Annotated in this window: 51 protein-coding genes; 22 read left to right on the top strand and 29 right to left on the bottom strand. The window is 73.1% G+C overall.

Annotated elements, in window-relative coordinates; genetic code table 11:
• From C1I92_RS33765 to C1I92_RS11270, 3 genes are all read left to right on the top strand, one after another.
• The coding region (locus C1I92_RS33765) for a hypothetical protein (RefSeq protein ID WP_158564094.1) at positions 1-509 on the top strand (509 nt) is incomplete at its 5' end.
• Positions 510-605: 96 nt separating this feature from the next.
• Positions 606-2,441: an FtsK/SpoIIIE domain-containing protein gene (locus tag C1I92_RS11265; RefSeq protein WP_111254760.1), complete on the top strand. Its 1,836-nt coding sequence runs from the start codon at positions 606-608 to the stop codon at positions 2,439-2,441.
• An 11-nt stretch (positions 2,442-2,452) separates the two neighbouring features.
• Positions 2,453-2,761: a hypothetical protein gene (locus C1I92_RS11270; RefSeq protein WP_111254761.1), complete on the top strand. Its 309-nt coding sequence runs from the start codon at positions 2,453-2,455 to the stop codon at positions 2,759-2,761.
• Positions 2,762-2,771: 10 nt separating this feature from the next.
• On the opposite strand, the gene C1I92_RS11275 is transcribed toward C1I92_RS11270, so the two are convergent.
• From C1I92_RS11275 to C1I92_RS11335, 13 genes are all read right to left on the bottom strand, one after another.
• Positions 2,772-4,001 carry a GNAT family N-acetyltransferase gene (locus tag C1I92_RS11275; protein WP_111254762.1) on the bottom strand — a complete coding sequence of 410 codons (1,230 nt, stop codon included), beginning with the start codon at positions 3,999-4,001 and terminating at the stop codon, positions 2,772-2,774.
• An 83-nt stretch (positions 4,002-4,084) separates the two neighbouring features.
• Complete coding sequence (locus C1I92_RS11280; protein ID WP_111254763.1) at positions 4,085-4,480, bottom strand: hypothetical protein; 396 nt, start codon at positions 4,478-4,480, stop codon at positions 4,085-4,087.
• Between the two features lie 2 nt (positions 4,481-4,482).
• On the bottom strand, positions 4,483-5,088 hold the full coding sequence (locus C1I92_RS11285) for a hypothetical protein (protein ID WP_111254764.1): 606 nt from the start codon (positions 5,086-5,088) through the stop codon (positions 4,483-4,485).
• 126 nt (positions 5,089-5,214) lie between these two features.
• Positions 5,215-6,159 carry a hypothetical protein gene (locus tag C1I92_RS11290; protein ID WP_111254765.1) on the bottom strand — a complete coding sequence of 315 codons (945 nt, stop codon included), beginning with the start codon at positions 6,157-6,159 and terminating at the stop codon, positions 5,215-5,217.
• Positions 6,156-8,888 carry an FtsK/SpoIIIE domain-containing protein gene (locus C1I92_RS11295; protein ID WP_111254766.1) on the bottom strand — a complete coding sequence of 911 codons (2,733 nt, stop codon included), beginning with the start codon at positions 8,886-8,888 and terminating at the stop codon, positions 6,156-6,158. Before C1I92_RS11295 ends, C1I92_RS11290 begins: the two co-directional genes overlap by 4 nt.
• A gap of 176 nt (positions 8,889-9,064) precedes the next feature.
• Positions 9,065-9,553 (bottom strand): hypothetical protein, encoded by a 489-nt coding sequence (locus C1I92_RS11300; RefSeq protein ID WP_146605102.1) that lies wholly within the window; start codon positions 9,551-9,553, stop codon positions 9,065-9,067.
• A gap of 369 nt (positions 9,554-9,922) precedes the next feature.
• On the bottom strand, positions 9,923-10,246 hold the full coding sequence (gene trxA / locus C1I92_RS11305; protein ID WP_111254768.1) for a thioredoxin: 324 nt from the start codon (positions 10,244-10,246) through the stop codon (positions 9,923-9,925).
• A 46-nt stretch (positions 10,247-10,292) separates the two neighbouring features.
• The gene (trxB, locus tag C1I92_RS11310) at positions 10,293-11,261 is read right to left on the bottom strand and encodes a thioredoxin-disulfide reductase (RefSeq protein WP_111254769.1); all 969 of its coding nucleotides are present in this window, start codon (positions 11,259-11,261) and stop codon (positions 10,293-10,295) included.
• Positions 11,262-11,345: 84 nt separating this feature from the next.
• Positions 11,346-12,173 (bottom strand): anti-sigma factor family protein, encoded by an 828-nt coding sequence (locus C1I92_RS11315; protein WP_146605103.1) that lies wholly within the window; start codon positions 12,171-12,173, stop codon positions 11,346-11,348.
• Positions 12,170-12,835, bottom strand: a complete 666-nt coding sequence (sigM, locus tag C1I92_RS11320) for an RNA polymerase sigma factor SigM (protein WP_111254771.1) — start codon at positions 12,833-12,835, stop codon at positions 12,170-12,172. The genes C1I92_RS11315 and sigM overlap by 4 nt, the downstream gene beginning before the upstream one ends.
• Entirely contained in the window at positions 12,832-16,329 is a 3,498-nt protein-coding gene (gene murJ, locus C1I92_RS11325) for a murein biosynthesis integral membrane protein MurJ (RefSeq protein ID WP_111254772.1), read from the bottom strand. The genes sigM and murJ overlap by 4 nt, the downstream gene beginning before the upstream one ends.
• Positions 16,326-18,509, bottom strand: a complete 2,184-nt coding sequence (locus C1I92_RS11330; RefSeq protein WP_111254773.1) for a DUF6049 family protein — start codon at positions 18,507-18,509, stop codon at positions 16,326-16,328. Before C1I92_RS11330 ends, murJ begins: the two co-directional genes overlap by 4 nt.
• Positions 18,506-18,925 (bottom strand): NUDIX hydrolase, encoded by a 420-nt coding sequence (locus C1I92_RS11335; RefSeq protein WP_325048144.1) that lies wholly within the window; start codon positions 18,923-18,925, stop codon positions 18,506-18,508. Before C1I92_RS11335 ends, C1I92_RS11330 begins: the two co-directional genes overlap by 4 nt.
• Before the next feature lie 216 nt (positions 18,926-19,141).
• On the opposite strand from C1I92_RS11335, the gene C1I92_RS11340 reads away from it, so the two are divergent.
• Both C1I92_RS11340 and C1I92_RS11345 read left to right on the top strand, forming a co-directional pair.
• The gene (locus tag C1I92_RS11340; protein WP_233506923.1) at positions 19,142-20,608 is read left to right on the top strand and encodes a CCA tRNA nucleotidyltransferase; all 1,467 of its coding nucleotides are present in this window, start codon (positions 19,142-19,144) and stop codon (positions 20,606-20,608) included.
• Positions 20,605-20,997 (top strand): DUF3054 domain-containing protein, encoded by a 393-nt coding sequence (locus C1I92_RS11345; protein ID WP_111254822.1) that lies wholly within the window; start codon positions 20,605-20,607, stop codon positions 20,995-20,997. The genes C1I92_RS11340 and C1I92_RS11345 overlap by 4 nt, the downstream gene beginning before the upstream one ends.
• 72 nt (positions 20,998-21,069) lie before the next feature.
• On the opposite strand, the gene C1I92_RS11350 is transcribed toward C1I92_RS11345, so the two are convergent.
• From C1I92_RS11350 to C1I92_RS11385, 8 genes are all read right to left on the bottom strand, one after another.
• Complete coding sequence (locus tag C1I92_RS11350; RefSeq protein ID WP_111254776.1) at positions 21,070-22,104, bottom strand: NAD-dependent epimerase/dehydratase family protein; 1,035 nt, start codon at positions 22,102-22,104, stop codon at positions 21,070-21,072.
• A 48-nt stretch (positions 22,105-22,152) separates the two neighbouring features.
• Complete coding sequence (locus C1I92_RS11355) at positions 22,153-22,971, bottom strand: hypothetical protein (protein WP_146605104.1); 819 nt, start codon at positions 22,969-22,971, stop codon at positions 22,153-22,155.
• 115 nt (positions 22,972-23,086) lie between these two features.
• Entirely contained in the window at positions 23,087-23,683 is a 597-nt protein-coding gene (locus C1I92_RS11360) for a GTP-binding protein (RefSeq protein WP_111254778.1), read from the bottom strand.
• Positions 23,664-24,026: a DUF742 domain-containing protein gene (locus C1I92_RS11365; RefSeq protein WP_111254779.1), complete on the bottom strand. Its 363-nt coding sequence runs from the start codon at positions 24,024-24,026 to the stop codon at positions 23,664-23,666. Before C1I92_RS11365 ends, C1I92_RS11360 begins: the two co-directional genes overlap by 20 nt.
• Positions 24,027-24,109: 83 nt before the next feature.
• Complete coding sequence (locus tag C1I92_RS11370) at positions 24,110-24,505, bottom strand: roadblock/LC7 domain-containing protein (protein WP_111254780.1); 396 nt, start codon at positions 24,503-24,505, stop codon at positions 24,110-24,112.
• On the bottom strand, positions 24,502-27,573 hold the full coding sequence (locus C1I92_RS11375) for a sensor histidine kinase (RefSeq protein ID WP_158564095.1): 3,072 nt from the start codon (positions 27,571-27,573) through the stop codon (positions 24,502-24,504). The genes C1I92_RS11370 and C1I92_RS11375 overlap by 4 nt, the downstream gene beginning before the upstream one ends.
• A 435-nt stretch (positions 27,574-28,008) precedes the next feature.
• The gene (locus tag C1I92_RS11380; RefSeq protein WP_111254782.1) at positions 28,009-29,088 is read right to left on the bottom strand and encodes an inositol-3-phosphate synthase; all 1,080 of its coding nucleotides are present in this window, start codon (positions 29,086-29,088) and stop codon (positions 28,009-28,011) included.
• Complete coding sequence (locus tag C1I92_RS11385) at positions 29,085-29,732, bottom strand: PadR family transcriptional regulator (RefSeq protein ID WP_111254783.1); 648 nt, start codon at positions 29,730-29,732, stop codon at positions 29,085-29,087. The genes C1I92_RS11380 and C1I92_RS11385 overlap by 4 nt, the downstream gene beginning before the upstream one ends.
• Before the next feature lie 360 nt (positions 29,733-30,092).
• Between C1I92_RS11385 and C1I92_RS11390 the strand changes: the two genes are divergently transcribed.
• The 4 genes from C1I92_RS11390 to C1I92_RS11405 all read left to right on the top strand — a co-directional run bounded on the left by C1I92_RS11390 (position 30,093) and on the right by C1I92_RS11405 (position 36,651).
• A complete protein-coding gene (locus C1I92_RS11390) occupies positions 30,093-32,411 on the top strand; it encodes a transglycosylase domain-containing protein (RefSeq protein ID WP_111254784.1) in 2,319 nt (772 codons plus the stop codon).
• Between the two features lie 54 nt (positions 32,412-32,465).
• A complete protein-coding gene (locus tag C1I92_RS11395) occupies positions 32,466-33,851 on the top strand; it encodes a glycosyltransferase family 87 protein (RefSeq protein WP_111254785.1) in 1,386 nt (461 codons plus the stop codon).
• A complete protein-coding gene (locus C1I92_RS11400) occupies positions 33,848-34,990 on the top strand; it encodes a mannosyltransferase family protein (protein WP_111254786.1) in 1,143 nt (380 codons plus the stop codon). The genes C1I92_RS11395 and C1I92_RS11400 overlap by 4 nt, the downstream gene beginning before the upstream one ends.
• Before the next feature lie 107 nt (positions 34,991-35,097).
• The gene (locus C1I92_RS11405; protein WP_111254787.1) at positions 35,098-36,651 is read left to right on the top strand and encodes an alkaline phosphatase D family protein; all 1,554 of its coding nucleotides are present in this window, start codon (positions 35,098-35,100) and stop codon (positions 36,649-36,651) included.
• An 8-nt stretch (positions 36,652-36,659) separates the two neighbouring features.
• Here the strand turns inward: C1I92_RS11405 and C1I92_RS11410 are convergent, their stop codons facing one another.
• From C1I92_RS11410 to C1I92_RS11420, 3 genes are read right to left on the bottom strand one after another with little or no spacing between them, the layout of a single operon-like run.
• Positions 36,660-37,703 carry an alanine racemase gene (locus C1I92_RS11410; RefSeq protein ID WP_111254788.1) on the bottom strand — a complete coding sequence of 348 codons (1,044 nt, stop codon included), beginning with the start codon at positions 37,701-37,703 and terminating at the stop codon, positions 36,660-36,662.
• Between the two features lie 4 nt (positions 37,704-37,707).
• Positions 37,708-38,844, bottom strand: a complete 1,137-nt coding sequence (locus C1I92_RS11415) for a lipid II:glycine glycyltransferase FemX (protein ID WP_111254789.1) — start codon at positions 38,842-38,844, stop codon at positions 37,708-37,710.
• Entirely contained in the window at positions 38,841-39,458 is a 618-nt protein-coding gene (locus C1I92_RS11420) for a YceI family protein (protein WP_111254790.1), read from the bottom strand. The genes C1I92_RS11415 and C1I92_RS11420 overlap by 4 nt, the downstream gene beginning before the upstream one ends.
• A 76-nt stretch (positions 39,459-39,534) precedes the next feature.
• Between C1I92_RS11420 and C1I92_RS11425 the strand changes: the two genes are divergently transcribed.
• Positions 39,535-40,050 (top strand): MarR family winged helix-turn-helix transcriptional regulator, encoded by a 516-nt coding sequence (locus C1I92_RS11425; protein ID WP_111254791.1) that lies wholly within the window; start codon positions 39,535-39,537, stop codon positions 40,048-40,050.
• On the opposite strand, the gene C1I92_RS11430 is transcribed toward C1I92_RS11425, so the two are convergent.
• Entirely contained in the window at positions 40,037-40,825 is a 789-nt protein-coding gene (locus tag C1I92_RS11430; RefSeq protein ID WP_111254823.1) for a deoxyribonuclease IV, read from the bottom strand. The genes C1I92_RS11425 and C1I92_RS11430 overlap by 14 nt on opposite strands.
• 198 nt (positions 40,826-41,023) lie before the next feature.
• On the opposite strand from C1I92_RS11430, the gene C1I92_RS11435 reads away from it, so the two are divergent.
• From C1I92_RS11435 to C1I92_RS11485, 11 genes are all read left to right on the top strand, one after another.
• Positions 41,024-41,446 (top strand): hypothetical protein, encoded by a 423-nt coding sequence (locus C1I92_RS11435; RefSeq protein WP_111254792.1) that lies wholly within the window; start codon positions 41,024-41,026, stop codon positions 41,444-41,446.
• Positions 41,447-41,514: 68 nt separating this feature from the next.
• Positions 41,515-42,894: an acetamidase/formamidase family protein gene (locus C1I92_RS11440; protein WP_111254793.1), complete on the top strand. Its 1,380-nt coding sequence runs from the start codon at positions 41,515-41,517 to the stop codon at positions 42,892-42,894.
• Positions 42,895-43,068: 174 nt separating this feature from the next.
• Complete coding sequence (rpsF, locus tag C1I92_RS11445; protein WP_111254794.1) at positions 43,069-43,359, top strand: 30S ribosomal protein S6; 291 nt, start codon at positions 43,069-43,071, stop codon at positions 43,357-43,359.
• 12 nt (positions 43,360-43,371) lie between these two features.
• Positions 43,372-43,896 (top strand): single-stranded DNA-binding protein, encoded by a 525-nt coding sequence (locus C1I92_RS11450; RefSeq protein ID WP_111254795.1) that lies wholly within the window; start codon positions 43,372-43,374, stop codon positions 43,894-43,896.
• A 125-nt stretch (positions 43,897-44,021) separates the two neighbouring features.
• Entirely contained in the window at positions 44,022-44,258 is a 237-nt protein-coding gene (rpsR, locus tag C1I92_RS11455) for a 30S ribosomal protein S18 (protein ID WP_026877935.1), read from the top strand.
• 14 nt (positions 44,259-44,272) lie between these two features.
• Positions 44,273-44,719 (top strand): 50S ribosomal protein L9, encoded by a 447-nt coding sequence (rplI, locus tag C1I92_RS11460; protein ID WP_111254796.1) that lies wholly within the window; start codon positions 44,273-44,275, stop codon positions 44,717-44,719.
• A 141-nt stretch (positions 44,720-44,860) separates the two neighbouring features.
• Positions 44,861-45,424: a TetR/AcrR family transcriptional regulator gene (locus tag C1I92_RS11465; protein ID WP_111254797.1), complete on the top strand. Its 564-nt coding sequence runs from the start codon at positions 44,861-44,863 to the stop codon at positions 45,422-45,424.
• 23 nt (positions 45,425-45,447) lie between these two features.
• Positions 45,448-46,704 carry a sensor histidine kinase gene (locus C1I92_RS11470; protein WP_199521144.1) on the top strand — a complete coding sequence of 419 codons (1,257 nt, stop codon included), beginning with the start codon at positions 45,448-45,450 and terminating at the stop codon, positions 46,702-46,704.
• The gene (locus C1I92_RS11475; protein ID WP_199521145.1) at positions 46,701-47,351 is read left to right on the top strand and encodes a response regulator; all 651 of its coding nucleotides are present in this window, start codon (positions 46,701-46,703) and stop codon (positions 47,349-47,351) included. The genes C1I92_RS11470 and C1I92_RS11475 overlap by 4 nt, the downstream gene beginning before the upstream one ends.
• Positions 47,352-47,424: 73 nt before the next feature.
• Positions 47,425-48,510, top strand: a complete 1,086-nt coding sequence (locus C1I92_RS11480) for a hypothetical protein (protein ID WP_111254798.1) — start codon at positions 47,425-47,427, stop codon at positions 48,508-48,510.
• A gap of 4 nt (positions 48,511-48,514) precedes the next feature.
• Positions 48,515-48,820 (top strand): thiamine-binding protein, encoded by a 306-nt coding sequence (locus C1I92_RS11485; protein ID WP_111254799.1) that lies wholly within the window; start codon positions 48,515-48,517, stop codon positions 48,818-48,820.
• On the opposite strand, the gene gad is transcribed toward C1I92_RS11485, so the two are convergent.
• The 3 genes from gad to C1I92_RS11500 all read right to left on the bottom strand — a co-directional run bounded on the left by gad (position 48,814) and on the right by C1I92_RS11500 (position 53,602).
• Positions 48,814-50,187 (bottom strand): glutamate decarboxylase, encoded by a 1,374-nt coding sequence (gad, locus tag C1I92_RS11490; protein ID WP_111254800.1) that lies wholly within the window; start codon positions 50,185-50,187, stop codon positions 48,814-48,816. The two genes, C1I92_RS11485 and gad, sit on opposite strands and share 7 nt — an antisense overlap.
• A gap of 62 nt (positions 50,188-50,249) precedes the next feature.
• Positions 50,250-52,232 (bottom strand): ABC1 kinase family protein, encoded by a 1,983-nt coding sequence (locus C1I92_RS11495; RefSeq protein ID WP_111254801.1) that lies wholly within the window; start codon positions 52,230-52,232, stop codon positions 50,250-50,252.
• Positions 52,233-52,264: 32 nt separating this feature from the next.
• The gene (locus tag C1I92_RS11500) at positions 52,265-53,602 is read right to left on the bottom strand and encodes an MATE family efflux transporter (RefSeq protein ID WP_111254802.1); all 1,338 of its coding nucleotides are present in this window, start codon (positions 53,600-53,602) and stop codon (positions 52,265-52,267) included.
• A 330-nt stretch (positions 53,603-53,932) separates the two neighbouring features.
• Between C1I92_RS11500 and dnaB the strand changes: the two genes are divergently transcribed.
• A complete protein-coding gene (gene dnaB, locus C1I92_RS11505) occupies positions 53,933-56,752 on the top strand; it encodes a replicative DNA helicase (RefSeq protein WP_199521146.1) in 2,820 nt (939 codons plus the stop codon).
• A gap of 4 nt (positions 56,753-56,756) precedes the next feature.
• Here dnaB and C1I92_RS11510 read toward each other — a convergent pair whose 3' ends face one another.
• Positions 56,757-57,599, bottom strand: coding sequence for a helix-turn-helix transcriptional regulator (locus C1I92_RS11510; RefSeq protein WP_199521153.1), 843 nt, complete (start codon positions 57,597-57,599; stop codon positions 56,757-56,759).
• Between the last annotated feature and the right edge of the window lie 72 nt (positions 57,600-57,671).

Below are 57,671 nucleotides of genomic sequence, written 5' to 3' on the forward strand. Positions count from 1 at the left end.
CCCCCGCACCCCGCCAGACCCCGACGCTGCCGCCGGGCATGCGGGCGCCGGAGCCGGTCGTCGTGCCGGACCCGGCGACCGTCGACGGCGCCGACCCGACCGCCGTCGCCGTGGCCGTACTGACCGCCGCGTACAGCTTCGACACCACCCGCGACGCGTCGTCGGAGGACGCGATGGAACGGACGCAGGCCTGGCTGGCCGAGCCGTACGACTCCTCCGTCTACGACCTCGACGGCCTGCGGCAGGACGTCGAGCGCGACTGGGAGCAGTGGGCCCAGCACCAGGCGTTCGCCTCGATCAACGCCATCGAGCCGCACCGCACCGACGTCGACACGCCCGACACCGCCACCCGGGCCGAGCGCCGGTTCTACGTGCGGATGACGCCGGTCGGCCGCGACGCCTGGAACGGCGCGCTGGTCGAGCACCAGTGGTTCGCGTTCCTCGAACGTGCCTCGCCGGACGACCCGTGGCGCGTGGTCGAGCTGCAGACGCCGCTGGCGGACCGGTGAGACCGGCGCGGCCCTTGTCACAACACCGCTCCAGGGCGCACCTTCGAAGGTGCGGACCGACCAACGAGAGGCAGTCCCGTGGCGCCACATGACCCGGTGGACACCTTCTCCACCTCGTCCGGCCAGCCGGACCCGGACACCGGCGACGACCGGTTCGCGTCGGCGCGTCCGGTCGACCCGACCATCAAGGGCTTCACTCCGTGGCAGCTGTCCGTCAGCGCCATCGCCGTCGTGGTGCTGGCCGTGGCGCTGTGGGCGATCCTCGCCACACTCGGCGCGCCGGTCATCGGCGTGCTGTTCCTGCTCCCGACGCTGGCCTGCGCCGGTGCGCTGTACGCGGTGTCGATGCGGCGACGGCTGCGGCTGGGCGTCATAGCCGACCTGGCCGGCGCACTGGCACGGCACCTCGGCGTGCCCGACGCGGCGTACCTGGACATCGACGCGCGGCAGTGGCAGGGCGGGTGGGTCGGCGTACCTCACGTGTTGAACATCCAGTACCCGACGCAGGTCGACGACTCCGCGCCCGACTGGGCCGCCGGCGTCGCCGAGGTGGTGCACGCCGAGCTGGAGCAGCAGTACACCGTCGGACGGCACAACATCCGTGGGCACCGGCTCACGCTGCGCGACCCGACGCGGACCGCCGGCTCGCTCACCCCGGAGCCGGCCGCGCGCGCCGAGCGGGCCGCCGTCCGCCGGTCGCTGCCGGACACGATCGCCCGGCCGGTGCCGACGCAGGCCGACCTGTCGTCGTGGCTCATTCCGCTGGGGGTCGACGCGAGCGGCACCCGGGTCGGCTGGAACCTGGCGGCGCCGCAGGGGCATCTGCTGGTGCTCGGCCGGTCCGGCGCGGGCAAGCGGGTGCTGCTCACCGGCATCGTCGTCGAGGCGGCGGCGCGCGGCTGGCCGGTGTGGATCATCGACCACCGCCGGGTCGACCTCCTCGGCGTGCGGGACTGGCCCAACGTGCAGATCGTCGCGTCCACGCTGGACGACCAGATCGTCGTGCTGAACCAGGCGTGGCGCGAGATGGAGGGCCGGGTCGCGCTGATCGAGTCCGGGTCCAGCCGCAACGACCTCGAGCCGCTGGTCGTCGTCGTCCACCACTTCCGCGAGTTCGCCACCGCCGTCGCCGACGCCGCCAACCGGGCCGGCCAGGGCGCCGCCGCCGCGTCGCTGGCCCATGACCGCGTCACCGACCTGCTCCGCCACGGCCGCCAGGTCAACGTCTACGTCGTCCTCAGCGTCCAGCGCGCCGACGACCAGCTGCTGCGCGAGGAGAACCGCGACGACGTCGGCGCCGTCGTGGCCCTCGGCCGGCTCGACAGCGGCGTCGCGACCGCGCTGTGGGGCGGCGACCGTCCGTCCGAGCCGGCCGAACCCGTGCCGGGCCGCGCGGTCGTGCAGACCGGCGACGGCAAGCCGGTGCTGATCCAGTGCTACTGGACGCCCGACCCGCGTGAGGCCCGCCGCGTCAAGGACGAGCAGGACCTCTATCTGCTCGACGCGCTCCGGCCCAGCCTCGTCACCCACCCGGTCCTGCACGTGCAGCGGTCGCGGGTGATGACCGAAAGTCCCGAGGCGGCCTGGCGGGTGAACCTCAACGCCGACCTCGCCGAGGGCTACGGCGCCAGCACGTCCGGCCTCGCCGACTGGAGTCGCGCTCGCGGCTCCGGCGGATCGCCCGCGCCCGCGGTGACGCAGGTCGAGACGACCGGCTGGTCGGAGATGGTCATGGTGTCGCAGCTGCAGGCCGGCAGCCTCGCCCGCCTCGACGACGAGACCGGCTGGGTGATCATCGAGCAGGTCGAGGCGGTCCCGAACGACGGGACGAAGCTGCTCATCCACTGGCGCGGCAACGACGGCGCCGGCTCCCAGGTGGTGTCGCGCACCCGCGCGGTCCGCATCCGGCACCTCAACGACGGCATCTACTAGGGGCGCGCGCCATGGCCGACAACGTCTCCGACAACGACGTGTTCGTGATGTTCCTGGCCGCGCCGCTGGTCCTCCCGGTGGCGGCGCCGCTGGTGTTCAGCTCGTGGGAGGAGGGCCGCGAGTGGATGGTGGAGCGCGGCTTCATCGCCGCACCCGAGGACGCCGTGTGGGAGGTGCCGGGCTGGGAGGGCGCCGGGATCAGCGGGGCGCACATCGTCCTGCTGGTCTGCCTGGTGCTGCTGGTGCTGGCCCTCGGCACCGTCATGTCCCGGCGGAACCGGAACCGCAAGATCGACACCGAGGGCTGGGGCCAGAGCTAGCCTGCCGAGGCTAGAAGACCTCCACCGACACCGGCACGCGGTGCCAGCCGAACGCCGCCGACACCTGCGCGACGGCGCCGGGCCGGCGCTCGGTGATCAGACCGCCGGCGGCCAGCGTGCCCGCCGAGACGCCGCCCAGGTAGAGCGAGCCGAGCGCCTTGATGTCCAGTGCCAGGTCCGCGTCGTCGTCGGTGCGGGTGACGTCGGCCTTTGCGCCGTCGACGGTCAGCCGCCAGCGTCCGGCGTTGCCGGTGAACGACGCGTCGGTGACCTCGAGCACGACGTCGGCGGGCGCGGCGTACTGGCGCGCGGTCAGCGCTCCCGCGACGTCGAGGATGCGCACCCACAGTGACCCGCCGGCGGTGCCGACCAGTCCGTCGGGATTGTCGACGAGGTGCGGCAGCGGGTCGTCGATCGGGCCGTGCGTGTACTTGACCGTGCGGACGAGGTCGATCGAGGTGAGGTAGCGCCAGAGGGCGGCGTGCGCCTCGGGCGTCTCGGCCAGCAGTTCGGTGACGCGGACCTCGCCGTCCGGTCCGCTGGCGCTCCAGTTGTTCTTCAGCCGGTGCCGGGCGTAGCCGCGGACGCCGCCGTCGTCCTCGTAGAGCACGGTCCGCTCGGCGGTCATGCCGTGCCGCCACTCCTTGGGGTCCTGGGTCAGGTACTTCCACCAGTTGCCCGGCCGGGTCGAGAGTCCAGGCCGCTCGCTCAGCGCGCGGTCGTACACGGCGACGATCTCGTCGAGCACGTCGCCGGTGGCCGCCAGCCGCAGCCGGGCGCCGTCGGGCAAGGCACCACCGACGGACGTCTGTGCGGTCGCGATCTCGTACGACACCCGCCACGACGCCAGCCCGTAGCCGTACCGGCCGTAGATGGCGCCCTCGCTCGCCCACAGCACCGCGAACGGCTCGGTGCCGCGACCGTGCGCCTCGGTCAGCATGGCGTTCATCAGCGCCGTCAGCACGCCACGCCGCCGGTGGGTCGACGCGACCCCGACCCCGGTGACGTGGGCGGCCGGAACGACGCCGCCGGGCACGGCCAGGTCGCGGGTGATGACCAGCCCCGAGCCGACGATCCGCCCGGCGTCGGTCATCAGCTGGGCGCGCTCGGGCTCGTACACCAGCCGGTTCAGCTCGGCGGTCTCCTCCTCGACGTCGTCGAGGAAGGCGCCGTGGATGTGCGCCTCGAGCTCGGCGTAGTCGTCGTCGGTGGCGGTGCGCAGCACGAGATCGTTCGTCACTGTCTCTGTCTAGCGCATGGCTCCGGGCCAGGCCAGAGGTTTTCGCCCGCCCTGAGCCGCCCCACCCGGGCCGCCGGAGCTCGTCACCCCGATCGGTGGGCGTTCTGCCGCATCAGCCGCTTGGCCTCCTCTCGTCGCTTCAGCTCGCGTTCGGCCTCGTCGAGCTCGTCCTGCACCCGCCGGCAGGCCTTGGTCAGCAGCCCGACGATCTCGTTCCAGCGTGCCGTCAGCGCCCGCCGCGCGGTCGCGAACGAGGACTCGATCGCCGTGGTGATGCGCTTGCGGATGCCGTCGTCGTGGGGGAGGGCCTGGTCGGTCTTGGTGATGAGCCGCCGTTGGACGGCCGCGAGGTCGGCGTTGGTGGCCTCGCGGCCGCGTTCGGCCGCCGCGATCGCCTCCTGCAGCGCGGTCAGTGACTGACGCAGCAGGCGGACCTCGCCCTCGACGTCGCCGCGGGCGCCGGCCGGCGCCGTGGACACGGCTACCGCCGGGCGACGTTGACGGCCTCGCGGCCGCGGTCGCGAACGGCTCGGGCGGCGGCCGGGATGATCTGGGCGAGCCGCTTCTTCACCTGCGCGAGACTGGCCGTGACCTGCCCGGCGCTCCGGGTGATCTGCTCGCCGTGGCTGAGCAGCTGATCGGTGCCCTGGCCGATCTGCTGCGCGCCCTCGGCGACGCTGTCGACGGCGCGTTCGAGCCGGGTGGCGCTCTGGCGCAGGCTCTCGGTGAACTGGGTCACCTGGGCGGCGATCGGCCGGATCTGCGGCTCGAACGTGGCCGCGAGGTCCGCGTCACCGCGCTGGAGGTCGTCGCAGGCGGAGTCCACGAGCCGGGCACCGTCCTCGGTGACCGCGGCCGCCCGCTCCAGCTCCTCGAACTTGGTCCGCGCGTTCTCGGCCCGGGCGCGCAGCCGCTCGGCGGCGGCCTTGGCCTCCTCGGCCGGCGCACGGAGATCGCGCAGCGCCTCGAGGGCCTCATTGGCCTTCTGCTCCAGCTCGGTGAGCCCACGCGACGTCTCGTCGCCGCCGCGGGTCAGCCCGGCGGCGACCTCGATGAGGATCTCGCCGGATTCCTTGATGCTCGGCATGCTGCCGCCCTTCTGAGGGTCCGTGGCCGCATCCCGCCGGGATCGGGTGGGCCCTTTACCTCCTGTAGGTGGTTCTGAGAGGCCGAATGTGACACCTAGCGGCAACTCAGTGGCGGGAATCTCGCGTCACAGCGCGCCGGCGCCGATGTTGACCGCGGCCAGGGCCAGCAGCGCCACCCCGCCCACCTGCGCGCCGAAGCGGGCCAGCGCCGGTCCGCTCGGCCGGCGGGCGAGCCCGGCGCCCCGGCAGACGCGGGGGAGCCGCCGGATCGCGGCGACCCCTGTCCCGGTCGCGACGACGGCCAGCGTGCAGACGACGAGGAGCGCGAGCGCGGTGGCCGCGGACGCCGCCGCGCCGACGACGCCCATGACGGCGGCGCCGGCCAGGCCCGCCACCCCGACGGCCCCGTGCGTGACGCGCCGGGACCGTTCGTCGTAGGCCTGGAACCAGCGGGTGAACTCCGTCTCGGCCGCGCGGAGCTCGTCGCGCCGGCGGCCGAGCGTGGTCAGGGCGACGCCGAGGTCGGCGCCACCGGTGCGACGCAGCCGGTCGAGGCCGGGTTCGGCGGCGGTGACGGCGGCCGGCGCGGGCCGGGGGGCGACGGTCACGCGGCCGGCCGGGTCCCACTCGGAGCGGTCATCGGCGGTGCCGGAGAACCCCGGGCCGGGGTGAGGCTCGGGAGCCAGGCCGATGGCGTGCGGGTCGACCTGGGTGGCGGCAGGCACGCCCGGGTCACGGACGGCGGCGCCGAGGACGTCGTGGTCCCCCGTGGGCGCGAGGCGGGACTCCGCGGCGGGCAGGCCGTACTCGGTGCGGACGGTGGCGCACTGGTCGAGTCCGTCGACGGCGGCGGCGCCCGCGCGATCGACGCCGCGCAGCCGGATGGCCGCCGTCTGCTCCCGCTGGTCGGCGTCCTCGCGCGCGCCCGCGTCGTCGTTGCGCAGCAGTTGCTCGGTGCTCTGCACCGCCGACGTGAAGCGGGCGAGCGTGGCGCAGTACGTCCGCATCGCCGGGCTGCGGACCGGCGGCCCCGGCACCGGGCGGGCGCCGAACTCCACCTCGGCGGTCATGGGAGCTCCCCGACCTGGAGCGGATCGAGCAGCACTGGATCGGCGTCGCCGGCGAGGTCGTGGAACCAGAGCCGGCCGCGGGTGGCGGGGAACGGCGGGCGGACGCCCAGGAAGGACGTGCTGTCGATGATGTCGCCACCGGCGTCGGCGCGCAGCTGCAGCCGTTCGCCGTGCTGGCCGAGCTTGCGCTGCCGGTCCGGGGTGTCGAGCCAGATCAGCGGGAACACCGACAGCGAGGGGCCGGTGCCGCACAGCCAGCCGAGCGGATGCGGCTCGTCGCTGTAGAGCGGCGCCTCGATCGTGGAGTACTGCAGGCCCAGGACCGCGACGAACACCGGTCCGGCCGCCTGGGTGGCGACGGACGGGAGCCGGTCCAGCCCCTCCTCGTCCAGGACGACGACCCGGTCGCCGAGCCACTGGACGACCTGGTCCAGCGGCCGGCGTCCCGGAATGCGCGGCGGCAGCAGGTCGACGACGACGAAGCCGGCGTCGTCGCAGCCGGGCTGCAGGGCGAGGCCGGCCAGCATCGCGCTGACGGCGCCGACGGCGTGCGCCTCGTCGCGGCCGGTGAGCAGCAGGCCGCGACCGTCGCCGGAGCGGGCCGGCACGCCGACCAGCGGCGGCGAGACGCCGACGGGAGCGCCGACGAAGATGGTGGGCGCCAACGACGACGCCAGGACCGGCGCCGCGTCGGCCAGGTCGATGCCGCCGGTGCCGCGGCTGACCCGGATCCGCGGGTCGGCGCCGTGCCGGGCGACCACGGCGTCGCGGATGCGGCGGCGCTCGTCGGCGTCGAGCAGGCCGCCCTGGAACAGCTGGTCGGCGTCCTTGTCGCCGCGCGCCTGGTTGAGCACACCGGAGCCGCGGCGGCCGGTGTCGAGGCGGTCGCGGACGGTGCGGTCGAACAGCAGGCTCAGCTCGTCGGGCTTGCACCGAAGCCCCACCCGCAGCTCCAGCTGGTCGAACACCGACGCCTTCTGCGCGGACCGCCCGGTGCCGACGGAGTTCAGGCTCTGCGTCGCCAGCAGCACGTGGATGCCCTGGCTGCGGCCCTGCTTGACCAGCGTGTCGAGGGTGGCCCAGGCGGCGTCCTCGGTCGGTCCGGCGAGCATGAGCTGGAACTCGTCGGCGACGAACAGCACGCGCGGCAGCACCTCGCCGGTGACCTCGCGGTACTGCGCGATGTTCTTGATCTCGCGGCCGGATTCAGCGGAGGCCTGCTTGAACAGCTGCTTGCGCTCCGCGTCGACGTTGGCCAGGTGCTGCAGCACGCCCAGCGCGAACGTGGCGTCTGCCTCGATGCCGACGGCGCGCACGTGCGGCAGCGCGGGCCGGCCGGGCCGCGGCGCGTACTCGGCGAACTCGACGCCGGCCTTCATGTCCAGCAGGTACAGCTCGAGCTCCGACGGCGGGTACCGGCGGGCGAGTGCGTGGATGAACGCGTGCAGCAGCGTCGTCTTGCCCGAGCCGGACGGCCCCACGACGATGCCGCCGATGGCCACGCCCTCGTCGTCGCCGACCGCGAGCTCGATCGGCGCGCCGTCGGCGGACTGGCCCACCACGGCGCCCACCCGCGTCAGGGTCGAGCCGGTCCCGGCCGGCTCCGCGGCCAGCAGGTCGGCGAGCACGACCGGCTTGTTGACCCCGCTGCGGACGGCCGGCGCCAGGATCGTGGTGAGGAACCGGTGCTGGGCGGACCCCGGCGGGTTGGGGCAGCGGATGCGGGCGTTGTTCAGCAGCGTCGGCGGCGCCGACACCCAGGTGGCGCCGCCCTCGTGGTCGACGTGCAGGTGCTCGGCGTTCTCCAGCAGGTCGGCCAGCGCCACGCCCTGCGGCAGCTCGCGTCCGGCGTCGATGACGGCGACCACCGCGACGCCGCAGCGGTTGCCCGTCCGCGCCAGCGACCAGAGCTGCTGGGCGTCGTCGGCGGTGAGGTTGGGGCCGAGCCCGGCGGCCAGCACGAGGGAGCACGGGATGCCCTGCGCCGTGCCCTCGTGCCAGCGGGCGACCAGGGAGTCGTCGTCGCCGAGCAGGACCTGGCTGTTGAGCCGGTGCACGTGCTCGCGCAGCGCCCGCAGCTCGGCCGAGACCTCCTCGTGGGTGGCCCGCACCCCGCCCGCGACCAGCGGCTCGGGCAGCCGGCTGAGGATGCCGAGGTTCTGGCCCAGCCCGCCGGGGTCGAGCAGGTGCAGCCGCAGCGAGCCGGGCAGCGCGGCCGCGAGCGCGCGGGTGACGAACACCTGGGCGAGGTTGTGCGCCGGCGCGCGGCCGGCCGGCGCGTGCGTGATGACGACGTTGCCGCCCAGTGCGGGCAGCACGAACGGCAGCTCGACGATATTGTTCGGCGAGGCCAGCCCGAGGGTGGCGGCCCGCACCACCTGGGTGACGTCGACCGGCTGGTCGTACGGCTCGGCCCAGAGCGGGGAGTCCCAGCCCTCGTGCGCGTAGCCGGGGCCGCGGCCCAGCAGCTCGGTGATGTCGAGGCGGACGCGGTCGGCGGCGGCGAGCAGCGACGCGTGCGAGCGGGCCTGCCGGCGGCGCGACTCGCGCGCGATGGACTGCTGGTCCTCGGCCAGCCGGCGGCGCTCCCGCTCGGCGGCGGCGTCGGCGAGGTCGCGCAGGTGGCGGGCGGCGTCCTCGGTGGCCTGGACGGCGTGTGCCAGAGCGGCGGGGCCGTCGTCGCCGGGACCGGGGCCGCGAAGACCGAGGTGGAGGGCGGAACCGCGCATGCCTGCCCTTCCTGTCGAGGTGCCTGTCCTCTAGGAAGGTGTGCGGGATGGCCGGTTTGTGACGGGCCGGGCGAGGTTGTTGTCCGAGGAGGTCTGGCGGTGCGGCCGGCCGACTCCGGGGCGTCGGCCGGCAGAGGTGCTCGAGGATCGGTCAGGGTCGTCCGAACGGACGGCGGTCAGGAGAAATCGTCCTCGCCGGCATCGGGAACTCGGACAAAACGTTCGAGCAATTCCGCTTCGGTTTCCCATTCGGGATACTTGACCAAGATCGAACTGGTTAGAATTCCGACCATCAGGCCCACACCGAACACCCAGAGGTCCGCTGAGAACCATCCGAGCACGGCAATGGCGCCCGCCGCGGTGAGCGCGCCCTGGCCGACCACCGTCGCCCATCCCGCGACGTAGTCGTTGTCGCGGCGCCGGGCGATGAAGTCGACGCCGCCACACGCGAGGCCGACGACGGCTACGGGGATGAAGGCCGCGTGGAGGTCGGAGACGCCCGCCAGGTCGGCGAGCGTCGCCAGCGCGGCGAAGATGATCGCGACAATCGAGGCGATCATCGTGCCGATGCCGAGAAGCAACAGCTTGGTCTGCCGAACCGCCATCGAGGTGTATGCCTCGACGGCGGCGTTCTCAGCGTTCACCAAATCGTCTCTGTATTCCATGTACACCTCTCGCCTGACGTCCCAGGAGCCCGGTCACTGACACGGTAGGTGTCCGAGCAAGGACTTCCGTGACGAGATGATCCGGGAGAACTCGGCGCTCGGCAAACGGAGCGGCTTGTTTCTGCGGATACGACATTCAATGTCGTTTTCGGCCCCGGGGGCAAGAGGTCCGGAGCAAACTAGTACGCGCTACAACGTGTTTTTACGACGATTGTGGCGGTTATGTCCGATTGATTTTTCGTCCGGACGGACGAGGGGACGCCGCGTTCGGCTGATGCGGGCCATGTGAGCCGCCGGACGCCGAACACGACGGCGCCCGCCGGGCGGACCCTCGAAACGGTCCACCGGCGGGCGCCGGGAGTGGTGGGATCAGCCGACGAAGTCGGCCAGATCGTTGAGCAGAGCGGCCTTCGGCTTCGCGCCGACGATCTGCTTGACGACCTGACCGCCGGAGTACACGTTCAGCGCCGGGATCGAGGTGATCCGGTAGCTGGCGGCGATCTCGGGGTTCTCGTCGACGTTGAGCTTGACGATCTCGAGCTTGTCCTGCGAGCCCGCGATCTCCTCGAGCACGGGGGCGATCATGCGGCACGGCCCGCACCATTCGGCCCAGAAGTCGACGAGAACGGGCTTGTCGCTCTGCAGGACCTTCTCGTCGAAGTCGGCGCTGGTGACGTGCTGGATGTTGCCCATGTGTGACTCCTCGATGGTGGGCTGGTGATTCGGTGCGGAGCTCGGGTCAGGAGACGACGAGCTCGGGCTTGGCGGCGTGGGCGTCGTCGAGGTCGGCGAGGTAGCGCTCGGCGTCGAGGGCGGCCTGGCAGCCGGTGCCGGCGGCCGTGACGGCCTGCCGGTACGTGTGGTCGACGACGTCGCCGGCGGCGAACACCCCGGCGACCTCGGTCCGGGTGGACGGCGCGTCGACCAGGACGTAGCCCTCCTCGTCGAGGCGGACCTGCCCCTTGAACAGCTCCGACCGCGGGTCGTGGCCGATGGCGATGAACAGTCCGGTGACGGCCAGCTCGCGCTCGGCCCCGGTGACGGTGTCGCGCAGCCGCAGCCCGGACACCTTCTCCTCGCCGAGGACGTCGACCACCTCGGTGTTCCAGACGAACTCGATCTTCTCGTTCGCGAACGCCCGCTCCTGCATGACCTTCGACGCCCGGAGCGCGTCGCGGCGGTGGATCACGTAGACCTTCCGCGCGAACCGGGTGAGGAACGTGGCCTCCTCCATCGCGGAGTCGCCACCGCCGACGACGGCGATGTCCTGCTCGCGGAAGAAGAACCCGTCACAGGTGGCACACCAGGAGACGCCGTGGCCGGACAGCCGCTTCTCGTTCGCCAGCCCGATCTCGCGGTAGCCCGAGCCGGTGGCGATGATGACGGCGCGGGACCGGTACACGGTGCCCTCGCTGTCGGTGACGGACTTCACGTCGCCGGTGAGGTCGACGTCGATGGCGTCGCGGGTGACGATCTCCGCGCCGAACCGCTCGGCCTGGGCGCGCATCTCGTCCATCAGCGCCGGGCCGAGGATGCCGTCGCGGAAGCCGGGGTAGTTCTCGACCTCGGTGGTGTTCATCAGGGCGCCGCCCCAGGTGACCTCGCCCTCGAGGAGCAGCGGCTCGAGCCGCGCCCGGGCGGCGTACACAGCGGCCGTATATCCGGCCGGCCCGGAACCGATGATGATCAGGTCACGGATGTCTGTCACGCCTGTGCCTTCCTTGGTCCGTTGCTTCATCTGCCCCAACGGATCCTAGGCGGTCGGCATTCCCGGCGGGCCGATTGCCGGCGTTCACTCCGCCTTGGGCACGGACACGTGCGGCTCTAGCGTCTCGTTGGACCTGGAGTTGCAGGTCTCGAGCAGCCAGCCGTCGTAAGCGGTGGCGTTGTCGAGGACGACGAGCACACCGGCGCCGACGTTCGCGGTGCCCACCCGCGGCAAGCCCAGCTCGTCAGCCAGGGCCTCGCCGCAGAAGGCCGGGGTCGCCGTCGGGTTCTGGACGATCTGCTCGACGGCGGCGGTCAGCTCGGCCACCGGGATGTGGTTCGGGGTGGTCAGCTCCTCATCCTGCACCGACGGCGTGTCGTCATCGGCCGTGGCGGTGCTGCCGGCGGTGCCGGCCCGGTTGCTGCCGGTGCTGTCGTTGCCGTCGAGTGAGCTGGACAAGGGCTGCTCCGGGGCGCCGGCTGCCGCGGCATCTTCTGCGGACGAGGTGCCGGCGTCCGAGCCGCCGCTGCCGTCGACGGCGATGTAGCCGGCCAGGCCCAGCACGGCGACGCTCGCGGCGGCGGCCAGTCCCTGCGGCAGCCGGCGCCGGAACCAGGCGACGGTGCCGTTGCCGGAGTCGGCGCCGGGGCGGGACGGCGCGGCGCCGGACCCGGAGGCCCGCTCGGCGGCCAGCGCATGCGAGATGCGGGCCGCGACGAACTCGGGGACCGGCAGCTCGGCCGGCAGGGCCTGCAGCGCGACCGTCACCTGGGCCAGCTCGTCCAGCGTGGCCTGGCAGGTGGCGCACCCGTCGACGTGGGCCTGGACCTCACGCGCCGTGGCGTCGTCGAGGACGCCCTCGGCCAGCTCGGCCAGCACATGGGTAGGCGGATGGGCCTCGGTAGCCGTCACCGATGCTCACCTCCTGTTCCCTGTGGCGTCCCAGATGGGACGTCGCCACCGCCCCCGTGGTTCCCTGTGGCGTTTCCTGTGGCGCTGAGCCGGCCGGGTGCCAGCAGCGGGACCAGCTTGGCGCGGGCCCGCGCGCACCGGCTCTTGACGGTGCCGACCGGCAGCCCGAGCATCTCCGCGGCCTCGGCGACCGGGAACCCCTCGACATCGACGAGGAGCAGCGGCAGCCGCTGGTCGGCCGGGAGCGTGGCGAGCGCCTGCTCGAGGTCGACCCGCAGCGCGGTCCGCTCGGCCGGGTCGCTGGAGGGCTCGGTGGCCGGCGCGACGCCGGGGATCTCGGTGCCGTCGAACGCGACCGGGTCCGCCGGCCGGGCGGCGGCGTGCCGGACCCGGTCGAGGCACGCGTTGACGACGATGCGGTGCAGCCAGGTGGTGACGGCGGACTCCGAGCGGAACGACCCGGCCCGCCGGAAGGCGTTGATCAACGCGTCCTGCAGCGCGTCGGCGGCGTCGTGCGGATCGCCGAGCGTGCGCAGCGCGACCGCCCACATCCGGTCCTGGTGGCGTTTGACCAGCTCACCGAAGGCGTCGGGATCACCGTCGACGTGCTGGCGCAGGAGCTCCTCGTCGGGCACCCGGGGACCGGGCGCGGACTGCGTCACCCGAGAACCTCCGCTTCGGCTATTCCGCTCCGGTAGTTGCCGTCGTCGGCCCGGGGCAACTGAGTGAACCACACGAGGAGATACCGGGTGCTCACCGGCTCGTCAAGTGTGCGGGTGACATTCTGCTCAGCGCCCTCGACGGTGTCGACGGCGGTCCAGCCGTCGAGATCGGCCGGCGCCTGGCTGGCGTCCTCGGGCGCGACCCGCAACTCGAACGCCGCGCCGGCGTTGATCAGCGCCAGCTGGACCTCGCGCACCGACACCGTCTGGCCCAGGTCGAGGTAGACGCCGACGCCGGCCTTCTGCGCCTCGAGCGGGTCGTAGTAGTTGACGGTGGTCCAGGCGCTCTCGGGATCGTCGTCGAAGACGTTCTCGACGTCGCTCGGGTTCTCCTCTCCGTTGCCGGCCGGGTCGAAGTCGGTGGCGGCGGCGACGGCGTGCGGGGTGGGGTCGGCGGCCGGCGTGTCCTCCGGCGGCGTCGTCGCGCCCTCGGTCGCGCTGGTCGTGGGCGTCGGATCGTCGCCGGCGTCGTCGATCGCGCCGAGCAGCAGCTGCAGGCCGACCAGCGTGGCGCCGACCAGCAGCAGCATCGCCGCCATGACGCCGAGCAGCCGGGCGGTGCGGCCGGACCGGCGCCGCTCCCGCAGCTGCTCGACCCGGCTGGGCGGCGGCGGGGTGCCCGGCTCGTCCAGCAGCGCGGGCCGGGCCGCGACGACCGCCTCGTCGGCGACCACGGTGCGGTGATGGTTGCGTGCCCCGTTGGCCAGCTCGGTCGCGACCTGCAGCGGCGTCGTGAGCGGGGTCGCGTGGTGCCGGCGGGCCAGCCCGATGGAGCGGTCGGTGACGGCGTCGAGCTGCCGCGGTACGCCGGGCCGGACCTGCCGCGGCGAGGCAAGCCGGCCGTCGATGAGCGGCGCCGGCGGCAGCCCGCCGGGCGTGCCGACCGGCCAGCGCGCCGTCAGCGCGGCGTAGAGGACGCCGCCGATGCCGATCGCGTCCAGCTCGGCCGGGCTCGGCCGGACCTCCGGGTCGTCCGGCGGGCACGGCGTCTGCGCGGCGCCGCGCAGCGCGTACTCCGTCTCCAGCCCGGCGATCTTCACCGAGCCGTCGGCGGTGACGAAGACCAGCGTCGGGTCGAGGTGCCGGTGCGCCAGCCCTTGCGCGTGTGCCGTGGCCAGCGCCTCGGCCACCTCACGTCCGACCGCGCCGGCCTGCTCCGGATGGAACGCGCCGGCGTGCGCCAGCAGGTCGGCCAGGCTCTGCCCCGGCGTCCACTCGCGCACGACGTAGGCGACCTCGTCGCTGCCGACGTCGAGGATGCGCAGGAACCGCGGGTCGGAGACGGTCGAGGAGACCCGGGCCGCGGTGGCGAACCCCGGCGCCCGCGGGTCGTCGAGCGCGACGGCCTGGACGAACACGGCGCGCCGCAGCACGTCGTCGACCGCCTGCCAGGACTGGATGCCGTCGGCGTCCTGCAGCAGCCGCTCGAACCGGTACCGTCCGGCGACCGTGCGCCGCTGTCCCAGCAGCGGCCCGCGCGGAGCCGGTTCGGCCGGCAGGTCCGGCCGCAGGCCCGGCAGCGGCTGGACCACCCGCGCGGCGGCGGCCGGGTCCATCCCGACGGCGGGCGCGGGCCGGCCGCGGTACTGGCCGGCGGCCGTGTCGAAGAAGCTCGGGACGCCGGGCATGGTCTCGTCGAGGAAGAACTCCGACGTCATGTCGGCGTCGACCGGGCGGCGGAAGATGCTGAGCGTGCCGGTCTCGACCGGGATGTTGTACTCGGCGGTGTCCTCGAGCAGGTCGCCGGGGTCGACGGCGGGCGCCGTGCCGCCGCCGCGCAGCCGGCCCAGGATCATCGCCACGGCCGTGCGGACCTCGGCCACCCGGAACGCGTAGGCCAGGCCGACGAACGTCGCGACGCCGACCGTCCCGCCGACGAGCAGCTCGATCATCCGGGCCAGCAGCGACGGCAGCGCGTCGCCGACGCCCAGCGAGCTCCAGCCGCGCCACACCAGCCAGGCGAGTCCACCGGCCACCAGCGAGTGCATCAGCAGCCGGATGACGTGCTGCACCAGCTGCGCGCCGCCGAGGGCGCCGATGCGCTGCTGCAGCCGGACCGCGCCGACGGTCGCGCCGACGACGTACGCCACGCTGTAGCCGGCGGCCAGCGCCATCGTGACGTACTGGTCGCCGGGCGCGATGACGGCGACGGCGACCGCGCCGACCATGATGACCGCGGAGACCCAGATCTGCGTGTAGAACGGCGTCTTGGTGTCCTGCAGCGCGTAGAAGCCGCGCAGCACGAGGTAGTGGACGGTGAACGCGACCAGCCCGGGCATCAGCACGACCAGCGTCAACGCCAGCCGGCCGGTCTGCCCGCCGGCGGACCCGTGGTCGAAGATCATCGCCGTCAGCGGGAACGCCAGCGCCGCCATCAGCGCCCCGAGCGGGATGATCACCGCCAGGCACATCCGCAGCGCGGCGGTCAGCTTGTCGCGGACGTCGTCGAGGTGGCCGTCGGCGGCGAGATCGGACAGCCGCGGCAGCAGCGCCGTCGCCAGCGACACCGTGATGATGGCGTGCGGCACCATCATGATCAGCATCGCGTTCGCGTACACCGAGTAGCCGGCGCCCGCGTCGCCGGCGCTCACGCTGCTGGCGCCCGAGGCGACCTTCACGACCACCAGGTAGGCCAGCTGGTTCACCACGACGAACGCGACCGTCCACAGGCCCAGCCGGACCGACTCGCCGAGTCCCTGGCCGCGCCAGTCGGTGCGGAACCGCAGCGAGAAGCCGGTCTTGCGCAGCACCGGGATCAGCACGACCGCCTGCGCCAGGACGCCGACGGTGGAGCCCAGCCCGAGCAGCATGGTCTGCGTGGTCGTGAACGGCTCGAAGCCCTGCGTGCCGTACACGACGAGGAACAGCGCGAACACCGCGATCGAGACCAGGTTGTTCAGGATCGGCGACCACATCATCGGGCCGAACCGGCCCTTGGCGTTGAGCATCTGGCCGATCAGCACGTACAGCCCGTAGAAGAAGATCTGCGGCAGGCAGAACCGGGCGAACATGACCATGTTGTCGAAGTACGGCCGCATCTCCGGCTCGAGATAGCGGTCGTCGACGATCAGCTGCATCAGCCAGGGCGCGGCCAGCACCGCCAGCAGCGTCGCCAGCCCCAGCACCGCAACGGCCAGGCTGAACAGGCGCTGCGAGAACGCCTCGCCGCCGTCGGCGTCGTTCTTGATCGCCCGCACCAGCACCGGGACGAGGACGGAGTTCAGCACGCCGCCGCCGACCAGGATGTAGATCATGTTCGGCAGCACGTTCGGCACGTTGAACACGTCGGCCGTGGCCGCGGTCAGGCCGATGGCGGCCGCGATCACCGCGGCGCGGGCGAAGCCGGTCAGCCGCGAGACGACGGTCCCCGCGGCCATGATGGCGCTGGAGCCCAGCAGCCCGGAGCTGCGGGGTGGCTCTTGCGTGGCCGTCACCGCGCCGCCTCCTGGGTCGGCCTCGCCTCCGCGGGCGGCCGATCGTCGAGGATGCTGCCGACGCCGGGGGGCGCGGGCGGCAGCTCGGAGCCGCGACGACGACGGCGGCGCGGCCGGCGGTTGCGCATGGTCTTGCGGACGATCGCGGCCAGGAACAGCGCGCCGGCCCCGCCGACGATGACCCAGCCGATGGTGCCGTACTCGGTGGCGTTGACGACGGTGGACACCGGCGGCCCGATCGGCCGGCCGTCGGCGGTGGTCAGCTGCACCTCGATCGGCACCCGGCCGTTGGCGACCGCCTCCGCGGTCACCTCGACCAGCTTCTGCTCGCCGGCGGCCATCTCCTGTGTCTCGACCTCGGAGATGCGCAGCCGGTCGGGGTTGTCGGCCCGCACCTGGAGCCGGACGTCGACGGCCTCGGGCAGCTCGTTGGTGACGGTGAGCGGGAACGAGCCGGCCCGGCTGGACAGCGTCACCGACTCGGGCGCGTTGATGCTGACCCGCCCGAGCAGCCCGGTGAGCTGGTCGGCGATGCCGCCGGCGTAGGCGACGCCGCCGTCGGGGTCGTCGCGCCAGCCGGTGGACGCGGCGCGCAGCGTGGCCTGGCCGAGCGTGGCGCCGACGTCGTCGGGCTCGGCCAGCAGCGTCGTGTACTGGGCGGCGTCGTCGCTGAGCCGGGCGGTCGCGGCGACGTTGGCCTCGGGCAGCAGGGCGCCGTCGCCGGACGGCATGGCCACGACCTCCGGCGCCTCGCCGGCGCCCTGCTGGCCGGCCAGGTCGACCGGCTCGATCCACGAGGTGGTCGTCCAGGTCCCGACGAGGCTCTGCGGGAGGGAGTCGGCCGGGCGCCAGCGCAGCGGCGGTGCGGCGACCAGCAGCGGCGGCTCGGTGTCCTCGTCGGCGGCGGCCAGCGCGACCATCGCGGTCTCGGCGATCCACCGCTGCCGCAGGCCGGCGGCGCCGACCGCGGGGTCGTCGGCCGCGACGGCGTCGGCGATGGCCGAGCTCAGCCCGCCATCGGCGGCGACGACACGCAGCGTGCGGTCGCCGACGGCGATCCGGCCGAGCGCGCCACTCTCGTCCTCGTCGACCGGCTCGACCGAGCCGGACGGGACCACGACGGTCTCGGCGCCGGCGTCGGCCAGCGTGGTCAGCACGTCGTCGGTGACCGAGGCGCCGTCGAGCCAGGCGACGCCGGACGTGGCCGACGGCAGCGCCTCGGCCGCGGCGCCGCTGGCCGTCAGCGACTGCTCGGTCAGCTCGGCCGCCAGCGATCGGTCGTGCTTGGTCAGCGCGCCGGCGTCGGGCACCGCGTACGGCAGCATCCACACGTCGTTGTCCTGCGTGACCTGGTCGAACCGCTCCCGCCAGGTGCGGGCGGCGTCGGCGTTGGCCTGCGTCCCGTCGATGGGCCCGTCCGGGGAGGCGACCTGGTAGCCCTCGGCCAGGATCGCGGCGGTGTCGAGCAGGTCGGGGTCGACGGCCCAGGTGACGGGTGCGTCGGCGCCGGCCTCGAGGACGGCGGACAGCGGCTGGCCGGCGGCGAGCTGCTCGGGCAGCGCCTCGTCGGTGACGGTGCCGTCGGGCAGCAGCGACGGCCGGGCGGCCAGCGGCCAGAGCATCGCGACCGGCACCGCCGGCAGCTCGTCGGTGCTCTCGACCCACGGCACGACGGTGCGCGAGGTGGTGACGCGGACCCGCTCGCCGCTGTCCGGCGGCGACGCCAGGATGTCGACGCCGACGGCGTAGACGCCGGCCGGGTCGGACTCCAGCAGTTCGGTGCTGAGCCTGACGGTGAACGTGCCGGTCTCGCCCGGCTCCAGCAGGTCGTCGACCGGGTCGTAGCCGTCGTCGTAGCGGGCGCCCCAGTACAGCTCCTCGTCGGTGCCGATGTCGCGGATCTCGGTGCGCGCCTCGATCCGGTTGCCGCTGAACCGGGGCAGCGCCTGGACGTTGGCCAGCGGCGCGTCGCCGGTGTTGCGGACCGTGCCGGTGAGCGTGAGGACGTCGTCGCTCGGGGTGAGGACGCCCGGCTCGACGGCGGTGAGGGCGCTCTCGGCGGTGACGTTCTCGGGCGCGGCCTCCTCGGCCGCGGCCGTGCCCGGGGCCAGCAGCCCGACGGCGGCGACGGCGGCGGGTGCGGAGACGGCGGCCAGTGCTCGGAGGCCGGTCAGCCTCATGACCCGTCCTTCCGGACGGCGGGCAGGGTGGGAAGCAGCTCGCGCAGCCGTCGCGCCAGCCGCCGCTCGGACGCATAGCGCATCCGCCCGGCCAGCTCGTCCAGCGGCACCCATGCCACTTCGCTCACCTCCACGTCGTCGGTGCTCAGACTCCCACCGGTGGCCTCGAGGAGAAAGTGGTGCACCGTCTTGTGGATCCTCCGATTGTCCGCCACGAACCAGTAGTCGATGTCGCCGACCGGGGTGACGACTCTCGACAGCAGACCAGTTTCCTCCGATACTTCCCGCACCGCAGCTTCCTCGGGCGTTTCACCTGCCTCGACGTGTCCCTTGGGCAGCACCCACTCCAGCCGTCCGCGCCGGTCGATGCGGCCGATGAGCGCGACGCTCGACGGGTGCTCGTAGCGGTCGACCACCAGGCCCCCCGCTGAGGTCTCGCGGACCGTGCGCAGCCGCGGCCGGCTGGCCTTCCGCCGTCGCCTCGCCCCCCGACGTCGCCGATGGTGCGGACCGTCGGCTGGCGAGGACGGCGAGCCGGGCATACGTCCAGAGTAGCGGGGATGCCGTCGCATCCCGTGCTGCTGCGAAAGCGGTTGGGATCCCGGGGGTGTCGCCCCTTAGGCTGGTCCGTCGTGATCGGAACGAAGGAAGCGGCGGACCACGTGCTCTCGAAGGCCCAGCGGCAGGCGGTGCGGCAACTGCTGCGCATCGCGCCCGTGGCCGACGAGCTGGGCGCCCGTTTCCAGGCCGCCGGCCACGAGCTGGCGCTGGTCGGCGGCTCGGTCCGCGACGCGCTGCTGGACCGGCTGGGCCAGGACCTCGACTTCACCACGTCCGCGCGCCCCGAGGAGACGAAGCGCCTGCTCAACGGGTGGGTCGACAGCCTGTGGGACGTCGGGCAGAAGTTCGGCACGATCGGCGGCACCAAGGACGGCTTCCAGATCGAGATCACCACCTACCGCGCCGACAGCTACGACCCCACCAGTCGCAAGCCCGCGGTCGCGTACGGCGAGTCGATCGCCGAGGACCTCGTCCGCCGCGACTTCACGATCAACGCGATGGCGGTGCTGCTGCCGGGCCGCGAGTTCGTCGACCCGCACGGCGGGCTGGCCGACCTCGGCCGGCGTGTCATCCGCACCCCCGGCACGCCGGAGCAGTCGTTCTCCGACGACCCGCTGCGGATGATGCGGGCCGCCCGGTTCGCGTCGCAGCTGGGCTTCGAGGTGGCGCCCGAGGTGGTCGCCGCGATGACCGGCATGGCCGGGCGGATCGACATCGTGTCGGCCGAGCGGGTCCGCGACGAGCTGACCAAGGTGCTGCTGTCGCCGGCGCCGCGGACCGGGCTGACGCTGCTGGTCGACACCGGCATCGCCGACCGCGTGCTGCCGGAGCTGCCGGCGCTGCGGCTGGAGATCGACGAGCACCACCGTCACAAGGACGTCTACGAGCACTCGCTGACGGTGCTCGAGCAGGCCATCGAGCTGGAGCCGCGGCTGCCCGGCGGCGGACCGGACCTGGTGATCCGGCTGGCGGCGCTGCTGCACGACATCGGCAAGCCGCGCACCCGCAAGTTCGAGCCCGGCGGCGGCGTGAGCTTCCACCACCACGACGTCGTCGGCGCGAAGCTGGCCCGCAAGCGGCTGACGGCGCTGCGCTTCCCGTCCGCCGTCATCGACAGCGTGGCCCAGCTCATCCAGCTGCACCTGCGCTTCCACGGCTACGGCGGCGGCGAGTGGACCGACTCCGCGGTGCGCCGCTACGTCCGCGACGCCGGCGCCGAGGTAGAGCGGCTGCACGTGCTGACCCGCGCCGACAGCACGACGCGCAACCGGCGCAAGGCACTGGCCTTGCAGCAGTCGTACGACAATCTGGAGGACCGCATCTCCCGGCTGGCCGAGGAGGAGGAGCTGGCCTCGATCCGGCCCGACCTCGACGGCAACCAGATCATGGGGATCCTCGGCATCGGCCCGGGCCCGCTCGTCGGCCGCGCCTATCACCATCTGCTGGAGCTGCGGCTGGACCGTGGCGTGCTGCCCGAGGACGAGGTCCGCGCCGAGCTGCTGCGGTGGTGGTCCGAGCAGCCGGAGTCCTCGGCGTGAGCCGCTGGGCGGCCGTGGCCGCCGACGCCGTCCTGGTGCTGGTGTTCGTGCTGATCGGACGGCGCACGCACGACGATCCGCTGGCGCTGGCCGGTGTCGCCCGGACGGCCTGGCCGTTCCTCGCGGGGCTGGCCGTCGGCTGGGCGGTGACGCTGCTTGGGGCGCCGCGAGGACGGGAGGACGCCGGCCCCGCCCGCCCTCGCGGCTGGCTGGCCGCCGGAGTCACGGTGTGGGCGGCGACGGTGATCGTCGGCATGCTGCTGCGCGCCGCGTCCGGCCAGGGCACCGCCGCGTCGTTCGTCGTGGTTGCGACGGTGGTACTGGGCGCTCTCCTGGTCGGCTGGCGGCTGGTCGCCGCACTGACGGGCCGGCGCCGCTTTGTCACCTGATCCACTTCCAGAGAACGATCAGGTGACGTAGCGCGCCGTTGCCGGGGCGTGCCCGTAGAATCGCCGCCGGGCCTAGACGGCGCCGAGGAGCTCGTCCTCGGCGGCGAAGTCGTCCATCGAGTCGCCGTAGTAGGTGGCCAGCAGCGGGAACGCCTCCCGCCAGGGCCGCTCCGCCAGCCGCTCTCGCAGCCAGGCCGACGTGTCGACGACGGCGTCGGCGTAGGTCGTCACCGGCGCGTAGCCCAGCTCGGTCGCGGCCGCCGTCATGTCCAGGACGAACGGCCGCGGCACCGACCACGGGGTCCGGCCGGCGCCGCTCGGTGGCGCGGCGCCGTCGATCGGCACCAGCTCGGGCTCGTGGCCGACGGTGGCGCTGACCGTCCGGACGATCTCGGCGACCGCCGGCGGCTCCGGGTCGCCGGCGTTGAGCACCCGGGTGCCCGGCCGCTGCGCCGCCAGCCGGATCAGCTCGCCGAGGTTCGGCGCGCTCGTGGTGTGGAACCGGCTCTCGCCGCGGTAGGCCAGCGGCACCTTCGGCCGCCGGGCCAGCGCCCGCAGCAGCGGCCACACCTCGCGCGGGCTGCTGCTGCCCGGCCCGTGGATCGCGCCCGGCCGCAGGATCGTGACCGGCGCCCGCGCGCCGTTGAGCAGGGCGATCTCCAGCAGCCGCTTCTTCGTCGAGTACGTGGCCGGCCCGGCCGGCAGCGTGGCCTGCGTCTCCGGCACCGGCCCGGCGAAGCGCGGGAAGTCCTCCGGCCCGGTCGCCGAGTCCAGCGTGCGGCCGGCGTCGTCGGCGTACACCGAGGCGCTGGAGACGACGATCAGCGAGCCGGCGTCGCCGGCCAGGTCGAGCAGCAGCCGCGCGTCGGCGTCGTCGTAGGCGATCGTGTCGACGATCGCGTCGGAACCGCCGGTCTCCTTCACCACGGACGCGAGCTCGGCGCGGTCGGCCCGCCGCTCGACGACGCCGAGCCGGGCCCAGCCGCGCGGCTGCGGCGTGCCGCCCCGGTGCACGGCGGTGACGGTCCACCCGTCGTCGAGCAGGGACTCCACGGCGGCCCGGCCGATCTGGCCGGTGCTGCCGACGACGATCGCGTGACGGCTCATGTCGTCCGACGCTAGTCAGCCGGCCGGGCCGTCGTCACGACGATTCTGCTAGGAGCCGACCGGACGCAGCGCGGCGCTGACCCGGATCAGGCCCTCGCCGTACTGCTCGTCCAGCCGCTCCTGCAGGCCGTCGTCGACGATGACGTCCACCACGATCGTGCCGGTGGTGACGTCGGTGCCGCCGCCGCTGGCCTGGTCGCCCAGCTCGGCGAGCACCTCCTCCTGGATCTCCAGCAGCTCCTGCTCGGTGTGCTCGGCCGCGCTGACGCACAGCGCACCGCCCCAGATGGCACGGAGCTCGGCCTCGTGTCGCTCGAGGTCGCCGGTGAACCGCACGTTCAGCACGAGCTGCGTGGGGTCGTTCATCGCGCCCTCGTCCGGCGTCTCCTGGCCGCTGGCCGGGTTGATCGACTGGTCGATCCAGGCGCCGGCGTAGTCGGGCTGCTCGGCGGCGTGCGCCAGGGCGGCATCCTGCGCCGCCTGGGTGGCGGTGGCGGCGTCGACGACGGCCCAGCCGCCGGCCGGCGGCTCGCACGGCGACGTGAAGTCGGGCACGGTGCCGTCGGGGACGACCGGCGAGGTGGCCGCGCCGTCCAGCGGCGGCTCGGTGAGCGTCAGCGCGGTGCCGTCCCAGGTGCCCGTCACCGCGTAGTACCCCCAGGTGACGCCGCTCTCCGACGTCACGTTCGGCGCCTCGTCCCAGTTCCAGCCGAGGACGTCGGGGCCACCGCACTGCGGCGGGAACGACTCGGCCACGACGGAGCACAGCTGCGGGCCGTGCTCGGCGTTCTCCAGCACGGTGAAGAAGCCGGTGTAGGCCTGGCCGGGGTCGGCGGACGCCGGCGGGTCCGACGGCGAGGCGCTCACGGGCGCCTCCTCTTCGCCGCAAGCGGCGAGCAACAGGGCCGCGACCGGCGCGGCGACGATCCACCCGAAGTGACGCATGCCACTTGGACGGCGCTCGCGGTGGCCGCGTTCCGCGTCAGGTCTGCTGGATCAGCGACATCGCGTGCTCGACCAGCGTGACGAGCACGACCTTCACCGACTCGCGGTCGCGGGCGTCGGTGACGACGAACGGGACCTCGGGGCCGACCTGCAGCGCGTCACGCACGTCCTCGACGTCGTGCTCCTGGACGCCGTTGAACGCGTTGAGCGCGACGACGAACGGGATGCCGCGCTGCTCGACGTAGTCGATGGCGCCGAAGCAGTCGGCCAGCCGGCGGGTGTCGACCAGCACGACGGCGCCGATCGCGCCGCGGGTGATGTCGTCCCACATGAACCAGAAGCGGTTCTGGCCGGGCGTGCCGAACAGGTAGAGGACGAGGTCCTCGGCCAGCGTGATGCGGCCGAAGTCCATGGCCACCGTCGTGGTCCGCTTCTCCGGCAGCATCGACAGGTCGTCGACGCTGGTCGACGCCTCGGTCATCAGCGCCTCAGTACGCAGCGGCTCGATCTCGCTGACCGCGCCGACGAACGTCGTCTTGCCCACGCCGAAGCCGCCGGCCACGACGATCTTGACCGACAGTGCGTCTTGGTCGGCCTGTGTGCCGCCAGACACCTCAGAGTCGACGAAGGCCATCCCTCACCCTTTCCAGCACGCTCAGATTTCGCGCCGGCTCCGCGGAGCCGGCGAATGCCGCCAGCGGGTCGGCGACCCGCACGAGTCCCTCGGTCTCGAGGTCCGCGACGAGCACGCGGGCCACGCCGAGCGGCATCGAGACGATCGCGGCCACCTCCGCGACGGATCGCGGCGAGTGGCACAGCCGGAGGATGCGTTCCCGCTCCGGCTCGGGATCGGAGCCGTGCGTGCGGCCGTCCTTCGTGGTGGAGACGAGTGCCTCGATGGCGATGTCCTGCACCGGGCGCGTGCGTCCACGCGTCGCGAGGTACGGCCGTACGCGCCGGCCGTCAGGTGCCGCCATCGTTACCTCCAGACCATCGTCGGAACATGGGTCGTCGTTCTGACCCGATCCCTACCACATCCGGTGCCCGTGCACGTCGTTTCTCATCCCACTCGCGTGGCCGGGTTGAGCACGGCGCCCACCCGCTCGACGAGCAGGGCCATCTCGTAGCCGACCTGTCCCAGGTCCGCGCTGGAGGCCGCCAGGACGGCCAGGTGCGCGCCGTCGCCGACCGCCATGACCAGCAGGAAGCCGTTGCTCATCTCGACGAGGGTCTGCTGGACCTCGCCCGCGCCCAGGATCAGCGAGGCGCCGACCGTGAGACTGGCAAGGCCCGACACCACCGCGGCGAGCTGCTCGCCACGCTCCCGCGGCATGCCCGTAGAGCCGGCCAGGTGCAGACCGTCCGCCGACACCACGACCGCGTGCGCGGCTCCCGTGGTGCGGTCGACGAATCGGTCGAGCAGCCAGCCGAGCTCGTCGCTGGAGGCGTTGGTCACGAATCGCTCCTCTCGGGGTCACTGGGCCGCTTCGGTACCCAGCCACCGGTTTCCTCCCGGCCTCGCCCGACCCCTCGCTGCAGGCTGGCCAGTGTCGAGGCCACGTTACTCGCGTCCTTGGCCGCGGCAGCAGGCCGCCGGGTCCGTTCCGTGGTCTCGTTCAGCTCGCCGATCGAACCGGGCACCAGCGAGGCGCCACGCCGCCGCAGCGGCAGGCCGGACGCGCTGAGCGCGGGCTCGGCCTCGGCGACCGGCTCCGGCACCGGCGGCGTCTCGCGCGCGGCCCAGCCGGACCCCGTCTGCGGCGCCGTCGAGATCGGCTCGGTGTCGCGCTGACCGGCCCGGGCGCTGGCGGCCTCCTCGGCCGAGCGCAGCGCCTCGGCGGCTCGCCGCCAGCCCTCGTCGGCAGGGCTGGACCAGTCGTTCGACGCGCTGCCGGACCGGCTGAACCAGGCCGAGGCGACGGAGTCATAGATCGGCGAGTCGCTCTCGGGCAACGTCGGCTCCGGTGCCCGCAGCGAGGACCGGGCGGCCGCGGGCACCGGGGCGGCCGGCGGCGGGGCGGCCGGCGGGCGGACCTCGGGACGCGTCTCCTGGCGCTCGCGGGTGGGCAACGGCGGCCGGGCCGGCTCGCCGGCGCCGAACCGGCGCTCGCCGGTGTCGCTGAGGCGGCGCTCGCCGGTCTCGGTGAGCCGGCCGTCGGCCAGCCGCCGGGAGCCGGTGTCGGTGAGCCGCTGCTCGCCGGTGTCGCCCGGCGCGTAGCGGGTCTCACCCGTGATCGGCGCGATGCGCGACTCACCGGTGTCGGCACGCAGCCGCGACTCCTCCGGGCTGGGCCAGGTGGGCCGGCCGGCGTCCATGGCCGGCGCCGGGTCGACCGGCTGCGAGTCGCCGGCGCGGCCGGGGGTCTCGGCCGGGAAGCGGGTCTCGTCGGAGCGCTCGTCGCGCCGCGGCAGCGCCGACGACGTGACCGGGAGCGCCGGCGAGGAGTCCTCGCGGCGGAACGGCGCCGGGCTCGGGTCCAGGCTCCAGGTGTCGCCGAGAGCGGCGGACGGCTGGGCGACCGGCTCGGCCGGCACCGGCGGGATGACGCCCTCGCTGGTGTCCAGCGGCGACAGGATCAGATGCGCCGGCAGATCGACCTGCGCGGCGGTGCCGCCCTCGGGGACCGCCTCGAGACGCACCTGGATGCCGTGCTTGGCCGCCAGCCGGGCGACCACGTAGAGGCCCAGGGTGCGCGACGCCGCGACGTCGATGTCGCCGACGTTGCGCAGCCGCTCGTTCAGCTCGTCCAGCTGCCCGGCCGGGATGCCCAGGCCGGAGTCGGTGACCTGCAGCCGCAGCCCGCCGCCGAGCAGCGGCTGGCTGGTCACCCGGACCGGCGTGGCCGGCGCGGAGAACTCGGTCGCGTTGTCGATCAGCTCGGCCAGCAGGTGGGCGATGTCGTCGACGGCGCCGGCGGTGATGAGGTCCGTGGGCATGACGCCGAACTTCACCCGCGGGTACTGCTCGACCTCGCCGACCGCGGTGCGGACGACGTCGAGGACGCCGGCCGCGCTGGTGTGCTTGCGCATCTCGTCGACGCCGGCGAGGACCAGGAGGCTCTCGGCGTGCCGCCGGACGCGGGTGGCCATGTGGTCGATGCGGAACAGCGTGCTCAGCTGGTCGGGGTCGCGCTCGCGCTGCTCCAGGCCCTCGATCTCGCCGAGCTGGCGGTCGACGAGCGACTGCGTGCGGCGGGAGAGGTTGACGACGATCGTGTCGAGGTTCTGCCGCAGCAGGGCCTGCTCGGCGGCGACCCGGACGGCCGTGGAGTGGACGTCGTTGAACGCCGTGGCGACCTGGCCGATCTCGTCGCGGCCCTCGGCCTGGACGGCGTCGGGCAGGTTGCGCGCCACCACCGGCCCGTCCTTGTGCACCCGCTCGACCAGCGCCGGCAGCTGCGTCTGCGCGGTCTCCAGGGCCGAGGCGCGCAGCCGGCGCAGCGGTCCGATGATGGAGCGCGCCACGACGATGGCGAGGTAGACGGTGAGTCCGAGGACGGCCAGCACGGCGAGCGCGCTGAACAGCGCGGTCACGCGGGAGCTGTCGGTGCGGTCGGCGGCCAGTGTGAGGACGGTGTTGCCGGCCTCCTGCTGGATGTCACGCAGGGCGTCGAGCCGGTTCGTCGACGCCGTCCACCACTCCTCCTTGGAGGTCCGGGCGTTGGCGCTGGCGGCGATGTCGTCGCGCGTCTCGGTGATCTCGCGGTCGCCGATGAAGATCTGGTTGGAGTAGATGCGGGCCTGCTCGGTGAAGCCGAGGCCGCGCAGGAACCGGCCGTTGAGCAGCAGGTCCTGCTCACCCTGCAGGACGATGGCCTGGTCGCGCTGGGTGTCGTCGGCGGCCTCGCCGGGCGTGAGGAAGTATGCGACGATGCCGCGCTCCATCGAGGCGGACTCGACCGCCTGCGCGATGTCGGCCAGCGCCGAGATGCGGCGGGCCAGCGTCGGGTCGTCGGTGCCGGCGGCGGACGCGGTGGCCAGCCGCTGCAGGACCTCGGCGAAGCGGTGGTAGCCGCTGGTGCCGCCGGCGTCGAACGGCGGGTCGTTGAGGTCGCGCTGGGTGCGGTAGTTCGACTCGTTCGCGCTCAGCCGCGCGACCTCGCGCTCGTAGGCCTCGACGGCGCTCTCGTAGCTGCTGCCGAGGTCGTCGCCGCGGCGCTCGTCGATCTCCGACGTCAGCGCGGCGAGCGCGGCGTCGGTGTTCTCGCGCGCGGCGGTGACCGAGCCGTCGGCGACGGTGTCGGCGCTGATGGCCAGGCCGGTGGTGTCGCGCTCGTCCTGGAGGGCCTCGAGCGCCGTCAGCGCCACCATGCCGACCTCGGCCAGGCTCTCGGTGCGCGACGCGGAAGACGCCTCGTCGAGGGCGTTCTTGAAGAACAGCGTGCCCAGCACCAGGGTGCCGAGCAGCGGAAGGAGGACCAGTGCCGCGACCCGTGAACGGACGCTGCGGTCGTGCAGGAAGGAATGCCAGAACGACTGCGAGCGCTCCCCGTCGCCGCCCTCCTTCGCACGACCGGACTTCACGGCTGGGCGTTGGTCGGCTGGGCGCTGGGTCGCGCGCGCCCGCTTCGTGGCGCCGTCGTTGCTACGGCGTCCTCGGGCGGTCCGCGTCATCGATGATCCTTCCTCTGTCGTCCCCCTTGGTCGCTCGCCAATGAGCGACTCGGGCCCCTCGTGGCCGCCGTCGTGCTCCGGGACGCACACGCGCCGCTAGACGACGCTTGCTGCCCGGCAGCGTTCTGTCAATAGGCGACCGATGGGTGAAACACCTCAATCTGGCACACGATCCCACCGGAGCATGACGGAAATGGTAGACGAGCCACGTCAAACTGCCGCATCGCTGATGGGATTCTCATCCCGTTCGGCCGATCCGGGCTCGTCTCAACGCCCGGTCCGCCGGAACGCGAGGGAGCCGGCACCCCGTGGGGGCGCCGGCTCCTGTCACCCGTGCGAGGCGCGTCAGCGCTCGGTCTCGCCGCGGATGAACTGCTCGACCTTCTCGCGGCAGACGTCGTCGGAGTACTGCTCCGGCGGCGACTTCATGAAGTAGGACGACGCGGAGAGGATCGGGCCGCCGACGCCGCGGTCCAGGGCGATCTTGGCCGCACGGATCGCGTCGATGACGATGCCGGCCGAGTTCGGCGAGTCCCACACCTCGAGCTTGTACTCCAGGCTCAGCGGGATGTCGCCGAAGTTGCGGCCCTCGAGCCGGATGAACGCCCACTTGCGGTCGTCGAGCCACGCGACGTAGTCCGACGGGCCGATGTGGACGTTGCGCGGCTCCAGGCCCTCGGCCAGCTGCGACGTGACCGACTGCGTCTTGGAGATCTTCTTGGACTCCAGCCGCTCGCGCTCGAGCATGTTCTTGAAGTCCATGTTGCCGCCGACGTTGAGCTGGTAGGTCCGGTCGACGGTGACGCCGCGGTCCTCGAACAGCTTGGCCAGCACGCGGTGCGTGATGGTCGCGCCGATCTGCGACTTGATGTCGTCGCCGACGATCGGGACGCCGGCCGCGGTGAACTTGTCCGCCCACTCCTGGGTGCCGGCGATGAACACCGGCAGGCAGTTGACGAACGCGACACCGGCGTCGATGGCGGCCTGCGCGTAGAACTTGGCCGCCTGCTCCGAGCCGACCGGCAGGTAGCAGACCAGCACGTCGACCTTCGCGGCCTTCAGCGCGGCGACGACGTCGACCGGCTGGCTCTCGTCCTCGACGATGGTCTCGCGGTAGTACTTGCCCAGGCCGTCCAGGGTGTGGCCGCGCTGGACGACGACGCCCGTCGGCGGGACGTCGCAGATCTTGATGGTGTTGTTCTCGCTGGCGCCGATGGCGTCGGCGAGATCCTGTCCGACCTTCTTGGCGTCGACGTCGAACGCGGCGACGAACTCGACGTCACGGACGTGGTAGTCGCCGAACTGAACGTGCATCAGACCGGGGACCTTCGTCGCCGGGTCGGCGTCACGGTAATAGTGCACGCCCTGCACGAGCGAGGCGGCGCAGTTACCCACGCCGACGATGCCAACACGTACCGAGCTCATCGGCCGATCTCTCCTTCGTTTCCGGTGGGGGGCGCCGGTGGCTCACCGGCCCCTGGGGTGGGCATGGCGCCCGGTGGCGCGTCGATCGAGCGCCGTTCCGCGCTGATCAGGTCGTCGAGCCACTTGACCTCGCGCTCGACCGACTCCAGGCCGTGTCGCTGGAGCTCCAGCGTGTAGGCGTCGAGTCGTTCACGGGTGCGCGACAGCGCCGAGCGGAACTGGTCGAGCTTGTCCTGCAGCCGGCCACGCCGGCCGATGAGGATCCGCATGCGGGTATCGGCGTCGGCCTTGCCGAAGAACGCGAAGTGCACGCCGAAGTGCTCGTCCTCCCAGGCCGAGGGCCCGGTGTGGGTGAGCAGCTCGGCGAATCGCTCCTTGCCCTCCGGTGTGAGCCGGTAGGCGATGCGGCCGCGGCGCCCGCTGCGGTGCGGGCCCGGCGTCACCAGGGTGCCGGCGGGCTCGTCCTCAGCCAGGTAGTTCTGCCGGACCATCGCCTTGAGGGTCGGATACAAGGTGCCGTACGAGAAGGCTCGCCCCCACCCCAGCAGCGAGTTCACCCTCTTGCGCAACTCGTAGCCGTGCAGCGGCGCGTCATGGAGCAGGCCCAGGATGGCCAGCTCCAACGCCTCTGCCCGCTTGCCCACGAGGTACGCTCCCTTGCATCATTGTCAGCTCGATGTATCGAACCGATACATCAGGACGATAGGGCGTCCCGGGCGCGAAGTGCAAGTGACCGGTCCGCATCGGTGTGACCGGTGTGACGGGTGGGTCGATTTGTGCGGGTTTGAACCGGCTGGGACGAGAGCAGGATTGGCGTGATCGACCATGGAGCGTCGTAGGCTCTGCATGAATCCGGGGCGCGTCAGCGCGCGCACCGGGCTGCCGATGTCCCCGACCCGACCGGGAACTCAGTGACCAACCAAGGGCGACGACGCGCGGGTGACCGCGCGCGCAACGCCGCGTCCAAGACGGCGCGTCCGCGGACGGCCGCGTCTGCCGGCGCGGTGCCGTCGGCGACCCCGGAACGCGGCGCGCGCCGCTACGCCGCCGGTCGCAACGGCAAGAAGGACGGCAAGGGCCGCCGCAGGGGCTGGCGCCGATTCGTCTCCTGGAAGGCATTCGGCCTCTACGCGCTCGGCATGATGCTGCTCGGCGTCGCCGGCGTCAGCATCGCCTACGCGATGACGGACATCCCGGAGGCCAACGCGTTCGCCCGGTCCGAGGCGTCCATCGTCTACTGGAACGACGGCGAGACCGAGCTGGGCCGGTTCAGCGCCGAGAACCGCGAGACCGTCGACATCTCCGAGATCCCGCAGGCCTGCCAGGACGCCGTGGTGGCGGCCGAGGACCGCAGCTTCTACGAGAACAGCGGCTTCGACCCGGTCGGCATCGTCCGCGCGGGCATCGGCTACATCCGCAACAACGGGTCGACGGCGGCCGGCGGCGGCTCGACCATCACGCAGCAGTACGTCAAGAACTACTACCTGACGCAGGAACAGACGCCGACCCGCAAGATCCAGGAGATCTTCATCTCGGTGAAGATCGACCGGCAGATGGACAAGGACGACATCCTCGCCGCGTACCTCAACACGATCTGGTTCGGCCGCAGCGGCCTCTACGGCATTCAGACCGCGTCGCGCTCGTACTACGGCAAGCCGGTTTCCGAGCTCAACGTCGCCGAGTGCGCCGGGCTGGCCGGCATCCTGCGTTCGCCGCCGCGCTACGACCCGACGGTCGGCCCGGAGAACACCGAGCGGTTCAACAACCGGTTCCAGTACGTCGTCGACGGCATGGTCGAGATCGGCGCGCTGGACGAGGCGACGGCGGCGACGCTGGTCCCGCCGGCCGTCGTGCCCGAGCAGAGCACCAACCGCTACGGCGGCCCCAACGGCTACCTGCTGCGGCAGGTCCGCGAGGAGCTGCTCGACAACGGCTTCACCGAGGAGCAGATCGACACCGGCGGCCTGCGCATCACCACGACGTTCGACCCGCAGGCCCAGGCCGCGGCGATCGCCGCGGTCGACGCGGAGCGGCCGAAGGAGAACGCCGAGGGCGTGCGGGTCGGTCTCGCGGCGGTGACGCCCGGCGACGGCGCCGTCGTCGCGATGTACGGCGGGCCGGACTACGTCGCGCAGCCGTTCAACGACGCCATCGCCGCCTCCGTCCAGGGCGGGTCGGCGGTGAAGCCATTCACGCTGGCTGCGGCGCTGGAGCAGGGCATCTCGCTGGAGAGCCGGTACTCCGGCAACACGCTCACCGACCCGATCCTCGGCCCGCCGGTGCACAACCAGGGCGACGAGGAGTATGGCGAGGCGGTCGACCTCGTCACCGCGACCGAGAGCTCGATGAACACCGCCTTCGTCGACCTCGCGATGGACATCGGCCCCGACACCATCGTCGACACCCAGTTGGCCGCCGGCCTGTCCTACGCGGCCGACGAGGAGGCGGACCTGCGGCAGAACCCGCGCGTCACCATCGGCATCGGGCACGTCCGGCCGATCGACATGGCCGAGTCGTACGCCACGCTCGCGGCCGGCGGGCGGCACGCCGACTGGTACACCGTCCGCTCGGTCAGCGAGCCCGGCGGCAACGTCCCCTACCGCGTCGAGCCGGCCCCCGAGTCGGTGCTCGATCCCGGGGTCGTCGCCGACACCACCTACGCGCTGACGCAGGTGGTCGAGAACGGCAGCGGCAGCGAGGCGCAGGAGCTGGGCCGGCCGGCCGCCGGCAAGACCGGGACGCACGAGGACCTGACCGCGTGGTTCTCCGGCTACACGCCGCAGCTCGCGGCGAGCGTCGCGATCTTCCGCGGCGACGGCGAGACCGCCGGGACCGTGTCTCTCGACGGCGTCGAGGGCTTCGAGACGTTCACCGGTGGCCGCTTCCCGGCCCGCATCTGGACCGCGTTCATGCGCGGCGCGCTGGAGGGCATGGAGGTCGAGGAGTTCCCCGAGCCGGCCGAGGTCGGCGAGCCGGTCAACCCGACGCCGACCCCCACGCCCACGCCGACGCCGACCGAGGACTCCGGCGACGAGAACGGCGACAACGGCGACGGCAACGGCGACGGTGGCGACGGCAACGGCGATGAGAACGGTGGCGACGGCAACGGCGACGGCGGCGGCGGCGACGACGAGAGCGGCAACGAGTGGGGCGGCGTCGACCCCGAGGAGCCCTCGCCGGAGCCATCGGAGACCCCGTCCGACGAGCCGACCGAGGAGCCCTCGCCCACGGAGGACCCGCCCGGCAACGAGTGGGGCGACGCCAACGGTGGCGGAGGCGGCGGTGGCGGCGGTGGCGGGCCCGGCGGGGATCGCTCACCGTAGCGCGCGGCCCGTCGCTGTGACCCGCGGCACGGGCGCCGTCTAGGCTGTCGCAACGTGTCCGAGTCGCCCGCCGCGCCGAGCCGGGACGACCCCGTCGTCAGAGGGCTGAGCGAGGCGGTCGGTGGGCCGTTGGGCCGCCGGGCTGCCGCGCGGCGGCGCTGGTGGGGCCCGGTGCGCATCGCGCTGCTGGTCGCCGTCGTCGTGCTGGCCGTCGGCTTCCTGGCCGACGAGCCGTGCCGGTCGGCGGGCTGGGCCGACCGCGCGGACCGGTCGATGTGGACGTCGCTGTGCTACAGCGACGTCGCGTTCCTGTACCGCGAGCGCGGCCTGGTCGACGGGCTGGTGGTGTACCGCGACAGCCTGCTGGAGTACCCGGTGCTCACCGGCGCGGTCATGCAGGCGACGGCGGCCGCGGCGGCGGGGCTGTACGACGCGTTCGGCGGCGACGGCGGCCTGCCGCCGGCGATCGCGGAGAGCGTCGTGTTCTTCGACCTCACCGCCGTGCTGATGGCAATCTGCGCCATCGGCGTCGTGGTCGCGACGGCCCGGACGGTGCCGCGCCGCCCCTGGGACGGCGTGCTGGTGGCGGCGTCGCCGTTGCTGCTGCTCAGCGCGTACGTGAACTGGGACCTGCTCGCGGTGCTCGCGACGTCGCTGGCGATCTGGGCGTGGTCGCGTGAGCGGCCGGTGCTGGCCGGCGTGCTGATCGGACTCGGCGCCGCGCTGAAGCTGTACCCGGCGCTGCTGCTCGGCGTGCTGGTGCTGGTGGCGCTGCGGTCGCCGGAACGACGGGCGGCGCTGCGCGACGCCGCGCTGGCCGTCGTCGCCGCCGTCGCCGCGTGGTCGGCGACGAACCTGCCGGTGGCGTGGTGGGCGCCGGACGGCTGGCGGGAGTTCTTCACGTTCAACGCCGACCGCGCCGCCGACTTCGGCTCCACCTGGTTCGCGGTGGACCTGCTGGCGCCGGACCTGCTGCCGGAGTTCATCGACTCGCTCGTGGTGCTGGCCGCGGCGGTGGCGCTGCTGCTGATCGCCGCGCTGGCCCTGACGGCGCCGGCCCCGCCCCGCGTCGCCCAGCTGGCCTTTCTCGCCGTCGCCGCGTTCCTGCTGGTGAACAAGGTGTGGTCGCCGCAGTACTCACTGTGGCTGCTGCCGCTGGCGGTGCTGGCGCGGCCGCGGGTGCGCGACCTGGCGGTCTGGCAGGTCGCCGAGGTCGTCTACTTCGTGCTCGTCTGGCGCTTCCTGGCCACGCTCTACGACCCGTCGGCGCCGCTGCTGACCAACGACCAGTACGCGCTGGCCATCCTGCTGCGGATCGCTGGGCTGCTCTGGCTCGTTGGGATGGTCGTGCGCGACATCCGCCGTCCCGAGGAGGACCCCGTCCGCCCGTTCCTGGCGCTGTACGGTGCGCGGCACCGCCGGCGGGTGGTGCCGGCATGACGGCGCGCACGCCGGCCGAGCGGCTGCTGCCGGTCGACCGCGACTCGCTGGGCGTCTGGCTGGCCAGCCGGGTCTCGCTGTGGGTGATCGCCGCCGCCTCCGGCTGGATGTTCGTCGCCCAGGGCCAGGACGTCGTCCCGGCGCTGGACCGATGGCAGCAGTGGGACTTCTGGCACTACGCCGGCATCGCGATCCACGGCTACGGCGGCCAGCCCACCGGTGTGCCGAACGAGGCGTTCTTCCCCGGCTTCCCGGCGCTGCTGTGGTTCGGCGCCGAGCTGGGCCTGCGTCACGTCACCGCCGGGTTGATCGTGTCGCTGCTGGCCGGCGCCGTGGCCGCGGTGGCGCTGGGGCGCATCGGCGAACTCGAGGGCGGCCAGCGGATCGGCCGGCTCACCGTCCTGGTGTGGGCGGTCTCGCCCTCGGCGGTGTTCCTCGCCGCGCCGTACACCGAGTCGCTCTTCCTCGCCTGCGCGTTCCCGGCCTGGCTGGCAGCGCGGCGGCAGCACTGGCTGGCCGCCGGCGTGCTGACGGCGCTGTCGTGCACCGTGCGCGTCAGCGGGCTGTTCCTGGCCGCCGCGATCGCCGTCCAGTGGCTGACGACGCGGCGCGAGGCGATCGAGCGGTCCGGGCAGCCGTGGTGGTCGGGCCTGGGCTGGCTGTTCCTGCCGTTGGTCCCGCTGCTGGCGTGGTCGGTGTACCTGGAGTCCGAGACCGGCGACTGGCTGGCCTGGCTGCATGCCCAGGCCGAGGGCTGGGACCGGCACTTCAGCTGGCCGTGGACGGCGTTCGACACGACCTGGCAGGCGGCCTACGGCGGCACCCAGACACCCGGGTTCGCCTGGATGTTCCGCGCCGAGCTGGTCGCCATGCTGGTCGGCGTCGTGCTGACCGCCGCGCTGCTGTGGTGGCGCCGCTGGGGCGAGGCGACCTGGGTCGGCCTGCAGGTCGTCGCGTTCGGCACGTCGACGTGGTTCTTCTCGGTCCCGCGGGCGACGCTGCTGTGGTGGCCGCTGTGGGTGACGATCGCCCTGCTGGCGGCGCGCCGTCGCTGGGTGCTGTGGGCCTATCTCGCGGTTTCGGTGCCGTTGATGTCGGTGTGGGCCGCTGCCTATCTGACCGGGCGCTGGGCCGGCTGACCCCCGAGCCGTTCACCCACGCGTGCCGGAGGGTTCACCCCGCACACCAATATCGGCCATGACCGTAATGTTGCCTGCACGAGAAGCACCCGACCAGGGAGGTTCTCGTGTCCGATACCCCGCGCACAGTCAACCGCCGCTCGATCCTGCTCGGTGGCACCGCCGCCGTCGGCCTCGGCCTGGCGGGTCTGGCCGCCAGGCCGGCAGCGGCCGCCGGACGCGCCCCGCTGACGGCGAACCCGTTCACCCTCGGCGTGGCGTCCGGGGATCCGTGGGCCGACAGCGTCGTGCTCTGGACCCGCCTGGCCATCGACCCGCACGCCGAGAGCGGACTCGGCGGCATGCCCGACCGCGACCTCGTCGTTCAGTGGCAGATCGCCGCGGACGAGCGCTTCGGGCAGGTCGTGCGCGCCGGGACGACGACCGCACGATCCGCGGACGCGCACAGCGTGCACGTCGAGGCCGGTGACCTGCGCCCGGGGACGGAGTACTTCTACCGCTTCCGAACCGAACGCCACCTCTCGCCGGTCGGCCGGACGATCACCATGCCGGCGCCGGGCACGATGCCGGACCTGACCATGTGCTTCGCGTCCTGTGCGGACTATGGCGACGGCTACTTCACCGCGTATCGACGCCTCGCCGAGGACCACCCCGACCTCGTCCTGCACCTCGGCGACTACATCTACGAGTACCCCGCCAACTCCGGCGACATCCGTGCCGTCCTCGGCCCGGAGATCCGCACGCTGGCTCAGTACCGCCAGCGCTACGCCCAGTACAAGGCCGACCCGGACCTGCAGCTGGCCCATGCCACAGCGCCCTGGCTGGTGATCTGGGACGACCACGAGATCGAGAACAACTGGGCCGGCGAGACGCCCGAGGCGCCGGACCCGGCGTTCCCGGACCGGCGTGCGGCGGCCTTCCGGGCCTACTACGAGAACATGCCGCTGCGCCGGACCGCCCGCCCGCGCGGCACCGACATGCGGCTCTATCGCCGGTTCGCCTGGGGCGACCTGGCCACCTTCCACATGCTCGACACCCGTCAGTACCGCGACGACCAGGCCTGCGGCGACGGCCTGCGCGTCGACTGCGCGGAGCGGCTGGACCCGAACCGCACCATGACCGGCGTCGAGCAGGAGCGTTGGCTCGTCAACGGGTTCCACCGCTCCCGGGCCCGTTGGGACGTGCTCGGCCAGCAGGTGTTCTTCGCCCAGCGCGACCGGACCTACGGCGAGCAGCAAGGCTTCGACATGGACTCCTGGGACGGCTACCGGGCCAGCCGCGACCGGATCGCCGCCGCCATGGGCAACAGCGGGGTGCGCAATGGTGTCGTGCTCACCGGCGACGTGCACCGGCACTGGGCCGCCGACCTCAGGGAGAACCCCGACCGGCCCGATTCCGCGCGCGTCGGTGTCGAGCTGGTCACCACGTCGGTCACCAGCACCGGCGACGGCAACGAGAACACCAACTCCCGCGAGCTCTCGGAGAACCCGCACATCAGGTACTTCAAGAACCGCCGCGGCTACGTCCGCACCCGGTTCACCCAGGGCGAGCTGCGCGCGGACTTCCGCATCCTTCCCTACGTCACCGTTCCGGGCGCCGAGGCGCAGACGGCGGCGACCTTCGTCGTCGAGGACGGGGACCCGGCGCTGTACCCCGGCTGAGCGGGGCGTCAGTCCCAGGCGAGGGCGTCGAACGTGGTGGTCGTGAAGCGGACCTCGACGTCGACCTCGTCGCCGACGGCGGGTAGGTCGACGTCGGCGGGGAGCCAGATCATCGAGCACTGCATGTGCGGCGGCTCGGCGAACCAGCGCTGCTTCCCGCCGACGCGGAACGGGGACAGGGCCCGCCCACCCGCCTCCAGCCCGCCGCGGGCCAGCGCCGACGCCCGTTGCCGCAGCGTTCCGGCTGCGGTCGGAGCCTGCAGGGCGACGCCGTGGGCCGTCCCGCCGGCGAGCACCACGACGGCGCCGTCGCGGCGGGCCCGGCGCTGCCGGTAGCCGTACGTCTCGCCGCGGCGCACCCGGTGCACGTCGAGCACCGTCGCCTTCGGGGTCAGCCCGGACCGGTCGCCGAGCCAGAGCGCCGTCGCCACCCGCAGCCGCACCTCGGCGGACGTCGCCTGGCCGACGGTCGCGGCACGCGCGGGACTGAGGTGGCTCACCCACACCGTGCGGGCGGCCGCCGGCACCGCCTCGAACGCCCGCCGGGCCAGCGTCGTCGCCTCGGTGGTGTGGTCGCCGGTCAGCGGCAGGTGCAGCGCGAACCCCTCGAACCGGACGCCGTCGAGCAGCTTGCCGACCTCGGCCAGGTCGCCGGGGTCGATGCCGTGCCGGCGCATGCTCGTCAGCACCTCGACGACGACCCGCGGCCGGGTGTCGCCGTCGGACAGCCGGCGCAGGTCGTCCAGGCGCGAGACGGTGTGCAGCACGCGGTCGTCGGAGAGACCGCCGGTCAGCCAGGGCCGCCACGGGGTCAGCACCAGCACGTCGCCGCCGAACGTCGCAGCGACCGCCGGGACCTCCTCGTACGTCCCGGCGGCGAGCGTCGGCACCGTCAGCCGGGCCGCCTCCGCCGCGAGCACGGCGTTGCCGAAGCCGTAGCCGTTGCCCTTCGCGACCGGCACGACGGTGACGCCGGCGGCGGTCGCGTCCTCGACGTAGCGGCGGACCCGGCCGTGCCACTGGTCCGCGGCGATGTGCAGGGTGAGGGACACGCGCTCAGCTCCGGCGCTTCATGTACAGGTCGAAGGCAGAGTAGAGGACGCGGGAGATGGGCAGGTCCCACTCGCCGAGGTACTCCACCGCCTCGCCGCCGGTGCCCAGCTTGAACCGGATCAGCCCCGCGTGCGGGTCGTCCTCGGACAGCGTGTCGGTGATGCCGCGCAGGTCGTAGACGGAGCACCCCTCGGCCAGCGCGTCCTGCATCATCCGCCACTGGATCGCGTTGGAGCCGCGGACGTCGCGCTTGGCCGTCGTCGAGGCGCCGTAGGAGTACCAGGCGTGGGTGCCGACGCGGGTCATGGTGGCGGCCGCGACGAGGTCGCCCTCGTGGTGGGCGAGGTACAGCCGCAGCCGCTCCGGCGCCTCGGCCGTCATCGCGGCCCACATGCCCTCGAAGTACGACAGCGGCCGCGGCGTGAACGCGTCGCGCTGCGCGGTCTCGGCGTAGATGCGGTGGAACTCCGGCAGGTCGGCGGCCGTGCCCAGCGTGACGACGACGCCGGACTTGTCCGCCTTCTTGATGTTGCGCCGCCACAGTTGGTTGAAGCCCTTGAGGACGTCGTCGGTGTCGCGGCCCTTCAGCGGCAGCTGGAACAGGTGCCGTGGCTGGCCGGCGGCGAAGCCTTCGGTGTCGGCCGGCGGACGCCAGCCCAGCGCCGTCAGCTGCTCGGCCAGCGCCGCGCCGGTCGCGGTGGTCTCGTCGGCGGCGACGTCGCGCAGGCGGCTGACGCCGGGGTCGGCCAGCGCGGCCTTGAGCGTCGCGTTGGACCACCGGCGGGTCACCGCCATCGGGCCCATGCGCAGGCCGAACGCGCCCTGCGACTTCACGTGCTCGGCCAGCGGGGCCAGCCAGCGCTGCAGGTCGCCGGCGGCCGCGGCGCCGTCCCAGTCGATGCTCGGGCCCTCGGGGACGTAGGCGAGGTAGCGGCGCACGCGCGGCGCCTGGCGGTAGAGCACGAGCGCGACGCCGACCAGCTGGTCGCCGTCGAACCAGCCGACCGAGCGGGACCGCCAGTCCCGTTTGACCACGCCCCACGCCGGTGTCTGGAGGAAGCTGACCGAGGGCCGCTCGGCGATCGCGGCGAGATGCTGCTCGCTCGTGATCTCACGGACGGCGAGGGGGGAGCGGGTCACGGGGCGAGGTTACCCGTTTCGCGGGCGGATCCGGCCGGCCGGTTGAACTCGGCGTCGATCTCCAGCACGACCGTCTTGCCGATCAGCACGCCGCCGGTCTCCAGCGCCCGGTTCCAGGTGAGGCCCCAGCGCTCGCGGTCGATCTCGGTGCGCGCGCTGAGCCCGACGACCTGCGCGCCCCACGGGTCGAAGCCGACGCCGTCGAAGCTGGCGCCGAACTCCACCGGCCGGGTGGTCCCGCGGATCGTCAGGTCGCCGGCCAGCACGAACTCGTTGCCGCGGACGTGCGTGATGCGGGTGGACCGGAACGTCAGCTCCGGGTGACGGGCGACGTCGAAGAAGTCGGCCGAGCGCAGCCGCTGGTCGCGGTCGTCCTCGCCGGTGGCCAGGCTCGCCGTCCCGACGACGACCTCGACGTGCGACGCCGTGGGGTCCTCGCCAAGCGTCAGCGTCGCCCTGACGTCGCCGAAGCGGCCCTTGATCTGCGTGACCATGAGGTAGCGGACGGCGAACGTGACGTCGGCGTGCTCGGGGTCGAGCGTGAAGTCGCCGGCGGCCGGCACCGTGAGCCCGTTCCACGGGTGCACGTTGCGATCGGTGTCCGACTCAGCCATGGCCTGCCCTTTCTCTGGCGTCAGTGCTTCAACGTTCAATATTTTGCGCCGTCAACCATTGTTAGCATCAGCATCTATGGCGACGACGCGAATCATCGACGACGACCGGCTCACCGCCGTCGGCCTGCTCGTCGAGGTGCACCGGGGGCTGACCAACAAGTTCGCCGCCCGCCTGGGCCGCCACGGCCTGTCCGAGAACGAGCTGGAGATCCTGCTGCGGCTGGGCCGCACGCCCAACTGCCAGTTGCGCATGAGCGACCTCGCCGCGCAGACCAGCCTGACCACCAGCGGCGTGACCCGCGTGGTCGACCGGCTGGAGCGCGCCGGCCTGGTGGTGCGGGCCAGCTGCGACACCGACCGCCGCGGCACCTGGGCCGTGCTCACCGACGCCGGCCTGGAGCGGGTGACGGCCGCCGTCGAGGAACACCTCGAGGACGTCGACCGCTGGTACACCGGCCTGCTGACGCCGGAGCAGCTGAACGCGCTGCTCGAGGCGCTGCGCATCGTCCGCGACACCGTACGGCCCGAGGCCGTCGCCGGCGTCGCGGAGGCGGCCCGTGCCCGGCCGCGCATCGCCGCTACCTCGCCTTGACGCGGTCCAGCAGATAGGCGACGTCGGCGTCCTGGCCCTCGGCCGGGGTCTCGACGATCGCGTCGGTGCCGGCCGCCTCGATGACAGCGACGATGGCGTCACCGCCGATGCTGCCGGTGCCGATGGTGGCGTGCCGGTCGGCGCCGGAGTCGAACGGGTCGCGGCTGTCGTTGGCGTGCACGAGGTCGATCCGCCCGGTGATCGCCCGGGTCTTCTCCACCATGTCCTCCGCCGCGATGCCGGCCGAGAACGCGTGACAGGTGTCGAGGCAGAAGCCGAACCCGAACTCGCCGACGGCGTCCCAGAGCGCGGCCAGCCGGTCCAGCTTGCGGGCCATCGCGAAGTCGCCGCCGGCGGTGTTCTCGATGAACACCGGCACCTTGGCGTCCAACTGCTCGGCCGCCTTGCGCCAGTTGTCGACGCCGGTCTGCGGGTCGTCGCCCTTGAGCACGTGGCCCCCGTGCACCACGAGGCCGGCCGCGCCGACCTGCGCCGCCACGTCGACGTGCTGCTGCAGGATCTTGCGGCTGGGGATGCGGATGCGGTTGTTCGTCGTGGCGACGTTGACGACGTACGGCGCGTGCACGTACACCGTCAGCCCGGCCGCCTCGGCGTCGGCCTTCAGCCCCTCGGCGCCGCCCGGATACGTCAGCTTCGGCGCCTTCCAGTCCTGCGGGTCGCCGAGGAAGATCTGCACCGCCCCGGCCCCGGTCGACTTGGACACGGCGATGGGGTCGCCCTGCTTCACGTGGGCTCCGATGCGCTGCACAGCCATGCTCACAGACGCTACCGCGCCGGTCCGACAGGTGCCTCGCTCGTTCCTCGCTCGGACGCCCGCAGCCTACCCCTGCTGGCATCCCCCGGCCCCCGCACGCTGTTGCGGTCCGCTCGGGGGTCCACGCGCAGGTGCGGTGCGGGCGGTGGCGTCCGTGGTCAGGGCTGGCCGCGCAGGTCGCCCACGTAAAGTGCAGGGGTGGGTGAGGGGAGCTGGCGGGAGCAGCGGCGCGAGGTGGTGCGGGCGCAGGCCGAGGCGCTGGCCCGGAAGAAGGCGGCCGAGACCACACGGGCGCGGGAGCTGGTCGCACAGTTCGTCGCCGCCATGAGGTCCGCCGGCATCGAGCCCGGGCCGCTGCGGGCCAGGGCCGGCGAGGGGGCCGTCACGTACCGGACCGGGCTGCGCGGCTGGTACGTGCGCCGCAACCACGCGATGGCGGTCGGCGACGACGGCGAGTTCTACCTGCTCGACGTGCCACGGTCGGCGGCCGCCCGGCTGACCGGCGTCCGGCCGGCCCCGTCCGACCCGCCGCTGCAGGCCGGGGTGGGCGGCCGCGACGGCGAGTCGATGCCGCTGGAGCAGTTGCTGCGGCAGCGACTGGAGGCCGGGTCCGATTTCTGACCTTTCGTAACCCCGTCGGGCGCCGGCCGAAACCGCGCCGTCACGGCGGCACGCTGGCATGAGTGGCCATGAGCCGGTTCGGGACTCCAGAGGACGACATCGCCGCGTACGTCGGAGCCAGGCTGGTGGGTCGCCTCGGCCGGCGCGGACTGCTGCGCGCGCTGGCCGCGGTCGGGACGGCCGCCGCGGCGGCGGTGCCACTGGCGGGCCAGGCGGCCGCCGGCGCGGCGGCGCCCGCGTCACGGGTGCGGCTGCCCGGACGCGTCCTGCAGCCGGGCACCGGGCCGATCGACGGCCGGCACTACCTGCGCAGTGACCCGGACCAGGTGCTGTGGGGATACCTGCCTCGCGTCGGCGACGAGCCGGTGCTGCGCATGCGCTCCGGCGAGACCGTCACCATCGACACCGTCTCGCACGAGGGGATCCTCGAGGACCAGGGTCGTGACCCGGTCGCCTACTTCGCGAGCAAGGGTGTGCGCCGCCGCGACGTGCTCGACGACGCCGTCGCGATCGCCGGCGGGTACGACCGCACGCCGCGCGACTTCGACGTCGACGGGCCGCACGTCGTCACCGGGCCGGTGTTCGTCGAGGGCGCCGAGCCCGGCGACGTCCTCAAGGTCGAGACGCTGTCGGCGCTGCCGCGGGTGCCGTACGGCGTCGTCTCCAGCCGGCACGGCAAGGGCGCGCTGTCCGCCGCGTTCGCCGACCTCGCCCGCTCCGAGGTGATGCCGCCCGTCGAGACCGACGGGCGCGCCACCGGCGACCCCGAGCGCTACGGCAACGTCTCGACGTTCACGCCGGTGACCACTCGGCGCGGCCGGGCCGTCGGCCGGCTCCCGGTGGGCCGCACCGGCGAGGTCACGTTCCCGATCGAGCCGTTCGCCGGCCTCATGGGTGTGGCCACCACGGGCGCGACGTCGGCCACCGATCCGTCGGTCAACTCGATCCCGCCCACGCGAGGTGGCGGCAACATCGACATCAACCTGCTCGGTGTCGACTCCGCGTTCTATCTGCCGGTGGTGGCCGAGGGCGCGTTGTTCCACGTCGGCGACCCGCACTTCGCCATGGGCGACGGCGAGGTGGCGCTGACGGCGCTGGAGGGGTCGCTGCGGCTGACGTTCCGGCTGACCGTGTGCAAGCGCGGCGACGGCCGTGCTCCGGGCGTCGCGTTCGGGTATCCGTTCGCGGAGACCCCGGAGGCGTGGGTCCCGATCGGGCTGTCCGACCCCGACGGCGCCATCGGCGGCCAGGTGAGCGATCTCGACGTCGCCATGCGCCGGGCGGTCGTGAACGCACTCGACTTCCTGCAGGATGACCTGGGGATGGACCGCCCGACGGCGTACGCCTACCTGTCCGCCGGTGCCGACTTCGCCGTCTCCCAGGTGGTGGACCGTACCGTCGGTGTGCACGGAATCATCCGGAAGGAGCATTTCCGCGGGCGTGCTTGAGACGCGCAGGTCAAGCCCTGTGGACAACCGAATCGGTGTTTCGGCGCAACGCTGGTAACCTTGCCTGCGGCCTGGTCGAGCACGGACCTGTGTGCACCCGACCGGGCCATCGACGTTCAAGCCCTCCTGCCACGGAGAGACCGTGGCCGCGAAGACCACAGGAGGTGATCCGGCATGCGTCGCTATGAGGTCATGGTGATCCTGGACCCCGAGTCCGAGGAGCGCACCGTGCAGCCCAGCCTCGAGAACTACCTCGGGGTCGTACGTGAGTCCGGTGGCTCGGTCGAGAAGATCGACATCTGGGGCCGCCGCAAGCTCTCGTACGAGATCGGCAAGAAGAGCGAGGGCATCTACGCGGTGCTCGACGTCACGTGCGAGGCCGACACGGTGGCTGAGCTCGACCGCCAGCTCGGACTGTCCGAGACGGTGCTGCGTACCAAGGTCGTTCGGCCGGAAGCCCACTGAGAGGGACCAGCAATGGCAGGCGAGACCGTCATCACGGTTGTCGGCAACTTGACCGACGACCCTGAGCTGCGCTTCACGCCCAGCGGCGCCGCGGTCGCGAACTTCCGCGTCGCGTCCACGCCGCGCACGTTCAACCGGCAGACCAGCACGTGGGAGGACGGCGAAGCGCTGTTCCTGTCGTGCTCGGTGTGGCGCCAGGCGGCCGAGAACGCCGCCGAGTCGCTGCAGCGCGGTATGCGGGTGGTCGTGACGGGGCGGCTCAAGCAGCGCTCGTACGAGACCCGCGAGGGTGAGAAGCGCACGGTCATCGAGCTCGATGTCGACGAGATCGGCCCGAGCCTGCGCTACGCCACGGCCAAGGTCACCCGGACCCAGCGGTCCGGCGGTGGCGGCGGCTTCGGTGGCGGCGGCCAGCCCGCCGGCGGTGGCAACGACCCGTGGGCTACCCCGTCCGGCGGCGGACAGCCGCAGGGCGGCGGCGGCAACGACCCGTGGGGCGCTCCGGCCGGTCCGCCGTCCGACGAGCCCCCGTTCTGATCACGAAGTAACCCAGCGTTCCGGGGCGGCTCTGGAGGCCGCCCCGCACGGAACGCGCCCGTCAACCCATCCCGGTCAGCCGCGGCCAGCGAGGCGACCGGGCTCCCCGAAGGAGGAGCACCACGATGGCAAAGCCCCCGCTGCGCAAGCCGAAGAAGAAGGTTTGCGCCTTCTGCAAGGACAAGGTCGACTACGTCGACTACAAGGACACTTCGCTGCTGCGCAAGTACATCTCCGACCGCGGCAAGATCCGCGCGCGTCGCGTCACCGGCAACTGCACCCGCCACCAGCGCGACGTCGCCACCGCGATCAAGAACGCCCGCGAGATGGCGCTGCTGCCGTACACCTCGACGGCTCGCTGAGGGGAGACGACGCGATGAAGCTGATTCTCACCCAGGAGGTCCCGGGCCTCGGCGCCGCCGGCGACGTGGTCGAGGTCAAGGACGGCTATGGCCGCAACTACCTCGTGCCGCGTGGCTTCGCGATGGCGTGGACGAAGGGCGGGCAGAAGGAGATCGACTCCATCCGCCGCGCCCGCTCGGCCCGCGAGTTCGCCGACCTCGACTCCGCCCGCGCCGTGAAGGCGCAGCTGGAGGGCACCGCGGTCCGGCTGTCGGCCAAGGCCGGCGACACCGGCCGGCTGTTCGGCGCCGTCACGTCGGCCGACATCGCGTCGGCGGTCACGGCGTCCGGTGGCCCGGCCATCGACAAGCGCCGCATCGAGGTGGGCAGCCCGATCAAGACGGTCGGCACCCACAGCGTCGTCGTGCGCCTGCACCCCGAGGTGGCGGCCAACGTCAACCTCGAGGTCGTCCCGGCCTGACGTCCGTTCCACCCGAGGGCCCGCGCGCCGGCACCAGGCCGGCCCGCGGGCCTTCGTGCGTCCCGGCCAGATCGTTGACGTGGAACCTTTCTCGCATCGGGGTACGTTCACTGCACGACCCCCCACGATCGACGGAGTCCCATGCTCGACCGAGACCCCAGCAGCACGCGGGCGCGCATCCAGCGCGTGGCGCTGGAGCTGTTCGCCCAGCAGGGGTACGACCAGACGTCGCTGCGGGAGATCTCCGAGCGCCTCGGCATGACGAAGGCGTCGCTCTACTACTACTTCAAGAGCAAGGACGACATCGTCCACAGCCTGGTGGACGACCTGCTGACGGCCGTCGACGAGGTGGTCGGCTGGGCCGCCGAGCAGGACCGCACGCCGGAGAACCGGCGCGAGCTGATCGAGCGGTACGGCAAGGCGATCCGCGGCCAGGGTGCGCAACTGCTGCGGTTCCTGATGGAGAACCAGCCGGCGCTGCGCTCGCACGAGTCCGGCGACGCGCTGCGCGACCGGCTGCGGGTGCTGGTCGACTTCGTCGTCGACCCGGGCGACCCGCTGCCGGTGCAGCTGTGCGGCCGGATGGCGTTCTACACGCTGCTCGGCGGCCCGATGATCATGAGCGACGTCGACGCGACCTCCGACGAGATCTTCGACGCCGCCTGCGCGGTCGCCGTGTCGATGCTGCCGGAGGACGCCGGCTGAGGCCGGCTGCGACAATCGGCTCCGTGGGAGCGCTGCGCAGCATCGTCGCGCCGCTGGCCGGGCGCCGGCTGGCCCGCCGCGGCATCCACCTGTTGCTCGGCGGCGTGATCCTGCTGCCCTACGTGTTGCTGATCGTCGCGTTCGTGCGGCTGTTCACCGACCCGGGCACGCCGTACGTCCCGGCCGCGGTGCTGGCGGCGGTCACGTTCGTCATCGCGACGGTGCCGCCGTTCCTGCCGGCGATGCGGGCGCTGGAGATCACCGCGACCCGCGCCCTGCTCGACGTCGACCTGCCCGATCCGGCCGCCGACCCGCCCTGGGAGAGCCGGCTGTTCGGCGCCGGCTGGTACGTGCTGCACCTGCTCAGCGGCGGCGTGGCGATGGCGGCGGTGCTGTTCTCCGCGCCGACGGCGGTGCTGCTGGTGGCGCGCGGGCTCGGCTTCGACGACGGCGGCGGCATCGCCGGGCTGGGCTTCCTCGACGAGGTCGGCGGCGGCTGGGCGGTGCTGTTCGGGCTCGGGCTGGTCGTCGCGACGGCGTGCCTGGTGGCCGGGCTCGGCGCGCTGCTGGCGTGGTTCGCGCCGCTGCTGCTGGGGCCGTCGCCGGCGGAGCTGCGGCTGGCGATGGAGGAGCAGGCCCGGGAGTTCGCCGAGCGCAACCGGCTGGCCCGCGAGCTGCACGACTCCGTCGGCCACGCGCTGACGGTGACGACGCTGCAGGCGGCCGCGGCGCGCCGGGTGCTCGACTCCGACCCCGAGTTCGCCCGCCGGGCGCTGCTCGCCGTCGAGGAGGCCGGCCGGACGGCGATGGAGGACCTCGACCACGTGCTCGGCGTGCTGCGCGCGGGCGGCGCCGGACCCGGTGACGGCGCGTCGCCGCAGCGCACGCTGGCCGACCTGGACCGTCTCGTCGACGACGCGCGGACCGCCGGCATGGACCTGGAGGCGACGGTCGACGGCGATCTCGCGGCCGTGCCGCCGGTGCTGTCGCGGGAGGCGTACCGGATCGTGCAGGAGGGCCTGACGAACGCGGCCCGGCACGCGGCGCGGGTGCCGGTCCGGCTGCGGGTGGTGGCGACGGCGGACGGACTGGACATCGACGTGTCGAACCCGCTGCCCGGTGGTGTCGCCGGCTCCGGCTCCGGCTCCCGGGCGAACGGTGGCCGCGGCCTGCGCGGGATGCGGGAGCGGGTCCGGCTGCTGCGCGGCGAGCTGTCCGCGCAGGCCGCGGACGGGGTGTGGCGGGTGCGGGTGCACCTGCCGGGACGGGAGGACCGGTGACCGGGCAGATCACGGTGCTGCTGGTGGACGACGAGCCGCTGGTGCGGGCCGGGCTGCGGGCGATCATCGACGCGGAGCCGGACCTGCGCGTCGTCGGTGAGGCGTCCGACGGCGCCGAGGTCGGGCCACTGGTGGCCCGGTCCCGCCCGGACGTCGTGCTGATGGACGTGCGGATGCCCGCCGTCGACGGGATCCAGGCGACCCGGCTGCTCGCCCGGCACGACGACCCGCCGCGCATCCTCGTCGTCACGACGTTCGAGAACGACGACTACGTGTACGAGGCGCTGCGCGCCGGCGCGCACGGGTTCCTGCTCAAGCGGGCCCGGCCGGAGCAGATCGTGCAGGCGGTCCGGACGGTGGCCAGCGGCGACTCGCTGCTGTTCCCGGCCGCCATCCGCGGACTCGCCGCGGCGCACGCGGGCAACGGCGGCGACGCGCTGGCCGGCGCCGGGCTGAGCGAGCGGGAGGCCGAGGTGCTGCGGCTGATGGCAGCCGGCCGGTCCAACGCCGAGATCGCCGGCGACCTCGTGGTCGGCGTCGAGACAGTGAAGACCCACGTCGGCAACGTCCTCACCAAGCTCGGCGTCCGCGACCGCACCCAGGCCGTCATCGCCGCCTATGAGTCCGGTTTCATCACCCCGCGCTGATCCCCCTGGCGAGGGACCCGTCTCACCGAGCGGCGGGAGGCCGGAGCGGTGCGCCGCGGGCGAGAGTCGGGGTATGGAACTGACGATGACGGCCGCACCGGTGCGGCTCAGCTGGTGGCGGCGCTGGCCGGACTGGGCGCCCTGGGCGGCGACGGTGTGGGCGCTCGGCTACGGGCTGACGGCGCTGGGCTGGACGCTGACCGGCGCCGGCTACCCGATCGACCCGGCCGACCCGAACAGCGAGCTCTCGCTGCTCGGCGACGTGCCGGCCGACGTCGGCGCGCCGCTGTTCGCCGCGGTCGCGTTGGCCGGCGCCGGGACCGGTGCGGTGATGGCGCGGTACCGGCCGGGCGCGAGGGTGCCGCGCTGGTGGCGGCGGTTCGCCGTCGGGTTCGGCGGGTCGCTGGCGCTGGTGCTGCTGATCGTGGTGCCGACGACGCGGATGCTGGCGCTCGTGGGCTACCTGCCGATGATCGTGGTCCTCGGGCCGTTCGACGCCGGGCTGCGGGCCGACGTCGCCAGTGCGCTCGGCGTCGATCACGTGCACCAGCTGGTCGCGCTGATCGGCGGCTTCCTCTGGGCGGCGGCGACGGTTGCCTACGCACGGCGCACCGCCGGCTCCTGCGCCAGGTGCGGCCGGCCGGATCGGGCGGCCTCGGTCGCGGTGGTGCGGCGCTGGGGCCGTCCGGCGGTCTACGTGGCGGCGGCGATCCCGGCGCTGTACGCGGCGACCCGGTGGCTGTGGGTCGCCGGCGTGCCGATCGGCATGAGCGAGCGGGAGCTGGACGAGCTGGCCGCCGACGGCGCACTGCTGGCGGCTGCCTGGCTGGGCTCGTTCGCGCTGGTGGGCACCGTGCTGACGCTGGGCCTGGTGCAGCGCTGGGGCGAGGTGTGCCCGCGCTGGATGCCCGGGCTGGGCGGCCGCCGGGTGCCGGTCGGGCTGGCCGTCGTGCCGGCGTCGGTGGTGGCGGTGCTGGTGACCTCCGGCGGGCTCGGGCTGATCAAGGGCGGCCTCTCCGAGGGCCTGATCGGCGCCGAGGACTGGGCCGCCGTCGGGCCGGCGCTGCTCTGGCCACTGTGGGGCGTCGCGCTGGGCTGGGGGACGCTGGCGTACTGGCTGCGCCGCCGCGGCCGGTGCACGGACTGCGGCCTACGATGACGCCATGCTCATCGCGTTCTCCGTCGCACCGTCCGGCACCGGCGACTCCGTCGCCGAGGCGGTGGCCGACGCCGTCGCCGTCGTCCGCGAGTCCGGCCTGCCGAACAGCACCGACTCCATGTTCACCACCATCGAGGGTGAGTGGGACGAGTGCATGGACGTCGTCAAGCGCGCCACCGAGGCGGTCGGCCGGCACGGCCACCGGGTCAGCCTGGTGCTCAAGGCCGACATCCGGCCCGGCCACACCGGCGAGATCACCGGCAAGGTGGAGCGCCTGGAGGCCGCGCTGGCCCGCAAGCGGGATCAGTAGCCGGTCCCCGACTTGACCCGGCTGCGTTCGCGCTCGTGCAGCCCGCCCTTCGCCTCCAGCGTGTGCAGGGCGTGCGCGAGATCGTCGGCCAAGGTGTCGGCGAGCGAGCGGCCCAGCGTCTGCTTGACCAGCGCGCGCAGGATCGTCACGTCCTGCGCGTCGGGCGGCAGCGAGTAGGCCGGCAGCATCCAGCCGTGCTCGCCGGCCAGCTGGCCGGCCACGTCGAACTCGTCGTAGTCGTGCTCGCCGGCCAGCCGGAACGCGACGAGCGGCAACTGCTCCGCGCCGGGCTCGCCGACCAGCTCGAAGTCGCCGGCCGCGACGATCCGCTCGGCCAGGTCGGCGGTGTTGGCCTGCATGGTCCGCATGATCGCCTGGTAGCCGGCGTGTCCGTAGCGGACGAAGTTGTAGTACTGCGCGAGCACCATGCTGGCGTTGGTGGAGAAGTTCAGCGTGAACGTCGCGTCGCGCTTGCCCAGGTAGTTCTCGTAGAAGACGAGGTCCTCGGCGAGGTCGTCGGTGGTGCGGAACACCAGCCAGCCGATGCCGGGATAGACCAGGCCGTACTTGTGCCCGGAGACGTTGATCGAGCGGACCTGTTCGAGACGGAAGTCCCACTTCGTGTCCGGGTAGAGGAACGGCCAGACGAAGCCCCCGCTGGCGGCGTCGACGTGCAGCGGGACGTCCAGGCCGCGCTCGTCGCGCAGTCGGACCAGCAGGGCGTCGATGCCGGCGATGTCGTCGGCGTGCCCGGTGAACGTCGTGCCGAGCACGGCGGCGACGCCGATCGTGTTCTCGTCGACGTGCGGCTCGACGTCCTCGGGGCCGATGGTGAGCCGGTCCGGCCGCAGCGGGATGATCCGCGGCTCGACGTCGAAGTAGCGGCAGAACTTCTCCCACACGACGTGGACGTCGCCGCCGAACACCAGGTTCGGCCGGTCGGCGCTCTGCCGCGCCGCCTCACGCCGCTGCCGCCACCTCCACTTCAGCGACAGCGCGCCGAGCATGATCGCCTCGGACGAGCCCTGGGTGCGGGTCCCGGTGGTGGGGCCGGGCGCGTGGAAGAGGTCGGCCAGCATCCGGATGCAGCGTTGCTCGATCAGCGCGGTCTGCGGGTACTCGGCGTGGTCGATGTAGTTGCGGTGCAGGTTCTCGGCGATGACCCGCTGCGCCTCGGGCTCCATCCACGTCGTGACGAACGTGGCGAGGTTGCGCATCGGGATGCCGTCGAGGACCAGCTCCTCGCCGAGCAGTCGCATCGCGTCCACGGCCGGCATGCCCTGCCGCGGCAGCCGGTCGTCGGGCGCCGGCCGCTGCAGGAACCCGGTGCCGTAGCGGTCGTCATAGCCGTTCGCATGCCGCGCCATGGCTCGACGCTAGAGACGGCGCGGCCGTCCGGGGTCCCCCGGAGCGGGTGAGAGTGGCGCCGTCAGCCGCGCCGGAAGATCTGAGCCAGCACCCGAAGCGCCAGGATCGCGCTGATCACCAGCATGTTGTAGCCGATCAGCTCGTACAGGCCGACGGCGTCGGTGAGCTGCGGCCCGCCGCCGGTGCCGATGAGCAGCACGGCCATGATGCCGGTGGTCGCGGCGAGGACGGTCAGCAGCACCTCGTGCAGCATGGTCGTCAGCACCGCGCGGTCGCGCTCGTCGGCGAGCAGCCGGACGTTGATGCCGAGCCGGCCGTGCTCGGCGGCGCTGGCGATGCGCTCGACCCGGCGCGGCAGCCGGCGCAGGATCGGCAGCAGCGCGGCCAGCTCCTCGGTGACCGCCTGCTTGAGGTGCTCGGGCCCGTACTGCTCCTCGACGTAGCCGCTGGCCAGCGCGCGGGCGCCGCCGATGAGGTCGAACCGGGGCGTGAGCCGGGTCAGCGTGCCCTCGGCCGTCGCCAGCGCCCGGAAGACCGCGGCGATCTCCGGCGGGATGGCCAGACCGTGGTCGGCGACGACGCGGAACAGGTCGCCGAACATGCGGGCGCCCGTGCTGACCGTGCCGGTCGTGTGCCTGGCCATGAACCGGCCGATGTCGCGCTCCAGCGCCTGCTGGTCGATCTCGTCCGGCCGCGGCACCAGCTCCAGCAGTGCGTCGCTGACGGCAAGTGGGTCGCCCCGGTCGACGCCGACGAGCAGCCGCTGCAGGGCGTCGCGCAAGGCGCCGTCGAGCCGGCCGACGGAGCCGAAGTCGAGCAGGCCGAGGCGGCCGTCGTCGAGCAGGAAGATGTTGCCGCCGTGCGGGTCGGCGTGGAAGATCCCGTCCAGCACGATCTGGCGCAGCAGGCAGTCCAGCAGCGTTGTCGCCAGCGCGTCGCGGTCGACGCCGCGCTCCTCGATGACGGCGCCGGCCCGGTTCAGCGGCGTGCCATGCAGCCGGTCCATCACCAGCACCCGCTCGGTGCACAGCGCCAGGTGCGGCTCGGGCAGGACGACGTCGGGCTGGCGGCTCGGCGCGGACGCGACGGCGGTGATGTTGTCCGCCTCGATCCGGTAGTCCAGCTCCTCGCGGATCGCGTCGGCCAGCCCGGCCGCCAGCGTCCGCACGCCCATCCGCCGGCCCCACCGGGTCCCGCTCTCCAGCCGGTTGGCCAGCCGCGCGGCGATGTCGAGGTCGCGCTCGACCACGGGCCGGATGCCGGGCCGCTGCACCTTGACGACGACCTCGGCGCCGTCGTGCAGCCGGGCGACGTGCACCTGGCCGACGGACGCGGCCGCCAGCGGCTCCCGGGCGAACTCGGCGAACACCTCGTCGACCGGCGCGCCCAGCTCGGCGACGAGCACCCGCTCGATCTGCGGCCACGGCACCGGGCTGGCGTCGTCCTGCAGCCGGGCCAGCTCGTCGGCGATCTCGGCCGGCAGCACGTCGCGGCGGGTGGCGAGGATCTGGCCGAGCTTCACGAACGTGACGCCGCCGGCGTTCAGCGTGTTCGTCAGCGCGCGGCCCAGCTGGGCCCGGCCGGACGGGACGTCCAGCGCCCGGTCGCGGGTGCCGCGCAGGTACGAGCCGAGGCCGTGCCGCACCGCGATGCCGATGATCTGCCAGTACCGGCGGGCCCGCCGCAGCCGGCCGAGCAGCCCGCGTCCCCACACCAGCGCCGGCGGCAGCGAGCCCAGGGGCACGAACGCCTCGATGATCACCAGCAGCACCATCGAGGCGAGGATCGTCAGCACCCCGGCCAGCAGCGCGAACCAGAACGCGACCGCTCCCTCGCTCCGGTCGGTCAGCCCGGACGGTGTCAGCGTGAACTGGTCCATCAGCGCATACATGATCAGCGGGCCGACGATGATCGCGAACCCACCGGTCAGCAGCAGCCGGAACAGCCCCAGGCGCAGGCCGAGCAGGCGCTGCGCGATCAGCCCGAAGATCAGCGCGGTCAGGACCGAGAAGGTCGCGACGAACGGGAACGTCAAGACATCCATCGCCGCCAGTGTCGCAGGCGTACCGAGCCGGCTCAGCGGACCGCGCCGGTGACCATCCAGGTGTCGCTGCGTTCCCGCAGCGCCAGCGTGACCAGGCGGACCAGCATCCAGAGGCCGATCGCGCCCCACAGCCACATCAGGCCGGCCCGCCCCGACACATCGGCGACGGAGACCGCCCAGGCCGCCGGCAGGAACGCGGCGACCGACAGCACCGACGCCCACGCCAGGTAGCGCCCGTCGCCGGCGCCGATCAGCACGCCGTCGAGCACGAACACCCAGCCGGCGATCGGCTGCATCGCCGCGGCCACCACCAGTGCGGCGAACAGCAGCGAGCGCACGTCCGGGTCGGATGTGAACAGCCGCGCGTAGCCGCTGCCGATCACCAGCAGCAGCACCGCCAGCGCGACCCCGGACAGCACGCCCCACTGGACCATCCGCCGGGTGATCGACCGCGCGCCGTCCACGTCGCCGGCGCCGAGCGCCCGGCCGACCAGCGCCTGCGCGGCGATCGCGACGGCGTCGAGGATCAGCGCCAGCAGCGTCCACGTCGTGAACGCGACCTGGTGCGCCGCCAGCGCCGCCGTCCCCAGCCCGGCCGCCACCACGGTGATCACGATGAGCGCGACCCGCATCGCGACCGTCCGCACGATCAGCGGCACGCCGGCGCCGAACGCCTGCGCGACGCCGCGCCCGTCCGGCCGGATCGGGACGCCGGCGCGCCGGGCGCCGCGCACCACGACCCGGGCGAAGACCGCCGCCATGCCCGTCTGCGCGAGGACGGTGCCCAGCGCCGAGCCGCCGATGCCGAGGTCCAGCCCGTACACCAGCACGACGTTGAGGACGACGTTCGCGACCGCCCCCGTCACCGCGACGTACAGCGGGGTCCGCGTGTCCTGCAGGCCGCGCAGCACGCCGGTGGCGGCGAGGACGAGCAGCATCGACGGGATGCCGAGGAGGCTGATGCGCAGGTACGTCTCCGCATGACCGGCCACGTCGTCGTCCGGGCCGAACAGCGACACCACCCACGGTGCCAGCGGCCAGCCGGCCGCGACGGTGCCGAGGCCGATCAGCACCGCCAGCCAGCAGCCGTCGATGCCCGAGCGCAGCGCGCCGGCCTGGTCGCCCGCGCCCAGCCGCCGCGCCACCGCCGCTGTCGTGCCGTAGGCCAGGAAGATCGACACGTTCACCAGCGTGCCGAGCACCGCCGACGCGATGCCCAGGCCGGCGAGCTCCGGTGTGCCGAGATGGCCGATGATGGCGGAGTCGGTGAGCAGGAACAGCGGCTCGGCGACCAGCGCGCCCAGGGCGGGCAACGCGAGCCGCAGGATCTCACCGTCGGCCGGGTGCCGGCGGAACGGATGTCGAATCATGGCAGCACCGACGGTAGAGGTGACACCTGTCATCGCGTGACCGTTGTCTCGCCATCTGAGATCGTGCCCTGTGGATCTCCGTCCACACCCCGTGGACGACGAATGTCGCTCGTGACCTGGGGTGACGTTCGAGCTGTGAACAACTCGCCGAGGCGCTGTCCCCAGGGTTGTCCACAGTTGGGGATGATCGTTTACGCGGTGCCTCCACAGCTCCTCCACAGCACCTGTGGATCATCGACTTGGCGACGCGCCGACGCGGGCCATAGGTTCGCCAAACAGCGGTGGCTGTTAGAACATATGTATGGACGACCCGGTGCCGGAGGTGTGTGCGTGAGCGTCGCGGAGCTGCCGGATCGCCGGGAGGAAGCCCCGGCCGACTACGGCCGCACGCCCCCGCAGGACGTCGCCGCCGAGCAGTCGGTGCTGGGCGGCATGCTGCTGTCCAAGGACGCCATCGCCGACGTCGTCGAGATCCTCCGCGGCCACGACTTCTACCGGCCGGCGCACGAGGCGGTCTACGAGGCGATCATCGACCTCTACGGCCGCGGCGAGCCCGCCGACGCCGTCACCGTCGCAGCCCAGCTGCAGAAGCGCGGCGAGCTCGGCCGGGTCGGCGGCGCGCCGTACCTGCACACCCTGGTCTCCTCCGTCCCGTCGGCCGCGAACGCCGGCTTCTACGCCGACATCGTCCGCGAGCGGGCCATCCTGCGCCGCCTGGTCGAGGCCGGCACCCGCATCGTCCAGCTCGGCTACAGCGACGACGGCGACGCCGACGCCATCGTCGACCGCGCCCAGGCCGAGGTCTACGCCGTCACCGAGAAGCGGGCCTCCGAGGACTACCACCCGCTGTCGGAGATCATGGAGGGCACCCTCGACGAGATCGAGGCGATCGGCTCCCGCGGCGGCCAGATGGTCGGCGTCCCCACCGGCTTCACCGACCTCGACGCGCTGACCAACGGCCTGCACCCCGGCCAGCTGATCATCCTCGCCGCCAGACCGGCCGTCGGGAAGGCGCTGGCACTGGACACCCCCCTGCCGACGCCGACCGGCTGGACGACCATGGGCGAGGTCCGGGCCGGCGACCTGCTGATCGGCGCCGACGGCCGGCCCACCAGGGTCGTCGCGGCGACCGACGTCATGACCGACCGGCCCTGTTACGAGGTCGAGTTCTCCGACGGCACGGTCATCGTGGCCGACGCCCAGCACCAGTGGGCGACGACCACCCGGGCGGGACGGCGTGCGGCCGCGGAGCGTCGTCCGCGCCGGTACTACTGGCCCGACGCGTCGGTGGCCAGGGCCTGCGCCATCGCCCACCGCGCCGAGCACGAGGCCGACCGCCTCGTCACCGCGGCGCAGGCGGTCGCCGAGGTCGGCAGCGAGTTCCGGCACGCCATCCACGGCGCGGTCGAGGCGGTCCGGGCCGGCGCCCCGACCTCGGGCACGACGTACTCACGTCGCCGACTGCTCGGCGAGCTGGCGAGCCGGGTGTCCCGGCCGGTGGGCAGTTGGTCCGCCGCCGAGCATCCCGGCATCGTGACGACCGAGGAGCTGGCCCGGACCCTGCGCTCCGCGGGCGGCGACCGCCGGCTCAACCACGCGGTGCGGCTGGCCGAGCCGTTCGAGCTGCCCGACCGTGACCTGCCGCTGCCGCCGTACGCCCTTGGTGTCTGGCTCGGCGACGGCCACAGCGCGTCGGCCCGGTTCACGTCCGACGATCCCGAGATCGCCGCCGAGATCCGCCGCGCGGGTCTGCGGGTCGAGCCGCGCGGCCCCCGGCTCTACTCGCTGCGGCTACCTGAGCCGGCGCCGATCGCCGAGCGTGACTGCGTGGTCTGCGGCGCCTCGTTCGTGCCGAAGACCAGTCAGGTCCGCACGTGCGGACGGCGCTGCGGTGGACGGGTCCGCGGCCTGCCCGGAGCGGGCGCGGCACCGACGTGCCCCGACTGTGGCCGCCCCTCCTCGGGGATGCGCCGCTGCGACGCCTGCCACCGTGACCACGGCACCGTCCAGGCCCTGCTGCGGACCATGGGCGTTCTCGGCGACAAGCACATCCCGGCCGAGTACCTGCGTGCCTCGATCCGGCAGCGCCGCGACCTCCTCGCCGGCTTGCTCGACACCGACGGCTACGTGAACCCGAACGGCGTGGTGCAGTTCGCCGTCACCAACCGCCGGCTGGCAGAGGACACGCTCGAGCTCGTCCACTCGCTGGGCTACCGGGCCCGCATGACCACCAAGCGGGTCCCTGGCCGCAGCGAAGCCACGTCGACGTCGTACTGCATCACCTTCACCCCGCGCGACCCGGTGTTCCGGTTGCGGCGCAAGCTGGAGCGGCAGCGTCTCGGCAGTGGCCCGACCGCCCGCATGGTGGTCGACGTCCGTCCGGTGCCTTCCGTCCCGGTCCGCTGTGTCGAGGTCGACAACGCCGACCACCTGTACCTGGCCGGCCGTTCCTGCATCCCGACGCACAACTCGACCCTGGGACTCGATCTGGCCCGGGCGGCGTCGATCAAGAACGGGCTGACCTCGGTCATCTACTCGCTGGAGATGGGCCGCAACGAGATCACCATGCGGCTGCTCTCCGCCGAGGCCAAGGTCCCGCTGCACCACATGCGCTCCGGCCAGATGACCGACGACGACTGGAACCGGATCGCCCGCAGCACCGGCGAGGTCTCCAGCGCGCCGCTCTACATCGACGACTCGCCGAACATGACGATGATGGAGATCCGGGCCAAGTGCCGGCGGCTCAAGCAGCGCAACGATCTCCGCCTGGTGATCATCGACTACCTGCAGCTGATGTCCAGCGGCAAGCGGGTCGAGAGCCGGCAGCAGGAGGTCGCGGAGTTCTCCCGGGCGCTCAAGCTGCTGGCCAAGGAGCTCGAGGTCCCGGTCATCGCGATGAGCCAGCTCAACCGTGGTCCCGAGCAGCGCCAGGACAAGAAGCCCATGCTCTCTGACCTGCGCGAATCGGGCAGCATCGAGCAAGATGCCGACATGGTGATCCTGCTGCACCGCGAGGACGCCTACGAGAAGGAGTCGCCGCGGGCGGGGGAGGCCGACTTCATCGTGGCCAAGCACCGCAACGGGCCGACCGCCACCATCACCGTCGCGTTCCAGGGCCACTACAGCCGCTTCGTCGACATGGCCCAGTGAGCGCTCAGGCGTTCGTGCGGAAGTCCTGAGTGCCGATCACCCGCAGCAACTGCAGTTTCTCGGCGGCGTCGGTGCCCTCGAGCGGGAAGTACGCCAGCAGCTGGACGTCCTCGTCGGGCGTGAGCAGGACCTCGCAGTGCACGCGGATCGGCCCGACCTCGGGATGGACGAAGGTCTTCACGTCGGAGCGGCGCACCGCGACCTCGTGCTGCTCCCACAGTTCCCGGAACTCGGCGCTGTGCTCGAGCAGATCGCGGACGAGCTCGGTGACGTCGCGGTCGCCGGCCCGGCGCGAGTGCGTCGCCCGCAGGTCGCTGACGTGCGCCGCGGACAGCCGCGGCCGATCCTCCTCCGGGGCCGGCTCGCGGCTCGCGGGATCGGTGAACCAGCGCCAGTAGACGTTGCCCTCGCGGCCGGGCCGGACGTCCCGCTCACCCACGAGCGCCGCCAGCAGATCGTTGCGCCACAGCACCTCGCCCACATCGCTGAGGATGCAGACGGGCACGTCGACGAGGCGGCCGGCGAGCTGGATCAGGCCGGGACGGACGTGGCCGCCGGCGCGGCGCGGCGGCGCGGACAGCCCGGCCAGGTGGAACAGGTGGTCGCGCTGGTCCAGATCGCAGCGCAGCGCCCGGGCCAGCGCCGCCACCACGCCGTCGGACGGCGCGGAGCCGCGGGCCTGCTCCAGCCGGGTGTAGTGGTCGGCGGACACGCCCGCGAGCTGCGCCACCTCCTCGCGCCGCAGCCCGGGGGTGCGGCGGCGGATGCCGTCGGGCAGGCCGACGTCGGCCGGGCGGAGCAGCTCACGCCGGCGACGCAGGAAGTCGGCGAGACCGGCACGGTCGATCACGCCTCTATCGTGCAACGCCGCGGCGACGGTATCCAGGGAGAGGCCGTCCCTGGATACGCCGGGCCTGCA

It is taken from the genome of Jiangella anatolica (assembly GCF_003236295.1).
In the GTDB taxonomy this organism is placed as follows: Bacteria; Actinomycetota; Actinomycetes; order Jiangellales; family Jiangellaceae; genus Jiangella; species Jiangella anatolica.

Excerpts from the sequence above, each read along its gene's own strand:
- trxA (WP_111254768.1), bottom strand. The coding sequence starts at position 10,246 with ATGGGCAACATCCAGCACGTCACCAGCGCCGACTTCGACGAGAAGGTC.
- C1I92_RS11420 (WP_111254790.1), bottom strand. The coding sequence starts at position 39,458 with ATGGCTGAGTCGGACACCGATCGCAACGTGCACCCGTGGAACGGGCTC.
- C1I92_RS11360 (WP_111254778.1), bottom strand. The coding sequence starts at position 23,683 with ATGGCCTTCGTCGACTCTGAGGTGTCTGGCGGCACACAGGCCGACCAA.
- C1I92_RS11350 (WP_111254776.1), bottom strand. The coding sequence starts at position 22,104 with ATGAGCCGTCACGCGATCGTCGTCGGCAGCACCGGCCAGATCGGCCGG.
- C1I92_RS11400 (WP_111254786.1), top strand. The coding sequence starts at position 33,848 with ATGACGGCGCGCACGCCGGCCGAGCGGCTGCTGCCGGTCGACCGCGAC.
- C1I92_RS11330 (WP_111254773.1), bottom strand. The coding sequence starts at position 18,509 with ATGAGGCTGACCGGCCTCCGAGCACTGGCCGCCGTCTCCGCACCCGCC.
- gad (WP_111254800.1), bottom strand. The coding sequence starts at position 50,187 with ATGGCGCGGCATGCGAACGGCTATGACGACCGCTACGGCACCGGGTTC.
- C1I92_RS11480 (WP_111254798.1), top strand. The coding sequence starts at position 47,425 with ATGGAACTGACGATGACGGCCGCACCGGTGCGGCTCAGCTGGTGGCGG.
- C1I92_RS11380 (WP_111254782.1), bottom strand. The coding sequence starts at position 29,088 with ATGAGCTCGGTACGTGTTGGCATCGTCGGCGTGGGTAACTGCGCCGCC.
- C1I92_RS11495 (WP_111254801.1), bottom strand. The coding sequence starts at position 52,232 with ATGGATGTCTTGACGTTCCCGTTCGTCGCGACCTTCTCGGTCCTGACC.
- rplI (WP_111254796.1), top strand. The coding sequence starts at position 44,273 with ATGAAGCTGATTCTCACCCAGGAGGTCCCGGGCCTCGGCGCCGCCGGC.
- rpsR (WP_026877935.1), top strand. The coding sequence starts at position 44,022 with ATGGCAAAGCCCCCGCTGCGCAAGCCGAAGAAGAAGGTTTGCGCCTTC.
- C1I92_RS11465 (WP_111254797.1), top strand. The coding sequence starts at position 44,861 with ATGCTCGACCGAGACCCCAGCAGCACGCGGGCGCGCATCCAGCGCGTG.
- C1I92_RS11285 (WP_111254764.1), bottom strand. The coding sequence starts at position 5,088 with ATGCCGAGCATCAAGGAATCCGGCGAGATCCTCATCGAGGTCGCCGCC.
- rpsF (WP_111254794.1), top strand. The coding sequence starts at position 43,069 with ATGCGTCGCTATGAGGTCATGGTGATCCTGGACCCCGAGTCCGAGGAG.
- C1I92_RS11295 (WP_111254766.1), bottom strand. The coding sequence starts at position 8,888 with ATGCGCGGTTCCGCCCTCCACCTCGGTCTTCGCGGCCCCGGTCCCGGC.
- C1I92_RS11365 (WP_111254779.1), bottom strand. The coding sequence starts at position 24,026 with ATGGCGGCACCTGACGGCCGGCGCGTACGGCCGTACCTCGCGACGCGT.
- C1I92_RS11290 (WP_111254765.1), bottom strand. The coding sequence starts at position 6,159 with ATGACCGCCGAGGTGGAGTTCGGCGCCCGCCCGGTGCCGGGGCCGCCG.
- C1I92_RS11270 (WP_111254761.1), top strand. The coding sequence starts at position 2,453 with ATGGCCGACAACGTCTCCGACAACGACGTGTTCGTGATGTTCCTGGCC.
- C1I92_RS11300 (WP_146605102.1), bottom strand. The coding sequence starts at position 9,553 with ATGGAATACAGAGACGATTTGGTGAACGCTGAGAACGCCGCCGTCGAG.
- C1I92_RS11485 (WP_111254799.1), top strand. The coding sequence starts at position 48,515 with ATGCTCATCGCGTTCTCCGTCGCACCGTCCGGCACCGGCGACTCCGTC.
- C1I92_RS11500 (WP_111254802.1), bottom strand. The coding sequence starts at position 53,602 with ATGATTCGACATCCGTTCCGCCGGCACCCGGCCGACGGTGAGATCCTG.
- C1I92_RS11450 (WP_111254795.1), top strand. The coding sequence starts at position 43,372 with ATGGCAGGCGAGACCGTCATCACGGTTGTCGGCAACTTGACCGACGAC.
- C1I92_RS11430 (WP_111254823.1), bottom strand. The coding sequence starts at position 40,825 with ATGGCTGTGCAGCGCATCGGAGCCCACGTGAAGCAGGGCGACCCCATC.
- C1I92_RS11425 (WP_111254791.1), top strand. The coding sequence starts at position 39,535 with ATGGCGACGACGCGAATCATCGACGACGACCGGCTCACCGCCGTCGGC.
- C1I92_RS11440 (WP_111254793.1), top strand. The coding sequence starts at position 41,515 with ATGAGCCGGTTCGGGACTCCAGAGGACGACATCGCCGCGTACGTCGGA.